Origin of the sequence: Nostoc sp. (assembly GCF_036919555.1) — a bacterium.
Taxonomy (GTDB): Bacteria; Cyanobacteriota; Cyanobacteriia; order Cyanobacteriales; family Nostocaceae; genus Nostoc.
Window position 1 is genome coordinate 1 of record NZ_JBALCS010000102.1, and the last position, 50,625, is coordinate 50,625.

Consider the following 50,625-nt stretch of genomic DNA (forward strand, 5'->3'; position numbering starts at 1 on the left):
TACTTCAACAGCAAGATTTGATTCAAGGGTTAACGGGTTTTCACTGGTGGATTAAAATCGGAGCTTAATCGTAAGTGATTTACCGAACATGATATGACATCCTGCATTCACTAATTTGAAGTAGCAAAGGAGCGTGGCGACGAGGGTGGAAAATAATTAAACAAACAGGAATCCAAAATGTACACAACAACTCAACCTGATCCCGTCCGCTTGGAAATATTCAAAAATCTCTATCAATTTATCGCCGAACAAATGGGAATTGTGTTACAAAACACGGCCACATCAGTGAATATCAAAGAGAGGTTAGATTTCTCCTGTGCTATTTTTGACTCATCGGGATTATTAGTCGCTAATGCTCCCCACATTCCTGTACATTTAGGCTCAATGAGTGAAAGTGTCCGCAGCTTAATTCATGATCAAGGCGATACTCTAAAACCAGGAAATGTCTATTTATCTAATAATCCCTATAATGGCGGCACCCACCTTCCTGATGTCACTGCAATTACCCCTGTATTTCTGAAAAGTGAGGAAAATACTACACCCTCTACTCCCATTTTCTACGTCGCTTCTCGTGGACATCAAGCCGATATCGGTGGAATTACTCCTGGTTCAATGCCTCCCCACAGTACCACAGTAGAAGAAGAAGGAATTATTTTTGATAATTTTCTCTTAGTTGAAGAGGGAAATTTTCGAGAAACCGCAGTCAGACAGCACCTCTCAAATCATATTTATCCTGCCCGTAAGCCTGAGCAAAATATCGCTGATTTAAAAGCACAAATTGCCGCGAATGAAAGGGGAGTTCAAGAACTCCGTAAAATGGCTTCACAATACGGACTTGAGACTGTCCAAGGTTATATGAAATTTGTGCAAGCTAATGCTGAAGAGTCGGTGAGAAAGGTGATCAATCTTCTCAAGGATGGCGCATTTATTTATGAAATGGATAATGGGGCAATAATTCAAGTTAAAGTGACGATTCACCAAGAAAGTCGTAGTGCAACCATTGATTTTACTGGGACTTCTCGGCAACTAAATAGTAATTTTAATGCTCCGAAAGCAGTAACTCAAGCAGCAGTCTTATATGTCTTTCGGACTTTGGTTGATGATCATATTCCTCTGAATGCCGGGTGTCTTAACCCTCTAGAAATTATTATACCTGTCGGCTGTATGCTGAATCCAATTTATCCAGCAGCAGTAGTAGCGGGTAATGTCGAAACTTCTCAAACTATTGTTGATGCTTTATATGGTGCTTTGGGTGTGATGGCTGCTTCTCAAGGAACGATGAATAATTTTACTTTTGGTAATGAGCAATATCAATATTATGAAACTATCTGCGGCGGCTCTGGGGCAGGAATTGATTTTGATGGAACTGATGGTGTTCATTCTCACATGACTAACTCCCGCTTGACCGATCCAGAAGTTTTAGAAACTCGTTATCCTGTGCTTTTAGAAAGCTTTAGTCTTCGTCCCGATAGCGGTGGTAAAGGAAAATATTCCGGTGGGAATGGAGTTGTCCGCCGCATCCGTTTTCTAGAACCGATGACAGCTAATATTCTCTCTGGTCATCGGGTTGTCCCTCCCTTTGGATTAAATGGTGGGGAAGCCGGAATTGTCGGACGCAACTGGATACAACGTCAGAATGGAATTGAAGAGAATTTAGACAGCACAGCAACAGTAAAGATCAAATCTGGGGATGTTTTTGTGATCGAAACTCCTGGAGGAGGCGGATTTGGTAAAAAGCGAGGATGACAACTAGGACATCTGCGATCGCTATCCACTGCCAAAGCGCCAGGATACCATATTAAAATAAGGGTAGTAGTGCATAGTAATGATAAAATCAGGAAGTGTTTTTCAATACCAGAGCTATGTACTGTCCTAAATGCAACTCAAGCAACATAGTTAAAAATAGACACACTCACTACGGAAAACAACGCTTCAAATGTCAAAATTGTAGGCGACAATTTGTCGAGAGTCCAACCCGACAACCAATTGACAATTCAACACGTGAATTAATTGATAAACTTTTACTTGAACGACTTTCATTAGCTGCGATCGCCCGCGTTACTGGAGTCTCACTGCGTTGGCTTCAACACTACGTAAATCAGAAATACTACCAAGTTCCGAAATCCGTGGAAGTTACTAAAAAAAACCAGGTAGGCTAATTCTCCAAATTGATGAGATGTGGTCATACGTAGGGTCGAAATCCAATAAACAATGGATTTGGGGTGCAGGCGATCGCTCTGACCAATCGGCTAAAAGATTATGGCAATCTCTACCACCAGTCTATCGTCAATGTGCAATTTATTACACTGAGTTTTGGGAAGCGTATGAACAGATTTTACCTAGTAAAAGACACAAAGCAGTCGGTAAAGACAGTGGCAAGACAAGCTATATTGAACGATTTAACAACACTCTACGGCAACGAGTTGGACGGTTAGTTCGTAAAACCTTGTGATTCTCTAAAAGGTTGGACAACCATATTGGTGCTATTTGGTATTTTATTCATCAGTACAATGATAATCTCAGAAGCTAAATCATTACTATGCACTACTACCGGCTTGACGCTAAAGCTGTTCTAACTCAGCAATATCTAAATGCGTGGCTATACTGATTCGTTTCGGCATAGTTCATCGTTTGCATCCCTACTTATATCATAAGTGATTATCCGAACATGATATTACACACAAAAAATTGTAAAAAGCAAGGATATAGATAACAAAATCTTTTTTACATAACTTTACTTTTAAATTCATTTCCTAGAGTACTTGCTTTTTAGCAAAAACTGTGAAATGCTTTGTTATATTAAAAACTACGGTAAATCAATCAAGTTAAAGTTGTTTGTAGATACGAATCTAATGGCAACCTGTGTTAAGAAACGATAAATTGGCGCTACTGGTGAGCCGTCAAGTAGGTAGGCAAAGAGATTTCTGACATTAGTGCTAGTGCGGCATTGATGGGGTGAAGACTTGATGCTTAAGATTTTATCGATGGGGGGAAATTATAGATGCTGAAGACGTTAACAACCGATTTTGAACTCGACTTAGAAGCAGATGTGCTTGTGATTGGAGGTGGACCAGCCGGAACTTGGGCGGCTTGGAGTGCTGCATCAAATGGAGCTAGGGTGATCCTCGTAGACAAAGGATATTGTGGCACAACTGGATGTGCTGCTGCATCTGGTAATGGTGTGTGGTACGTGCCACCCGATCCAGAAGCACGAGAAACAGCAAAGGCGAGTCGGGAATCGTTGGGTGGGTTTTTATCCGATCGCAATTGGATGGATCGGGTACTGGATCAAACCTATGAAAACGTCAATCAGTTAGCAGAGTGGGGTTATCCCTTCCCTACCGACGATGAAGGCAAACCCTATCGGCGATCGCTGCAAGGGCCAGAATATATGCGGCTGATGCGGCGGCAAATTCAACGGGCAGGAGTGAAGATTTTAGATAATAGCCCCGCCTTAGAACTACTGGTTGATGACGATTGTGCTGTTGCTGGTGCAACGGGTGTGAACCGTCAGACTGGGGAGAAATGGATAGTGCGATCGCACTCTACAATCATCGCTACAGGCGGCTGTGCGTTTCTCAGTAAAGCGTTAGGATGCAACGTCCTGACAGGGGATGGTTATCTAATGGCGGCAGAAGCAGGGGCTGAGATGTCGGGCATGGAATTCTCCAATGCTTACGGCATCTCTCCCGCCTTTTCTTCAGTTACCAAAACCCTGTTTTATAATTGGGCAACTTTCACCTACGAAGACGGTACTGTCATTCCGGGAGCAAGTTCTCATAGACGGTCAGTAATTGCCGAGACATTGTTGCAACAGCCAGTTTACGCCATCATAGACAAAGCGGCGGAATCGATGCGGGCATCTATGCGTTTAGCGCAGCCCAACTTCTTTTTACCCTTTGACCGTGCAGGGATCGATCCATTTACTCAACGTTTCCCTGTGACTCTGCGCCTAGAAGGAACTGTGCGTGGTACGGGGGGAATTCGGATTGTAGATGAGAGTTGTGCCAGTTCTGTACGGGGACTCTACGCGGCTGGAGATGCTGCCACACGGGAACTGATTTGTGGCGGATTTACTGGTGGTGGTAGCCACAATGCAGCTTGGGCAATATCTTCTGGCTATTGGTCGGGGAAATCGGCTGCTGAATATACCCGCAGTTTGGGGGAATACAAAACTCAACGCCGAGTTCGGGGTGTTGGGGAGGTAGGATTACAAAGTGGGAGCGATCGCTCTCAAACCTTGGCAACTGATGAAATTATTCAAGCAGTCCAAGCTGAAGTATTTCCCTACGAAAAGAACTATTTCCGTACAGAACAAGGCTTAACAGAGTCTTTAGGTAAGCTAAATCATCTTTGGCAAGAACTCCGCAGTAGTCAGGTAACATCAGATAAAGAGCTAATCCGGGCGCGAGAAGCTGCGGCAATGGTAGCTACAGCGCGATGGATGTACAGCAGTGCCATTGAGCGTAAAGAAACTCGTGGTATGCACAAACATCTAGATTATCCAGAACTTGATGCTAACCAGCAACATCACCTGATTAGTGGCGGATTAGATCAAGTTTGGGTGAAGAGTCAGCCGCTACTTAAATCCAAAATCCAAAATCCAAAATCTAAAATAGGGGTGACAGTGTGATTGAGTTGGTCAGCGAATCGCGGTGCATCAAATGTAATCTCTGCGTGAACATTTGTCCAACCAACGTGTTTGACAGAGTATTTAATGCGCCGCCAACCATTGCCAGACAAAGTGACTGCCAAACCTGTTATATGTGCGAATTGTATTGTCCAGTTGACGCTCTTTATGTTGCACCAGAAAGCGATGTGACGACTTCAGTCAACGAGACAGAATTGGCAGAAGTTGGGCTGCTGGGTAGTTATCGAGAAAACATCGGTTGGGGACATAAACGCACATCAACAGCAAAAGCCGATCAAACATTCCAAATTTTGAAGCAGATGAAATAGTGCGGCAAAGAAAAGAGTCATGCTGTCGTTCAAAGTAGAAACAGGTTCTATGAGTAAAAATATAGTCATTTTCAATTCGGTGAAGTACAGATATGCAGACAGACCTAACCCCCTAACCCCCTTCCCGACGCGGGAAAGAGGAAAAATTCAAAGCCTCTCTCCTAAAAGGAGAGAGGCCAAAACTGTACTTCACTCAATCGAAATTGGTGATGGTTTAGGATTCCACCATCAACTATTGGCTCCAGAAGATCCAGGCGAACTCGATGAATTTGAACTAGCAGGAATTGAGAAACCGGAAGATGTGCGCGATCGCTTCTTGAATCATTTCTACTTCAGTACGGAATCAGACGATACCCGTGTATCTCAAGCCTTTAATCGTGCCGCTAATCCCTTTGGCGACCGAGTTAAAGCCTTCTTAGGCTCCGATTCCGGTCACTGGGATGTACCTGATATCACCGCCGTTACTGCCAACGCTTACTCAATGGCAGAACACGAAATCATTACTAAAGAAGACCTCCGCTACTTCCTCTCAATCCATCCCTTGGAGTTGTATACCGGTCTTAATCAAGACTTCTTCAAAGGTACAGGTGTTGAGAAAGCCGCAAACGAATATCTGGCGGCTAAGAAATAACTGTCATTAGTCATTGGTCATTTGCAAAGGACAAAGGACTAATGACAAAGGACAATTTTTTACAACGTTCCATGTTCCATTTCCTCTGTTCATTTGTAGGGTGGATTTTGCCCACTCTGCATTTCTCCTAAACTCTGGGTTTAATACCAAATTGTTCAAGTATGTCTTGTTTAACTTTCACAGAGCAACGGATTAGAAACTTGTTGAATTAAGTAGTCTGTCATTACGAACGCTTCACTAGCAAGGACTGTAAATATTTTTGTCCAACTAGTTAATAAGCATTATTCTGTGTTTCCCATAATTACGAATTACTAAAGTAGCAAGGATGATTTTATTATGGTGCTAAATATTACAAAACCAAAGGATTACATTGAGGTAGCAACTTCTCTGTCCAAGGAACTGGCTCAATCGGCAGTTGAACGGGATGCGAAAGCTGGAGTTCCAGAAGAGGAAATTAATAAACTGCGTGAGAGTGGCTTACTACCACTGATTGTACCTAAGCAATATGGCGGCATTGGTGCAACTTGGATTGATGCCTTAAAAATTGTCAGAAAGCTATCAAAAGCTGATGGTTCAATTGGTCAGTTGTATGGTAATCATCTCAACTTGACAGCTTTGGGTCACGTTTCTGGCACGCTGTCTCAAAAGGAAAAATATTATAGAGAAACCGCTAAAAATAACTTATTTTGGGCAAATGCCATTAACACAAAAGATACTAGGCTGAAAATTAACCCAGAAGGTGATAACTTTCGTGCTAATGGTGTTAAAAGCTTTGGCACAGGTATTTCCGTGGCAGATTATCGGGTATTCTCCGCTTTGGAAGATGGTGTAGAATTGCCCTTCATATTCATAATTCCCAAAGACAGGGAAGGGTTAGTTTCCAATCAAGATTGGGACAATATTGGGCAACGTCGCACTGATAGCGCTAGTTATACATTTAACAATGTTTTAGTAGAAAAAGATGAGATTTTGGGGCCACCCAATCCCCCTGATAATGCCTTTTCAACTTTTCTTGGTATTATTGCCCAGCTAACAAAAACCAACGTTTATCTGGGAATTACTAAAGGAGCCTTCGCCGCCGCTCGTGAATATACTAAAATCACTACTCAACCTTGGATTACATCAGGGGTAGATAGTGCGACTCAAGACCCATATATTCTGCATCATTATGGAGACTTTTGGATTGAAATTCAAGCCGCGATCGCTCTAGCTGATCAAGCAGCAGAGAAAGTGCAAGCAGCCTGGGACAAGGATACAGAACTTACTTATCAAGAAAGGGGAGAAACTGCGATCGCAGTTTCCGCCTCCAAGGCATTAGCTACCCGTGTAGGTATAGATATTACCAACCGCATCTTTGAAGTTACGGGAACTCGCGCCACTGGAACCAAATATGGGTTTGATCGTTACTGGCGAGATTTGCGAACCTTTACTCTCCACGATCCTGTGGACTACAAATTGCGAGCAATCGGCGATTGGGTACTCAACGATCAACTACCCGTCATCACACAATATTCTTAGGGCATTGGGCATTGGGCATGGGGAAGAATTCTTAATAACTCCTAACTCCCCACTTCCCACTCCCCACTCCCCATTACCCATTACCCCTTATCCCCAATCCAAAATTAATATGACTCAACTAAAAACACTTCCTACCTACGACCCAAGTTTATTTGAGGGAGCCGCAGAGGGCTACGCTCAATATAGAACTAAATACCCAGAGGTTGTATTCGACAAACTAGCCGAAATATTTAATCTCAATGGTCAAGGACGACTCCTTGATTTAGGTACTGGCCCAGGATTAATTTCAATTCCTCTGCGAACCAGATTTGAAGAAGTTGTTGCGATCGATCCCGATCCAGGAATGATTGCAGAAGCTAAACGGCAAGCAGCAGCAGTCGGAGCAAATAATATTATTTGGTTAGAACAAGGAGCCGAGTTAATTGACTCTAGTTTAGGGAAATTTAAGTTAACCACTATTGGTAGAGCCTTCCACTGGATGGAACGCGAATTAGTGCTTGAGAGACTCTATGAATTGCTTACTGATGATGGTGGACTAGCACTGCTTCAGACTGGTGACAACCCTTGGCAAAGCAATCTACCTTGGAAACAAGCTGCTGTTGGAGTAGTAAAGAAATGGTTAGGTGAAGAACGGCGGACTGGACAACGAGGACAAGGTACTCGTAAGCCAGTCGATCCTCCCCATGAAGTCGTAATTGGCAATTCGGCTTTTGCTCGTCAAGAAACCTATGAAGTGCCATTTGAAAAATCTTGGACTGTCGATAGCTATCTTGGCTACTTATACACTACAGCTTTCTCTCTCAAAATTTTCTATGGCGATAACGCCCCAGCATTTGAAAAGGATCTCAGAGAAGCACTACTAGCAGTTGAGCCGTCTGGACATTTTACAGAAGAACTCAAAGCTACAATCCTAGTCGCTTGGAAGCACTAGCAAAATTGAACACGAACAAGACAGAGTTTCACTCACAAATTTCAATCTTCCACTAGCACGACATTGGAGTAAGCCTTTCTCACTCCACTTCCTAAATTTTGCCCTCCTCACTATTAAATTTTCAGTTCCTAAAGTCGTTGCAGAGTGGGTATAACCCACTCTATTTACTAGTTTAATAAATAAAATTTTTAAACCTACAAAAAAATAATTAGTGTCGTTTTGAAATCAATTGATAGATAAGACTTTTTGTTATTTATATGGCAATTAATCATAATTGTTCTAACCACCTAGAGGGAATAAATAAAATAACCCATGCCAGCTTTAAAAGGAAAGTTTGAATTCAGGAAAAGCCAAAGAACAACACGTCGTTCTTTACTGTTTGCTATGAGCTATTGCTTAATGCTATCGACGGTTCTATCGAGTTGTAGTGAAGCCAAAAATAACACTCAGCAGTCGGCAGCTTCCCCTGAATCGGTGGCTTCATCTAGCACTACAGCAAAGTCAACTGAAAAGCAAGTAGTGCGGATTGTACGGTCAAAACAACTTACTGCTCTGGCAGTTTTAGAAAAGCAGGGTTCCTTGGAAAAGCGATTAGAGCCTCTGGGTTTTAAAGTACAGTGGCCTGAGTTTGCGGCTGGCCCACAACAGCTAGAAGCCTTGAATGCAAATGCACTGGATATCGCATCTACAGCCGAATCACCTCCTGTATTTTCACAAGCAGCAGGAGCGCCCCTTGTTTATCTAGCTACTACACACCCCAGTGGTAAAGCAATTTCACTTTTAGTTCCTGTAAACTCTCCTATTAAAAGTGTTGCTGATTTGAAGGGCAAAAAAGTAGCTTTTCAAAAAGCCTCTATTGGCCACTACCTATTAGTTAAGGCATTAGAAGATGCGGGGCTGAAACTGAGCGATGTCCAATCAGTTTTTTTAGCACCAGCAGACGCAAATGCGGCATTTAGTCAGAACAAGGTGGATGCTTGGTATATTTGGGAGCCATTCGCTACCAGAAATGAACAAAAGAAAATCGCTCGTGTTTTAGCAGATGGTGGTAAGTTGCGAGATACTGGCAACTTTTACTCAACCTCACGCCAGTTTTATCAGGCTCATCCTGACGTGATCAAAGTGTTTCTAGATGAGCTACAAAAGACAGAAATCTGGACTAAGGATCATCCCAAAGAAGTAGCACAACTGCTTGCTCCTGTAACTCAGCTAGATCCACCGACTCTAGAAATAATGCATGATAAATATGACTATGGACTGGTACCAATTACCGAGAAAGTCATCATCAAGCAACAGGAAGTTGCAGATAAGTGGTACAGCTTAGGACTTATCCCCAAGAAGGTGAATGTTAGAGACGGGTTTTTGACACCTGAAGAGTACGCCAAAATTACTCCCTCAGACGTGTTAGCGAATAAGTAGTTATCCCTGTTAAATTCTCAAATCTGCTTTTAACGATAGGGTGGGAGCCATCCACCCTGATTCCTAAACTAGACAGTACAAAACACTCATATAAATATATAAAAAATATTATTCTATCTAAAAACAAGTGTTGATAAACACTTTATTTAAATTCAAAAACAGATAAAATCTAAACGAGAATTAACAGTTATTTTTGTCCACAAAAAATATTAACCTCAATTGTTTCTCATGTAATGAAACAACAGATTACTATATCCTTGTTTAAATATTTGCATTGAACCTACAGGTATAAGATGTTTAGCAATACAATCAAAAAAAAGTCAACAATAATCAGTAGAATAGCGTTATTTGTAATGCCGGGTTGTTTGGCTTTATCTACCACTTTAATCAGTTGTACATCAACCAGTGATAATACAAATACTGCAACTGATACGAAAGCAGAGCCAGCAGCCACAAAAACCATTACTTTTAAAACCAAACTGCTGCGAATGGGGTATCAAAGCTCTGGTGATTTAGTTAGAGTGAGGAGAGTTTTAGAAAAACGTTTAGAACCCTTGGGTGTCAAAGTTGAGTGGGCACAATTTGCCCAAGGGCCGCAACTCATGGAAGCGATGAATGTCGGCAAAATTGATGTTGGTTCAGTAGGAGAAACTCCTCCCATTTTTGCTCAAGCTGCTGGTGCCAGAATCGTCTATCTTGCTGGTAGACGAATTACTGCTACTTCAGGTAAAGGGAGTGCGATCGCAGTTCCTAAAGGTTCTTCAATTAAAACTTTAGCTGATATCAAAGGACAAAAAGTTGTCTTTCAAAAAGGTTCTGCTTCTCACTATTTTATCATCAAAGCTTTAGAAGAAGTCGGCTTGAAATACAGTGATATTAAAGTCTTGAGTATGCCCAATATCGAAGCTCGTGGTGCATTTATTCAGGGCACTATTCCAGTTTGGGTAACTGGTGATCCTCACTTAGCTTTAGTGGAAAAACTCCACGGTGCGCGTGTGCTGAGAGATGCCACAAATATTGGTACTCCAGGTGGATATTATGTAGGAACACGCGAGTTTGCTAGTGACAATCCCGAATTACTTCGGATTATCCTGGAAGAGATTGATAAAAATGGTCAATGGGCAGAAGCAAATCGTAAAGAAGTAGCCAAACTAATAGCACCGGTACTTAAAATTGATCTCCCCATTCAAGAAATAATTTCTGGACGCGCTAATTATCGACTAAAAGGAATTACTCCAGAATTGATGAAAGCTCAACAAAGTGTTGCCGATTTATTTTATCAGGAAAAAATATTACCTAAAAAGATTGATGTTAAGGAAGCACTGCTCACACCTAAAGAATATGCAGCTATTACTCCACCAACACTGATAAGTGAAAAGTAGAGACTAATCAGATATAAAGGCTGTTTTTTTCAGCCAACTATAATACCAATTTCCTAAAACCAAAAAGAGATTTATTGAATTAGTGCAATCTCAAGTTTTAATACTAAATTGGTGTTCTAGGAGGTTGACAGAACAACTTCCAATTATCTTACTTGCTTTTGAAAGTAAGACTTACAACCCACATTCCGCAATTCATTTTGTAATATACAAAGATTATGAAATCTAGCGATGCTTAGGTTGGGCTGCGCCTACGCAATCTAACCATAAGCATAGTCAAACTACCAATAATCGTCAGTATTAATACTTAATAATATGGACATTGTTGGTAATGATTTTTGAATTATTCATATAATACATTTTGAAGTGCAAAATATGGGTTACAACTTAAAAGCTAAAACCTACAAGGAAAATTACAACTGATGAACAAACCATTTCAACCACAACGCCGCACAGTTTTAAAGCGTATTATCCAATATTCAGCATTGGGAATGTTTGCTTTATTATCTCCCTTTGTGGGTAGCCTTGTGCAAAGCACCCAAGCGCAGACAAAATCCGAATTTAACGCCAAAGTAATTAACTTGGCCTATCAAAGTTCTGGTGATATTGTCAAAGCCAGAAAAGTTGTTGAGCCACGTTTCAAAGCATTAGGTGTAACTGTAAATTGGGTTGGGCCATTTGCAGCAGGGCCGCAATTGATAGAAGCGCTGAATGCAGGTAAGGTGGATATCGGTAGTGTCGGAGAGACACCTCCAATATTTTCCCAAGCCGCAACCACAAGCATCCCTGAATTTGTGTATATTGCTGGACGCACGCCCACCAATGGTACAAACCAAGGTATTGTGGTGAAAGCTAATTCTCCCATTAAGAAAGTAGCGGATCTTAAAGGTAAGAAAATTGCTTTTCAGGTAGGGTCGAATGCACAGTATTTACTAGCAAAAGCTTTGCAAGAGGTAGGGTTCAAAATTAGCGATATTCAAATCGTTGCTTTGACTCCATCTGAAGCCCGCGATGCCTTTCTTCAAGACAAGGCTGACGCCTGGGTGGGTGGCGATCCGTTGTTAGCTGTTGTGGAAAGTACTGTCCCGATTCGTAATCTGAGAAATGGAGCAGGAATTAACACTCTAGGCGGATTTTATCTTGGCAGACGTCCATTTGTGACCCAAAATCCGGGATTGGTGCAAGTGTTTTTAGAGGAAGCAGAGACGGCAGGAGAATTTGCTGAAAAAAACCCAACTATAATTGCCAACGAGTTAGCTCCTGATCTGAAATTAGATGTATCAATTGTAGAAAAGGTGGTACGCCGTAGTGCTTATAGATTGAGAAGACTGACACCTGCGATCATTGCCCAACAGCAGGCCGTTGCTGATTTTTATTTTGCACAAAAAGTCATCCCGCGTAAGATAGATGTTAAACAAGCTATTCTTCCTACTCTGCAATATCAAGCTATCACACCTGATAATATCAAGTAACGTAAACAGGTAGAGACAGGCTTATTCAGCTATCAACCGTTCAAATCTGAACTGTTTTGGTATACGATCTGTTAAAGTTGGGGTCATGCTTTATAACTGCCTAAATGCTTATCCTATATACATTTTCGCAGTTTTTGACCCCATTTTTTATCTCTTTGTGAGAAATCCGGGTCAAAAAGATAAAAACTCTCTTCCCTAATCTCTAATCCATATTTCAAACCTGCTGACGATTAGCTAATTTTTTCTAGCATTAGTCAAATCATCTCTTGTTTTAACGTGCTATCCCCTCTTGATCTGAGTCGAAACACTTAATAAATCGCGCTTCATCCCTGTGCATTTGCGGGAAATAGAACCATTGATGTTGGGAATTATACGTAACCAAGTATGTTTCGCCGACGTGATCACGGTACACCAAATCACCAGCTACAAGGTCTGTGGGGGCGATACTTTGGGCATCACACACTGCTAACGGTGATTCTTGGATTGGTTGGGCGATCGCTCTCCAAACATTAATAATGGCAAAGCGTCGTTGCAATAAAATATCAATATTCTCTATTCCCCGCGCTGCTAATTCTAGACGGGCGCGAGTGGAGAAGCGACTTGTTTAGGGATCAATCCAACGGCTCACTGCTGGTAATTGTGCAGAGAACCATAGCGCACCTAAGATACTCAGACTGCCACAGACAATCAAGGCATTAGTCGCACCAAAATTATCTGCCAAAGTTCCAGATAACAGATTCCCAAAGGGCATCATACCCACCATTGCTAGGGCATAAAAACTCATCACCCGTCCGCGGTTATCTTCAGCAACTAGGGTTTGGATAATCATATTACTGCTGGTAATCAGGAGGATGGAAAAGCAGCCTGTAAACACCAGTATGATTATGGATAATCCAACTTGACGCGATAGTGAGAAGGAAATCAAACTTATCCCGATCAAGACTTGAGCGACTATAATCAAACGCTCTAAGCCCGCAATCCCTCGCCTAACACTCAGATACAAACAAGCAAATAACGAGCCAATGGGCGCTGAGGTGCTGAGGTGAGCCATCGTAGTTGCATCCCCATTTAAAATCTTAGCCGCAAAGACGGGCATGAGCGCGATATGAGACATCCCGACTAAACCTTGTAACGCCAGTATTAATAAAATTGCTCTAATCGGCTGGAATTTAGAGACATATTCAAAGCCCTCCCACAATTTCTGCAAAGTATCGCTAAGGCTCGTAAGGGTTTGCATCGGTCTGACTTTCAGGCGCATCGCTAGCAGGGTAAAGATAGCAGGGATATAGCTGAGGGTATCGTAGAGGAAGCAATATTTCACCCCTAGCGTCGCAATCAAAATCCCGCCCATCGCGGGTCCCAATACCAGCGAGGAACTTAACATCACTGAATTCAAGGCGACCGCATTGCCCCAATCGGCGCGATCGTCTACGGTTTCGGTGACGATTGTATGACGCACGGGCATATCTAATCCCTTGAGCAAACCATTGAGAACACTCAATACCAATAGGATGGGAAACGTAATCCAATTCGTAAAGGTAAGAATCGTTAAAGTCAGGGAAACGCTAATTCCCAATATCTGCACCAGCATTAACAAGTCACGACGACTCCAGCGATCGGACAATACGCCCGAAAAGGGAATCAGTAATAACGTAGGTAAAAATTGTACAAACCCTGCGATTCCCAACAACCAAGCCGATTGAGTCAAATCGTATACCAGCCAAGGAATAGTTAACTGCTGGGTCATAAATGTCCCAGACATTGATAGTAACTGTCCCCCAAAAAACAGCCGAAAGTTACGCCAGCGTAAGGCGGGTAAATACTGGTAAATGATATTACTTACGCGATCGCCTAGTTGTCTGTTCCAAATTTTCATCAGGGGAATTATATTATGCGTTACTAAATATTAGATTAACTGATATTCAGTTTAACTAATAATAGGATAATCGCGTAGTTTACCGCCGCAGGCATCGCGTCTGCTTTTGTCGCAAGCTTACTGATTCAAAGGTTAAGCCTTATTCCTAACGGCATCCGGTGTAATCGCTGCATACTGCTGGGAAGTTAAGGTTGCTCCTTTAACATCGACTTGTTTTGGCACAAGTTTCAGATCATACAGAAGATCCGCAACCTTTTGTTGAGCGCTAATTACTTCTTCAGTAATTGGTCTCATGTCATATTTTCTTCTTGTCAGCGTCAACTCCATAGTATCGACATCAGTTTTGACCTTCGGCGCGAGGATTTCGGCAGCAGCCCGCCTGTTTTTGTTTGCCCACTGCCCAACTTCGTAGTACTCTGACAAAATTGCTTTCAAGAGTTCAGCATTATTAGTTGCAAAATCTCGTGAAGCTAGATAATAACCTCCTGGTGTCTTAATTCCTTGGGCGTTTCTTAAGACCCGGATACTGCCTTCCCGTTGCAGCTTGATCAGATTAGGATCACCTTCTACAAAGGCATCAACCGTCTTGCTTAAAAACGCTGCTCTTCCATCTGCAACGGGTAGATTCACTGATTCAATATCACTGATTTTTAGCCCTACCTCTTCCAACGCTTTCACCACAAAAAAGGTCTGAGCCGTCCCTCTAGAATAAGCAACTTTTTTACCTTTAATATCTGCCAATGTTTGGATTGGAGAATCCTTTAGCACAATAATTGCTGAACCTTCTCCAGTCCCTGGCGGGGTATTAACTACATAAATCAGATTGGTATCAGCAGCCTGGGCAAAAATTGGTGGTGTTTCACCGGTTGGACCAATATCGATACTACCCACATTTAAGGCTTCTAAGAGCGGTGGCCCGGACACAAATTGAGACCAAGTAACACCTATTCCTTGAGGAGCCAAGCGTTTTTCGATCGCGCCTTTTTCGTGGGTTAAATCCCCGGAAACTTGGTAGCCAAGCCGAACGAGCTTGGTACTGCCTTTATTGTTACTAATGGCATTAGTAGTCAAGGTTGTGCTGCTGTTATTTGCACTGCTATTACCTGTGCTGCCTTTGTTTGTTCCACAACTGACTAAGGCAGTAAAAGACACTAACCCATAAAAAGTGTAAAGTAAATCACGCCTGGATATTGAGTACTTTCCAATTCGCGGTCTGACCATAGCCTTCTACCTCATCTTGACGCTGATAGGATGGGAGCAAAATCTCTGCAAGCTCACCGAATCAATTTGATCTATCCTTGCCAAAAAGGAATTATCAAATCGCATCCGGTTTGGTGTCAAAACTAGCTTTTCCCCCTCTGCTCTCTAAAATGGAGAAGGAAAGGGGGAGTAAAGTTTTATATCTGAAAGTAAAAATTTCTCCTTGCACTTTGTAGCTTAGGAAAGCACTGGTTGTGCTTCCTTAGACTCAGCTTTCTGCTTGAAGACGCTTGGTACTTCTGAACTGAACGCCTCACCTTGAACTACTTCTGAGCGGAAACCATCAACCCCAACTGGAACATCGCCAGTGATGGTGGTGCGATAGAGTAAACGCTCGACATCTAAATGATCTAAATCTTGAGGAGCTAAATGCACAGTGGCGCGGTTATCCCAGAACGCGATATCACCATTGTTCCAACGGAAACGGGTGGTATAGGCAGGCTTCGTGATTTGGTTGAAGAATAACTCAAGTAGCAGCTTGCTCTCTTGTGGTGACACATCAACAATGTGCGAAGTGAAGCCAGGGTTAACAAACAACGCACGCTCACCAGTCTCAGGATGAACCCTTACGACCGGGTGGATTGAAACCAAAGGATTGACAGCAATGCGCTCGGTGAACTTCCTGTTGTAGTGATGCCCGCCCCCATTAAAGCGATGTTCAGCTTTCAATATATCTGCTAGCGCCCGTAGAGGTGCTGACAGACCCTCGTAAGCTGCAACTAGATTACTCCACTGGGTGTCACCACCGAAGCTAGGAACATTAACCGCACGTAAAATTGACGCTGCTGGTGGGTTAATAGCCGCAGTTACATCTGTGTGCCAGGGGCCTCCACTGCGAAAACCGTACTGCTTTTCATAGAGCCTACGGTCAACGGGTTTGATCTGCGGGAATCCCGCTACTGGTTCAGGCTCTCCGAGGGGATGGGCAAAAGTGACTTCGCCGAAACGGGATGTGAACTCAACCTGGGCAGCATGATCGATGTTCTGTCCACGAAAGAACACGACTTTCCACTTCAATAGTGCTTTACGAATTTCTTTGACTTGATCATCATTCAGAGGACGGGAAAGGTCTACGTTACCGATTTCGGCACCGATAAAACCAGCTACTTGTTTGACTTCAATATATTTGTAGCCCATGTAGATTCTCCAGAGTTTGATTCATAGGGTGGTGTTCACACTCGCCTGTTGCCTTTGGAATTTTGCTGATAGTCTAATAACAAAATTCCTATGCTGGGAGTATAACTGAGAGTATAATACACTATTCCGATAAAAATACCGTAGTATGCAATTGCTATTTAGCAATTCCCTGTGTTTTTGCAGCTAGTGGTCGGGAGCAATGCGATTTTGTTAGATCGGTGCGATTCGTTGGCTAAAAATCAAGCCCAGTAAGGGTTATAAAGGATTAGCCGCAGGGTCATGAACCCTGACAACTTAATGACAATGTAGGTGCAAAACCGACCATTCAGGTGCAGGATTGAAAGCACTTTCCCTACGGTAGCGACTAGCCATTTATCTGCGATGTGAAAGTCTTACATCCAACGTGTTCAACACGTTTTGAATGAGGAGCAGTCTCCTCCAGGGAATTCTCTCTCCCTGTCCCCGTGTAAAGGAGTCTCTGACTGTGCCTACGTCAAAAGTAAGCAATGAACCTGGCGGAATGCAAGGCACAAAGATAAAAAGATGTAACCCTTACCAGATAATAGTTTTAGTCTAAAATAATCATTGTCTCCAACATATTAGAAAATAAAGCCACAAACCTAATCCCAGTCATAGTTTTAAAATTTGCCTTTGATTTTTGTTTTCGGAGAGTGACAGAAGAGGGATAGAGATAGTCCCATTCCAAAACTGGAGAGCGACCATGAAAGCTGCAATTTTAAAAACGTTTGGATCGTCACTCGTCGTCGAGACCTTGCCCGACCCAATCCTGGGAACGGGGGAAGTCGTCGTTGATGTCGTGGTGGACGGTGTTCTACCCTATGCGAACGAGGTCTTCAGCGGCAAGCGAAAATACCTACTCAGCCTGCCGATGGCATCGGCAGCCGGGGCGATCGGCCGCGTGCGGTCCGTTGGACCGGACGCGACGCGTCTGGTTGTCGGCGATTGGGTCTTCTGCGATCCGACTGTGCGATCGCGTGACGATGCATTAACCCCCGACATCACGCTACAAGGCTTGAGCGCTCGCGGCGTGGTCTGCGCTTGCAGAAGCATTTCCCACCACGGCTCCTTCGCCGAACAGATGCTGGTCCCGACGGAGAATGCTATTTCAATCGGCTCAATCGACCCAGAGGAGGCAGGGCGGTGGTGCGCGCTGAACCTGCTTCTCGTGCCGTATGGCGGTCTCTTAGCGGCGAACCTACAGGCAGGAGAGACGATTCTGATCAGCGGTGCTACCGGGAACTTCGGCAGCGCCGGCGTCGCTGTTGCCCTGGCGATGGGGGCAGGCTGCGTCGTCGCGCCAGGTCGGAACGAGAAGATGCTGGAGGATCTAGCGCGCCGTTTCGGTCATCGCCTTCGGACCGTGAAGCTCAGCGGCGACGAGGGTGAGGATCGTGAGCGGATGAAGCAAGCAGCACCGGGTCCGATGGACTGCGTGCTGGACATTCTGCCACCTTCAGCAGGTACGACACCTGTGCGGGCCGCCGCCATGACGGTACGGGAATTCGGCAGGAGTAGCAAAACAACGGTTTTGAATGATCAAATCAGCGTTTGAACCATATCTTGGGATGAAAGTTTATGAAAATGCTGTTTTCAAAGGGTTATTTTGTACAAGTTTTGTCCGAAAAGGTTTTTTAAACTCCTATTTACGTTATGGTTCAAAAAAATAAACTCTCGCTCATGATTTGATGCAGAGTTTTATTTTCCTTTTGGCTATAAAGCTTGAATTGGCGTTACTTTTTGCTCGGTTTATGGTTCAGAGTTTTGCTCAAATTTATGATTCAAAGCACAGTAAATTACCTGCTATATCCCATATACTTTATGCGTAGAAGAGATCGCACTTTACAACCAAATATCCGAAGTACAATCACCACCTGGATAGCGCATTTCATGAGCGCGAGCAGGTCCAGAGGGTTCTTTACCAAAGTCAACGTAAAAATTTTCGTTAATTTTCATTCCCCCATTTTCAGTATCGCAATCAATCTGCAATAAATATGAGCCAGTTTTGGACAACTCAGGATAAAACTGATTATCCCAACTGCTAAATAGAGAATTGGTAACATAAAGCCGCTTACCATCCAAACTCAGCTGTAGCATCTGCGGTCCACCTAATAATTTATGACCTTGGACTTCGCCACTTAACCCTTGCAAACCACCACACCAAACCTGACCAGTTAGACGAGGATGAGCAGGATCGCTAATATCGTATTGACGAATATCTCCATGCAGCCAATTGGAGAAATAAATATAGCGATCATCCATAGAAATTAAGATATCAGTGATCAACGATGGCACAGGTATCAGCCAGCCTTCTATTTCTATTGATGGTATATCCAGGACTTTTTCTACTTGCCAATGACCATTAGACTTATGCCAATGCCAAACATTACTGCTGAGTGCGGCGGCAACAAATCCATGAGTACTATCAGAGTTATGATGAAAGCGTAGTTCTAAGGGAATTAAACCTTCTTCCCCCAGGTCAACAGTTTGAATAATTTCGTGAGTTGACCAATCCCAAAAATGTATCTGCTGTCCATAGTTGCCAGATGTTACATCGTTGAGGTCAAAGCCTGGGTAATATGTTTTGGGTGCAGCCCACTCACTACTCACCATGATATTATGACGCGGCTGATACCAAAAGTCATAGTTAAACCGCATAGCATTGGCTTGACCTTCCCAGCGCCCAGCAATGTCAAAATTCTCATCTAGTAACAAAAAACCACCAGGACCGTTGCCTTCGCTGTCACCCAACATCGAAATCATTAGATGACCATCGGCTAGGCAATGCACTGTATGAGGTGCAGTTAAGTTGGTTTTTGCTTTAATTTCTTCTGGTTCAATAACTTTATACAGTTTTGGTGCTTGTGGCTGTGCTGTATCAACAATATAAATACGACTAGACCGTTGTCCAGGAATCACACTAAATCGCCGGGATTTACTGGCATCACCATGACAAGAACTACAAGCATTCCAACCAAAGTGATGTAACTCATCGCCAATATAAGGCATAGGTAAACGATGAATCACTTGGGAGTAGGTTAGAGAGTTAGGATCAACGTCTACAGTCGCTAAATAATCTGGTTCTTCAATACCTGTACCTGTATAAATAGCAATTACATAAAGTACTTTTTCCTTTTCTGCCTGGATAGCTGCTTCTGGGGAAGCATAACCAGGACCACAGCAAGCATGAGCCATCGTTTCACACTAAATTAAATACCACTAAATCGGTCAATAATTAGTATTTTATCGAAAAACCTTTGTATTTGGGAGATCCAAAAAATAAAATGTCTAGCCGTATCAGGGATAAAGCCTTTTCCTGTTTTTAGCTCTTCCTCAAGTGCTGCGTAGTTTACCGCCGTAGGCATCGCACACTCGTTAATTTTTCGTTTTGCTCCAGGAGCTTTTTTAATTTTTAATAATTCAGATAGCCCACCTGACCGATACTTTTGCAACCACCTTGTCACCGTTGAAGTGTCTTTCGCCAAGCGTTTACCAATTTCTTGTTGCTCCTTGACTTGTCCACTTTTAACCCACCACAACATTTGTAGTTTTTCTTTCTGGTTTTCCACGTTCGCTGTTTGTAGGCGTTTTTTTAGTTCTTCTTCGCTCTCTGCTATTTCAATCTCAAAAGGACGGCTCATGAGTATTCCAATTTATCCAGTTTTTTTCTCTATTATATGCAGCTTCATATTTAATTGGTATTAGTGGCGGGGTCAATTTCTTTGGCAATCGTTAACAAAGCTAATTACCCAGCATATTTTGATATTGTTAAAATAGCTATGGCCTACAGCTTTGGCTCAATCAAGTCCCACGGAAAAACTAAACATTCCAATGATCAGGATGATATAGATAAGGACGAGTTGAAATAGCAGACATGAGAACTATCTGTGAAGGCAGTAAAAAATACCTGTTTTTCACAGATAGCCTGCTAAAGGTGAGTTGCAGATTATAATTTGCTTCTAAAATAGAAGAATGCTGTCAACTACCACTCAACTCCTGCGACTGTCTCAAGGACAACTGAACTTACTAGAAGCTTGTCCGCGTAAATTTCAACATACCTACCTAGAACAACTCAATTCGCCCTCAAATCCCGAACAAGAAGAACGCCAAACTTTGGGTAGTCGCTTTCACTTGCTAATGCAGCAGCGAGAAATGGGTTTGCCAATTGATAGTTTCCTGCAAGCAGATGCTAAACTGCAAAGCTGGATGCTAGGTTTTGCTGATGCAGCTCCAGAAATTTTAACGGCTGCATCTGATAATCAAACTTTCCGTGAAAGTGAACACTACCGCACTCTGCAAGTTCAGAACTATTTACTGACGGTTGTTTATGATTTATTGATTGCAGATAACCAACAAGCGCAAATTCTGGACTGGAAAACTTATCCTAAACCACCCAATCAACGCAAGTTAGAATCCAACTGGCAAACACGGCTTTATCTGTATGTATTGGCAGAAACTAGCGACTATTTACCAGAAAAGATTTCCATGACTTACTGGTTTGTTCAATCTGAGGGCAAACCGCAAAATATTAAATTTAATTACAATATTGCTCAACACACACAAACAGCAAAAAAACTTAATCAACTATTAAGCCAGTTAACTAATTGGCTGGAAAATTACCAAAATAACCAGCAGTTTCCCCAAGTAGTAGATGGTAGCAAAACCTGTGGTTATTGTCAATTTGCCAAACGGTGCGATGCCTACGGTGGTAAACTACGCACACAAGCTACTGAAGAAGCAGTGAAAGACTCATTGCCAAATTTTGACAGCATTCAAGAAGTCGCGCTCAACCCCATACATTAGAGGATGTTTGTCAAGTCCAATAAGGGTATAAAGAAATTACAACTTCTAAATTTATGTCAAGTTATGTCAAACTTCGACGAAACTGAAGCGATTTATGTCCGCGAATTAGGAATTGATGACATTGCTCCCATTTACCACTTGGGAGAAGGGTTATTTACCAGCGATTTATATCCTTATTTATACCGCACCTGGGACGAATGGGAGGTGATTGGACTTTACAACACCGATCCAGAATACTGTCTTGTGGCTGAAACAGACGGAGAATTAGCCGGATTCATTTTGGGAACGATCATCACCAAAGCATCCTGGACTTACGGTTACATTTTATGGCTGGGAGTTAGTCCGAAATATCAGCGTCGGGGAGTTGCAGATAAGTTGGTTGATAAAGTCGTCGCCCGGATGATTGAAGATGGGGCGCGGTTTATGCTGGTAGACACTGATCCTACCAATACTTCAGCATTAAAGTTTTTTAACCGCAAAGGTTTTGGCAATATCCGCCAGCATATTTTCTTGTCGATGAATTTAAGCAAGCACGAATATTATGGCAGATTGATTGATTATGAACACCAAAAAGCTGAAAGAGCAGGTTACAAGCGATCGCGTCCGGCAATTCGTGCCCGTAAACCTGATAGCGCTGCTAATGAAGTAGTTCTCAATCCTCTAGTGAATGAATCTCAAACAACCGAGGATCAATCTCCAATCTAACTTAAGTTTATATGCCAGAACAACAGCAGTGGACTATAGCAGCAACCGAACAACCCCCGGAGTGGTTCATCGAAGCGGTGAAACAGCATACACCCGCATCAAGTGGAATATATGCAGCACAATTGTTGTGGCAACGGGGAATTAAAGAACACCAACAATTAACAGCTTTTATTAACTATAAAGCTTATCAACCAGCAAGTCCCTTTGAGTTTGGGCAAGAAATGCAGCTAGCGATCGCACGGTTGCAACAAGCATATAACGCCAAAGAAAAAATTGCCATTTGGGGAGACTTTGATGCTGATGGGATTACCGCCACATCTGTACTTTGGGATGGATTGGGGCAATTTTTCAAACAAAATACTCAGTTAATTTACTACATTCCTAATCGCCTGAAAGAATCCCACGGACTTAATAATCAAGGGATTGATAACTTAGCAAAACAAGGTTGTAAATTAATCGTTACTTGCGATACAGGTAGCACAAACATTGAGGAAATTATCTATGCGAAACAACTAGGCATAGATGTAATAGTTACAGACCATCACACCTTACCCGCCGAACGCCCACCCGTCGCAGCAATTATTAATCCCCGCTATTTACCAAGAGAACATCAGCTGTTTCATCTTTCTGGGGTGGCGGTAGCTTATAAGTTGGTGGAAGCACTATATCAAACTCTGCCTAATGTGGCAAAACATCCGTTAGAAGATTTATTAGATTTAGTCGCAGTAGGATTAATTGCCGACTTGGTGCAGTTAAGTGGAGATTGTCGCTATTTGGCGCAGTTGGGAATTCAACGACTGCAAGCAGATTTTCAACAGCCAGCAGCAGCGCGTCGGCGTCCGGGGGTAGGGCGATTATTAGAATTGTGCCAGAAAAATGGCGATCGCCCCACAGATATTTCCTTTGGTTTAGGCCCAAGAATTAACGCCGTCAGCCGCATCCAAGGTGACGCCAGTTTTTGCGTTGAATTATTAACTAGTCGGGATGCCAAACGTTGTAACGAACTAGCCGAAGTTACAGAACTCGCAAACACCCGCCGCAAATCTTTGCAAAAAGATGTGCAAGCGCAAGTAGCACAAAAACTTACTCAATTAGACTTATCAACCACTAGCGTCATAGTCCTAGAAGATGCCCAATGGCCTGCGGGTGTATTGGGCTTAGTCGCTGGACAGATAGCACAAGAAACAGGTCGCCCGACTATTTTGTTGAGTACAGAAGGAGCAGAGGAAGCAGGGGGAGCAGGGGAAGCAGGGGAGCAGGGGAGCAGGGGAGCAGGGGAAGTAGGGGAAGCAGGGGGAGAAATTACTCCTTTATCTTCTAACTCAGAACTCAGAATTCAGCACCCAGCACTCGCATTAGCTCGTGGTTCCGCCCGTTCGGTGAATTCCGTCGATTTATACCAACTGGTGAAAGACCAAGCACATTTGTTACATCGCTTTGGGGGACATCCCTTTGCAGCAGGTTTGAGTTTGTTAGTGGAGAACATTCCTTTATTTACAGCTGCGATTAATCAGCAGTTGCGGCAATCTTTAGGTAGTACAACCCTAACGCCAACCGTGCAAGCAGACTTGACGCTAACAGTAGCTGACTTGGGGAAAGAGTTATTTTTGGAACTGAAACTGCTAGAACCTTGTGGAATGGGTAATCCTGTTCCGAAATTGCTAATTCAAAACTGCTGGTTTGAAAATTCTTGGCATCGTAATCAGCAGGATTGGCAAGGGAAAAAGGTACAGTATATTAAAACCGAGTTTGACATTCGGGATGATTCCAGCAGAAGTGTTTTTCCTGGTATATGGTGGGGACACTATAAAGATGAATTACCCATAGGAAGGTGTGATTGCATAGCAGAACTAGACTACAACACCTTCAAAAAACGTTATGAAATCAGATTAATTGCGGTGCGTCCCAGTGTTAACTCAGCACTCACCACTCGGAATTCACCACTCATCTTAGACTTACGAAATCAGGAACACTCAGGACTCAGGACTCAGGACTCAGCACTGATTATCGAAGATTGTCCCACAAATTGGGATGATTTACGCGCGTGGTTGCGGCGATGTCTAACAACAAGCCGCTCTACGTCTGGGCTTGACAATCAGCAACAATTAGCGATCGCTTGGTCTAAACCCAACCATCAACCACCCAATCAAATTTGGCTGACTCTTGTCGGAATTGCCAAATATCTCAGTCGCACAAATCAACTAGTTACCCGCGTCCAACTTTTAGAGAAAATCGGCATCAGCGACCAAACTTTACTTGTAGGAATCAAAGCTTTAAAAAATTTAGGGTTCACAGTCAAACGACAAGACCGTTATTTAGAATTTACCTGGCATCCAAGCGATAATGCAGAAAACTTTGGTGAGGCAGCAGTTGCGCGATTTTTAGCTGCTGTCCGAGAAGAACAATTTCAGCGACAGTATTTTGCCGAAGTACCTTTATCTACTATTGTAGCGATCGCAAGCGACGACAATTATAGCGCTTCCGGGTTGAGTCAAATACAGACCTAACAAGAACAGCCCCAACCCTTGTAGCGTTGGGGAGTAAGATTCAAATATTATATCATGTCCACTTGATTGCTTATTAAACCCGAAGAACCCCACCCCGCCAAAGCTATGCTTTGTCTCCCCTCCCGAAAAGCTCTTAGGGGTTGGGGGTGGGGTTCTTTTATTATGGGTAATCTGGCGGACATGATATTACAATTTTCAGGTAAATAGACCACGCAGTAAGGGCACAGCATTGCTGTGCCCCTACGACAGATGTGGTTCAAATACTTGAATTCTGCTGTAAAATAAAAGCCTGTATTCATTACTGAATCAGGCTTTTGAGGTTTTTTACTAAATTTGCACCGAGAAATTCAGTTTAATTACTGAATAGTGAATCCTTCCGGTCTGATCGCATCTTCCAAATCAACCCCCATCAGGTTAACTCCCTGGATGTTTGCATTTGTGAGATTTGCCTTTTCCAAGTCTGCGCCCTGTAGGTTAGCGGCTTGCAGGTTTGCTCCCAGCAGGTTGGCTTTCTCTAGGTCTGCATCAAATAGGTTTGCTCCTAACAGGTTTGCTCCCAAAAGGTTTACCTTGCCTAAATCTGCTCCTTGAAAGTTAGCCCCTTGTAAATTTGTTTGCTGTAAGTTAGCCCTTTCTAAGTCTGCATTTTGTAAGTTAGCACCCTCCAAGTTTGCCGCTTGCAGGTTTGCGTCCTTGAGCATTGCTCCAGTTAGGTTACACCCGACACATTCATTAGTTTGTAATAAACGTCTAACGTTTTCTGCTACAGACACTATTGGCGATGCAACCGGAGATATTACCGGAGATATTACCGGAGATATTACCGGAGGAGTTACAGAGTCCATTGGCGATGTAACCGGAGGCATTACTGGACCTAGTTTAGATTTCGTAGGTATGGTTGGTGTTAGTGTTAAAGCTCTAACGCTGGGCTGGTCAAGCAGAGAAAATCCTGCTATAAGTACCAGAAATACTGCTGTTACGATCCATTGAGTTAATTTTTTGGAATTTGATTGATTCATTGGTTCCTTCCTATGATGATTCGTAGTGGTGTGCTTGCTTTTATAAGAGCCATCAATAATGTGCTTTATTCTCACTTTAGATAAATTGATTGATAACATCAAATATTATTTTGATTCAAATTGATAAATTCAAGTGATTAAAAAATCTTTTTGGATGGGAAACACTCGCTGATTTTTTTTTGGTTATATTAGGGACATAGCACCCATCAATAATTTCGAGTTTTCCGAGTAGGTGCGACGGCGTTAGCGAGTAGTCGAGCGCCAAATAGCCCGTCGTAGGCGATCGCCTCATACCTAATTGGAAAGCATTACCAGACTAGGTAAAAGTCGATATGATTCACTTTTAATCAAGATAGAGAGTCCCAAGTAAATTAAGACAAAGGGGAAGATTTTCCGACCATAGCGAGTTAAAACGGGAGTCATCAGAGGATTACGAGTCAGGTTGTAAGAGAGTAAGCACCACGCCCCAACAGTGAAATAGCAAACACACACAATTACACCCAAACTTGGAAGATTACTACTGGCAAACAACGGTACATAAATCCCAATGTTGTTTCCTCCATTGGCAATGGTGACAGCAGAAACACGGTAAGTTTGAGGATCGCGGATGGTTGCTAATAGTGATTTCTTCTGGCGTCCAGATTTGACAGGAGAGATGAAGTCAACTGACACAGTTTGAACTGTCTCTGCTTCCTCTTCTCGACTGATGAGATTACTGATACCAATGGCGATGGGAAGCAAACCTAGCAAACCAATCCAGGTGCTTGGAATAATCAGACCGCCGAAAAAACCTGGGAGACTAGCACATACTAAGGTAGTGAATCCCAGAAATTCACCGAGAACAATATGCTTAGGACGAAAGCTGCGATTGACTTTTCCGAAAAAAGCTGTCAAGTATAAATTGTCGTCAAAGGTGGTTGCAAAAGCGGCAGAGATTCCAATAATTAATGTACTAATTAGCCAAGTCATAATTGTTACTCACAATAATTCAATGTTGTTTGTCTTAATCCTTCTCTGCTTCTCAATGTCAGGGCATAGAAGGAGGTTTTTTGACTGTTTTACCTAACGACAACCGATCAAGGTTCGCTAGTCATCAGCTAATTACGCAATTTTTAAAGGCGATGCCTACGGCGATAAACTACGCCTCTAATCAAATTGGTGATTTATTTTCTCAGCAAGGTATCTTGGGAGCTCATGAACTGAATATTACGGCTTTAAACTAAATAAGAGCAAACACTCTTGTTTCTTAAAAGGATAAATAAAACTGATTGACAATTTGACTATATATTTTCCTCGTTCCCATGCAGAGTATGGGAACGAGAGACGAGAGAATACCCAATACTGAGCTATTGTTTGAGAAGCTTTTGTATTTAGTATCGTTTTCATTAAAGAGATGCTAAGTACAGAACACTATAAAAAGGGTATGGAATTTAATCATTCGTAGGTTGGGTAGAACGTTCGCGTAGCGTCCCGTAGAGAAGTGAAACCCAACATCAAGTCTCAATATTTCCAAACCCCTTTGACGGTGACGTGTACTAAGTAGTTTTCTGTCGGTAAAGTTTAAGATATTCTTGACGGCTAGCGTTTAACATCGGTTAATATGACTAATTGCGCTCTAGCTTCAGTTTTAAAATTTACAGTAATGTTTGATATTTAACTTGTAATTATGCTAACCAGTGTTGACCGTTTATTATTTGTCCGGCGAGTCCCGATTTTTAAGGAATTGCGGGATGATTTTATTGTGCGGCTCACTTCAGTAATGAACGAATTGTCATTTCCAGCTAATTACACGATCTTTCGACAAGGAGAAGAAGGGCGATCGCTCTATATTGTTGTGTCAGGTCGAGTTAAAGTTCACATTGGGAATAAACTACTTGCAGAGGTGGAGCAGGGAAAATACTTTGGTGAGATGGCAGTCTTTGATACTCAACCTCGTTCCGCTACTGCAACAACTCTGGAACCTTGTGAATTTTTAGAACTGACGCAAGAGCAACTTTATGATGCGATCGAAGAAACTCCTGAAATTGCGGTGAATATCATTCGTGAGTTATCCCGTCTGATTCGCAGATTGAATGACGATATGAGTGTAACAAATTCCCCACGGGCAAATCCGGGGGGTTTTAGCAGAGAGTGAGAAATAGCGGTTTGGTTCCTGTGTAGGTTCCAAAACACTACTAAATACAGTTTCGCGTAAAAGCGTAGCGTTTTTACAGCATAATTCAAGTATTTGAACCACATCTGTTGTAAGGGCACAGCATTGCTCATAGGTGTCAACTTAGCGTGAAAACCTGCCTAAAACCAGCTTTTAGATTGTCTCGTTCCCAGTCTCCGACTGGGAATGCCGTTCTAGAGGCTCCGCCTCCCTTGCTGGCGGCAGAGCCGCCAAGAGCAGCATTTCCAGCCTCTGGCTGGAAACAAGGTTTTAACGAGGTTTTAAAAGGGTTTGCGCTTAAGTTGACACGTATGAGCATTGCTGTGCCCCTACCGCGTAGTCTATTTACCTGAAAATAGCTGTAATTCAAAAGAACGCATTAACATTTTAAAGGAATGCAAGCCGACGCATTAACAATGCAAGCCAATGCATTAACAATGCAAGCCAATGCATTTACAATGCAAGCCGATGTATTAACAAAGCCGCCGACGCATTAACAATGTAAGCCGATGCATTAACCCAACCTACGAATATTCTTAACCGAGCAGTATTGATGCTGTACTTCCTGAAGATGCTACTTTCAGACATTCTTTAAGAAACTGCTGGGGAATTTCTCCACTTTCTCCCCAATGCAGATGAACATAAGAAGCATGAATATTTGCAGGTAAACCCCATCCCTCGCATCCCATATTTTCGTCACAATCGTAGCGAGAAGTTTCAAATAGGGGCTGACTGGGAGTTAAGGTTAAATGAGAACGATGAAACTCATGTCCGTAAACAGTTATATTTGCCTTCACTAACAGATTATCTTGCAAAGCTACTGCACGACGATAGCCCAAAGTTAAACGTCCACCCATCACAGCAGATGTCGGTAAAACTCCCGCCATCGACCAAGATTTCCCCTCAAAATCGATAATTTGCTCACACAAATACATCAATCCTCCACATTCGGCGATCGCAGGCATTCCTTTAATTATTGCCGTTTTCACTGCATGACGAACGCTGGTATTTTCTGCTAGTTGCTGGGCAAAAACTTCTGGGAAACCACCCCCAAAATACATTCCCTGTACATCTTTTGGTATGTCAGCATCTTCTAATGGACTCCAGAAAACCAATTCTGCACCAAGCTGTTGCAGCAAATCGAGATTATCTTGGTAGTAAAAATTAAAAGCGCGATCGCGGGCTACTGCAATCCTAACTGGCGATGAGAATGATAAGGGGGATGAGGGAGAGGTGGGGAGTGGTTCTGATTTTAACAAAGGTAATAAGCGTTGCCAATCGAAGCAAGTATCTCCTAAATCGGCGAGGCGATCAATTAAAGCATTGAGTTCAGGAAGCTCTGCTGTGGGTACTAAACCCAAATGGCGATCGGGAATTGTGATGTTATCTTGACGTCGTAGCACGCCAAGAATGGCTAATTGTAAGGGTTCTAACGAATCTTTGAGTAGAGAGAGATGGCGATCGCTTCCCACGCGATTTAATACTACCCCAGCTATTTTAATTCGGGAATCAAAAGACTGGTAGCCGTGAGCGATCGCAGCTACAGAACCAGATAAACGACTGCAATCAATCACCAACACCACAGGTAAATCTAAAAGCCGCGCGATGTGTGCTGTACTCGCAAAGTCAGTTGATTTTTGCTTTTCTTGCCCATGCCCAATTCCATCAAATAACCCCATTACCCCTTCCACTAGGGCATATTCACTCAATTGACTATGACGGGCAAAACATTGCTGAACGTAGGCTTCGGAAGTCAGTACTGGGTCTAAATTGCGACAGGCACGACCAGTTACGTGTTGATGAAACATCGGATCAATGTAGTCTGGGCCTACCTTAAAAGATTGCACCAGGCGATCGCGACGACGTAAAGATGCTAAAAGTGTCAGCGTGACTGTTGTCTTGCCTACTCCACTACGTTCCCCAGCAATGACTAAAGCCATAAATAAAACAAATAAGATTTTTATGCAGCAACTATTTGAGTATTACAGCAGAATTCAACTATTTGAACCACATCTGTCGTCGGGGCACAGCATTGCTCTGCCCTTACTGCGTGGTCTATTTACCTGAAAATAGCTGTAATTAAATTTTGACTGTTAAAATTATTCGGTATTTAACAACATCTGCAAAAGAGGAACGTTTTATGATCGTTGTTCATCATCTTAACAACTCGCGATCGCAGCGTGTGCTATGGCTGCTCGAAGAATTAGGTATCGAATACGAGATAAAATTCTATGAACGCGATCCAAAGACGATGCAGGCACCAGAGTCGCTGCGTCAAATCCATCCGCTCGGCAAGTCACCAGTGATCACAGATGCAGACCTGACGATCGCTGAGTCGGGTGCGATCGTCGAATACCTAATTGATCGCTACGGTAATGGTCGGTTAGTGCCGCCATCCGGTACGCCGGAGCATCTGCGCTATACCTATTGGCTGCATTACGCCGAAGGCTCTGCAATGCCATTGCTGGTCATGCAGGTGGTATTGAACAATTTCGGGGCAGGGGACAGCAGCGTAGTTAGCGGATTCATCGCGCCCCAGATCAAACTTCACTTTGACTATATAGAAGGTGAACTCGGTAAAAGTACGTGGTTTGCGGGCGAGGAATTTACCGCCGCCGATATTCAAATGAGTTTTCCCCTCGAACTAATCGCCATGATCCCCAAAGAAGTCGAGAGTCGGCCAAAGCTCAAAGAATTTATCGAGCGTATTCATGCGCGACCTGCTTACAAACGTGCGCTTGAGCGTGGAGGCACATACGACTTATCCTTTCAATGATTTGGGGAAAGCAACAACAAAAGACATCTTCTGCTAAGTACAAAATTTCATCAGTTCATAGCGAATTAAAATTGGCAAAACTCAGCGCCCCTCTGCATTTAAAAAAGCTACAAATTTCGGAAATATTCTACTAAGTTCAAAGCTTCTGTGATGAAATCAAGGAAATTAACACTCCCCCGCTAGCCTTACGGTGTAGCGGGGGATTCTTGTTTCTCAGAAACTCGCTTTTTGGCACAAGTATCAAGGAGTTTTGAGGAAATATCAAGTCCTTGAAAGCATCTATATTCCATCAGGTTAACATTAACCAATTATCGGCTAGCTAATCATAAGTATTCATAATCTATACTATGTCTGCTGGTTAGAAGTTTCTGTGTTTAAAAGTATCATAAGCTACAAAAGCTCTAGCGTAGGCGCAGCCCAACCCAGGCATCGCACTTTGGGAAAAACTTTTTGGTTTACTGTTCATGACCAAACCCCGGTACGAATTACGAAAGCAATTGTAGACTGCTTAAACCACAAGCATTTCGCTTTTCAAGCGTGCCATTCGGCTGAAGTCAGTGTGTACGTGGAAAAATAGCGTGAAATGCCTTGTTTTTTGCTGATCACTATGTGATACTTTACTTTAACTTAGAAAAGAAGATAAATCTATTACAAATAAAATGCAAAAAATCAAGATATCCAAGAGATTTATAACGTGGGTTTTATTAATTGGATCAGCTCTATTGATGTTTGTATTTGTAGCTTGTACTTCTGGTAATCAAACTCCTTCACAAGCACCAGAAAAAATAACAATTGCTTATCAACCTGGAATGAATTATGCTAATCTACTTATCGTCAAACAGCAGCAAATTTTAGAAAAACAATTTCCCCAGACACAATTTCAATGGCAGGAATTATCGAATGGTGCAGCTATTAGGGATGGAATTATCGCTAATCAAATACAAGTTGGTGCAAGTGGACCTGGAGCATTTCTCGTAGGTTGGGATAAAGGCGTGGGCTGGAAAATATTAGCTTCACTTAACTATAGTGAGTTTTGGCTAATAACGAAAAACCCCAATATCAAAAGTATCAAAGATTTCAAGCCAGGAATGAAAATTGGTTTACCATCTTTAGATGGGGTACAGGCAATTGTACTGCGGAAGCTGGCACAAAAAGACTTAGGAAGTCCTACAGCACTCGATGAAAACTTGCAAGTGATTGCTCACCCTTTAGGGTTACAGTCTCTGTTGACTGGTCAAATTGATGCACATTTTACAACGCCTCCTTTTGAATTTCAGGAAGTTGAAAAAGGTGGTAGGGTAATTATTAAAAGCTCTGATATTTTTGGTAAGACTAGTATAGCAAGTCTATTTGCGACTGAAAAATTTTACAATCAATATCCTGAGTTTGGTAAAGCTATGTATACTGCAATTGTGAATGCCACTAAACTTTTGAATGAAAAACCTGATGAAGCGGCCAGAATCCTCTCACAAATGGATCGTGGAAAAGTCTCACAGGAGCAATATAAAAAGTGGCTCACGAATAAGGCAGTGGCATACGGAATTGAGCCAAGAGCCTTCCTCAAATGTGGAGCATTTATGCATGAAATCGGTATGTTAAATAAACAGCCGAAATCAATTGACGAATTGATTTTACCACCACTCAAAGGTGTTGGGGGAGATTGAATTGATTGTGAATTTAGAATCGTTAATACTAGCAAAAAATGTACACATTAGCTACAGCGAAGGTAAGAAGAAATTTACGGCTGTGGAAGATGTTAGTTTTGCTGTGAAACCAGGAGAAAAGTTTGTAATTATTGGGCCATCGGGTTGTGGAAAGAGTACGCTGTTAAAGGCGATCGCTGGTTTTGAGTCTATCAGTAGCGGAGAATTACTGATGGCAGGTAAACGCATCTCTGTTCCCGGCCCAGATAGGATCGTTGTCTTTCAAGATTTTGAACAACTCCTACCTTGGCAGACTGTGGTGCAAAATGTTGTTTATGCCCTTGAGACTACAGGCAAAGCTGCTGGGAAAGCCGCCATTGCTGAAGCTGTAAGATATCTCGACTTGGTGGGAGTCTCAGCAGCTATCAATAAGTATCCCCATCAGTTATCAGGAGGGATGAAACAACGGGTAGCGATCGCCCGCGCTTTGGCTGTAAAACCTCAAGTTCTCCTGATGGATGAGCCTTTTGCCGCTTTGGATGCGCTGACGCGGACTCAACTGCAATACGAACTCAATACTATTTGGCAAAATACAGGGTTGACAATCATTTTAATTACCCATTCCATACCAGAAGCTATTTACCTGGGACATCGAGTTTTAGTGATGACACCAGAACCTGGAACTGTCAAAGAAATTGTTGATACCGGACAGATTAATGACATCAACACTAATAAGTTTGTCGAAGTTGCTACCTATTTAGAAAGTTTACTCAGCAATGATTCCCGTCGTGAGGCTTTTCGAGTATGAAATTTGTGACTCGAACAACAGCAAATCCCGATAAATTTGAGAAGTTATATGCTTCACTCAAAGCCAGTAGTACTTTTAGGCGCGGAGTAATTTTTTGCAGTCTATTGATTTTTTGGCAATTGTATGTATGGATTGCCCAAGTTCCCACCTTACTCATTCCTGGCCCAATAGCAGTCTTAGAAGTACTGTGGCATGACTTACTGAGTCAAAAACTGCTGCAAGCAACACTCAATACTTTGTCCGTGTTATGTATTGGTATGGTCTTAGGTTTGATTTTGGGTACGGCTTTAGCAGCTTTCGCTAAAGTTTCTCGTTTTGGTCAAGATTTGCTAATTGTAATGAGTTCGATGCTGAATCCCTTACCTGCGATCGCTATTTTACCTCTAGTGATAATTTGGTTTGGGTTCACTTCTGTTTCTATTATCGTAGTTACTGCCCATGCTACAACTTGGCCTATTGCCCTGAATACAGAAATGGGACTCAGTACCATCAACCCAACGGTTCTTATGGTGGGGAAAAACCTGGGTCTAGATGGTTTTAGACTGATTCGAGAAATTATGCTCCCTGCTGCATTGCCTCACATCTTAACAGGCTTGAGAACTGCTTGGGCTTTTGGTTGGCGTACCGTGATCGCATCTGAGTTAGTGTTTGGTTCAGGAGGTGCTACTAGCGGTTTGGGATGGCAGATTAATAACAGTCGCTACTTCCTGCAAACCGATCGCGTATTTGCTGAATTAGTGGTAATTGCAATTTTGGGTTTAGCTGCCGATTATATTTTTCGATTAATTGAAATCAAAACAGTGCAAAAATGGGGTATGAAACGTAATTAAACTGTTGGAGTGCGAAAAGCGTGCGATAAACTAATCGACCACTTTTCCTTTTACGACTGATTCTTAGCCAAAGAAGATTAACCCAAATATTAACGAGAAGAAAAGATATACCAACGAATAGTAATCTCAAAACTGGATTTTTTTTTGTTCTAATTCGACAAATATTTTTGAGCCTATAACTAGTTTCAATGCCAAATCTTTTTCGATAATCTTGATAGATGTAATCTAAATTGGTTTAGATATTGTAAGCAACATAAACAAAGTATTGAACTCCATACTTCTTACGTTTCCCCTTTCTATATTTGCAGATAATCCATAAATTAAATGTGACTGAATCATCTTTGTCTCTGGTCAAGTTCTGATGATGAAACAGTCAATTTTTTCAGCCAATATGCTACACATTACTTTTATCATTTCATTTTTTGAAATATTTCAGACTATCATAAGCATTAATTATATTCTCAGTAGCATCTAGTACTTCTGGATACGTAAGCTTAATTAGCGATCGCTCTTTTGGAAAAACTTTTTGGTTTACTGTAAACAGGCTAAAAGAAATTTTCACAGATGCCCTTAAAAAGTGGGACTGTGAATTGTTGGAGTTCAACGGGGAGTCAGACCATGTACACTTACTAATTGATTACAAATCTGACAAACCATTATCAACTCTCATTGGAAATATCAAGACAGTGAGCAGCAGGTTAATCCCTAAAGAGTTCCCCTGGTTGGCTAAAAAATACTTCTACAACAAGCCTTATTTTTGGACTAGTGCGTACTTTGTCGCTAGTTGTGGCGGGGTTACAGTTGAGCAATTAAAACATTACATTGAGAACCAAGAACAGCCTAAACAATGAAACGCTGCCGTGTTAAGTTTTATACTGGTCGCAATTCTTCTCTCGTTAAGCTTTGCGCTCATCGGGAGTCAAGAAGCTCCATTCAGATAGAAAAACCCTCCAGATTATTGAAATATCCAAAAATCTGAAGAGCTTGTGTTTGATTTTCGCAATTTTGGTAACTTTTATTCTTTGCAGGTGAAGCTAACTATTTATTTCAAGTTTGAAAATATTCGCTGCCACTCCCAGGCTTTCTTCAAAAAGTGACTCGCGCCCCCAACGTTGCACCTGCTGACTCAGCAATGCTTCCGCCTTTTGTTCCGAAAGTGAAGTCACTTGTTGAAACAAACCGGTGGATTGGGCGCCACCGTGGGTTTCCATCCGCATACAACCACCAGTTTCCGAGCAGATTACTGTACCACAGTCTGCCTGCGGATTTGTCGAACTGAGGCGCAAGGCAATCAAGTCCCCCATAATCTCACCCACATCAGCAACCGGGACACCCGCTAACTCGGCTTCTACTTGGCGTTGATCTTGGGCAATGAAGGCAATGCGAGTGATGTCATAATCTCCGATTTCCTTTTCATAGGAAACTGGCTGCCATTCTAGACGACTTGCTAACCAGCCCAAAAATAGCAAAGCTTGAGCGGGGTTGCCTTTTTCGTAATCAATAGTTACTCGATCAACTTCTCTAAGCGCCGCGCGACGGTGAGGTGAGTCGTAGGCTTCGGCTGTCAACTCTTGCCATGCTGAGAGGCGACGCCAGTTCAAGTCAGCCAGGGGAACACCACTCTCTACCAACTCTTGTAGGCGGAGTAAATCACTTTCTGGCTCGTTAAAGCGGCAAGAATCCACAATCACATTATTGCAGACTGCTGCCAGTCGCTTGAATAGACTGTTGTTTGGGTCTGGTGTTGCTTTCCACCAGAGAAACTTTGGTAAGCCGCCAATCAACAATGCTGGAATCATGCCCCCTATCCGTTCCAAGGCAGCAGCAGTTCCACTGAGAGTTATATATTCGCAGCAGATTAGTGTGCTTGACGATTGCTTTTGGATGGGGCAATAGGCAGAAACTTGAGCCTTCACCCCTTGATCTTCGCCAGCAATGGGAAACAGCGCAATAATGCGGCAGGGGTTGCGGAGGGCGATTTCATCGGCAATTCTGGGGCTTAGGGCATTTAAGCTGGGAATACTACCAGAACCATTATCCCCTGTAGCCGCGTTTCCTTGACGTTTGGCGAATTCTTCTCTCAAGATAGCCAGGGTTTGAGATGTTGCGATTCCAGTATTTGGCAGTGCATATTTTATCTGCACTTGCCGCAGCGCAGCTTCCATCTGAGGCCCTAAAATCCCGTCAAGCGGGCCGTTGTAAAATCCCAAAGTGGCCAAAAGATACTGGGTTTCTTCCGGTTCGTAAACCACTAAGGTAAATGTAGTAGCGCGAGTAGCAGCAGGAAGCCTACCGTCCTCGCCAGTAATGCCGTAGCTTTGCCAAATTTGATTCAGTTCCGTATCTATTTCGTTAAGCGAAATATCTTTTGGCGCCTGAAGTGAAAAAATTGTAGAAGCTTGGGGAGCCATAGTATTTTTAGGTTGTCAGCTTTGTTTGTTGAATAAGTTAGGAGTAAAGACGCGATTAATCGCGTCTTTACTCCTAACTTTCTACTAAAGTCTGCGCCAGCGACGCCCATCTTGGTTAATTAAGAATTCTGCTTCTGCTGGTTCCCAAGTACCGGCTTCATACTGGGGAATAGTAGTTGCGTCGGCAGGTGCATCCCAAACGGAAAGGGCTGGGTTTACTATCTGCCAAGCTGCTTCTACTTCGTCCGCCCGTGTGAACAATGTCTGATCGCCCATCATACAATCAAGGAATAGGCGATCGTAGGCATCGGATGTTGCTTGGATGCCAAAGGAACCATAACTAAAGTCCATGTCAACGGAACGGGTGCGGAATTCTGCCCCCGGCATTTTGACATCAAAACGCAAGGAAATTCCTTCATTCGGCTGAATCCGCATCGCCAAAATATTGGCGTTTACCTGTTGGGCGGCAGATTGGAACATCCGAGACGGAACTTCGCGGAAGTGAATCGAAATCTCACTGACTTTTTTCGGCATTCGCTTCCCGGTACGCAAGTAGAAAGGAACACCTTTCCAGCGCCAGTTGTCTACCAAAAACTTCATCGCTACGTAGGTGGGTGTGGTGGAGTTGGGATCAACGCCTGGTTCTGCCCGATATCCTGGTGCTGCTTGACCCTTCATCCAGCCAGCACTATACTGACCGCGTACTGCTGAACCTGATAGATTGTGAACATCAGCTAAACGAGTAGCTCGTAGTACCTTCACTTTTTCTGTGCGGATACTGTCGGCATCCATTGCGTTGGGTGCTTCCATCGCTGTTAGGCAGTAAAGTTGCATGAGGTGATTTTGCAACATATCCCGCAGTGCGCCAGCGCTTTCATAGTAACCAGCCCGGTCTTCCACTCCCACGGTTTCTGCCACGGTAATTTGTACGTGGTCAACAAATTGACGATTCCACAACGGCTCAAAAATCGCATTGGCAAAGCGAAACACCAGTAAATTCTGGACTGTTTCTTTACCCAAGTAGTGGTCAATGCGGTAAACTTGGTTTTCTTTACAAAATTTCTGTACCACTTGGTTAAGACTCTGGGCAGAAGCCAAGTCCCGACCAAAAGGTTTTTCAATTACTAGACGATGTTTGTAGGGATCTTCTAGCATCCCCAGGCTTCCTAGCTGCTTAATGGCTTCGGGGAAGAATGAGGGGGCAACTGAGAGGTAAAACATCCGATTCCCTCGCGTGCCCCGTTTTTCGTCTAATTCGGTCAATAAGCTTTTTAGTTTCTGGTAGCCTTCGGGGTTGTCTATATCCCCAGGACTGTAGAAGAGTCCTTGAGAGAAGTCTTGCCAGAGTTCCCCTAAATCGACATCGGGATGCGCCTCTTCCATGCCTTTTTGCATCTGTTCACGGAAGTATTCGTGGCTCCACTCTCGACGTGCCACACCGACAATGGTGGTTTCTGGTGGAATACGCCGTTCTCGCCGCAATTTGTAAAGTGCTGGCACTAGTTTGCGCCAGGTGAGATCACCAGAAGCGCCAAAAATAACTATAATCTGGGGTTCGGGCATCCCTTGTTGTTGCAGACCAACGCGCAAGGGATTTTCTAGCAGACTAACCATAGGAATTTTGGATTTTGAGATGGGGCATTGGGCATTGGGCATTGGACATGGGGCATGGGGCATGGGGCATGGGGCATTGGGCATTGGGCATGGAGCATTGGTTATTCTCTTTGTCCCCTTGTCCCCTTATCCCCTTGTTCCCTTGTCCCCTTGTCCCCACTCCCTAGCCCCTACACTGGTGACAATACCTTGATCTTTTCTTCTAAAGAGTTCATCAAGGACTGGAAGGGCTGGATAAACTTGTCAATACCTTCGACTAACAGTTCATCCATTACGGCATCGAGATCGATGTTAATGTCGGGATCTTTGAGGTTTTCGATCAGCGTGTAAGCTTTGTCTACATCTGTTTCTAAGCGATCGCCTACGTTACAATGATCGGCACAAGCTTTAATTGTCGCTGGTGGTACGGTGTTGACGGTATCACGGCCAATCAACTCTTCGATATACATCACGTCTCTGTAGTTGGGGTCTTTGGTGCTGGTGCTAGCCCAAAGTAGTCGTTGTACTGTGGCCCCTTTTGCTACCAAGGCTTGCCAACGATCGCTCTCGATAATTTTCTTGTATTCTTGGTACGCAACCTTAGCGTTAGCGATCGCTATTTTCCCTTTAACAGCCAAGAGCTTTGCTTCCACGGCAATATCATCAACGCCTTTTTTCAACTTAGCATCAATTTTGGTGTCAACGTTGCTATCGATCCGACTGAGGAAGAAGCTAGCCACTGAAGCAATTCTACTGATGTCTTTACCCTCAGCCACCCGTTTTTCTAAGCCCCGAATATAAGCCCAAGCTGTGTTGATGTAGCTTTCTACAGAGAACAGCAGCGTAATATTGACATTCATCCCTTCGGCTATTACCTGTTCCACTGCTGGTAAACCAGGTTCTGTACCGGGAATTTTAATCATCAAGTTTTCCCGACCAATTTCTTGGAAATAGCGCCGGGCTTCGGCTATGGTTGCTTCAGTATCATGGGCAATGGTTGGTGGTACTTCCATACTCACATAACCATCTAGTCTATTCGAGGCTTCATAAACAGGGCGTAAAATATCACAGGCATTACGGATATCTGCAAAAACTAGGGATTCGTAAATTTTCTGTATCGGTAAGCCAGTCCGAACTCCGGCTTCGATATCGGCATCATAAATAACGTTACCAGCGATCGCTTTTTCAAAGATAGTTGGGTTAGAGGTAATCCCAGAGATGCCTTGATTTTCAACCAGGTCTTTGAGTTCGCCTGATTGAATAATGTCACGGGTCAAATTATCGATCCAGATACTTTGACCGTATTGCTTAATTTCTAGTAGATGATTGGTAGCCATAGCTCTAATTTGTTTCACTCCTGTATAGTGATGTTTCCAAGTAAAGTTGACAAAACTCATCAAATTTTGATGGTGACTTTTGAATTGTGGCGTTGCCAATCACTTATCGCATCGGCCAGCTGAGATAATCTTTAATACATCTTCAAGAAGTGCTATTCTCCATTTCCAATCCTAAATCACCATGATTAACTTTTAATTAATGGCAGATGTTACTACAGCACGGCGTAAATAAGCCCCCCTTCTAAAACGTCTAAAACCCTTATGTAACAGTAATTACGAATTGTCTTCTAATGTCCGTTTTGAGTAAAAGACTCCACTTTTGCGACATCCTCTTTGCTACCAATAATTAAAGGCGTGCGCTGATGCAGTTTTTTCGGCACTACATCCAAAATATCCATCAGTCCTGTGGTAGCACGACCGCCTGCTTGCTCAATCAAAAAGGCGAGAGGAGCGGTTTCATAAAGCAAGCGCAATTTCCCTTCTGGGTTTTGAATTGTACCTGGGTAGAGAAACACGCCGCCTTGAACCAAAAGTCTATGGATGTCGCTCACCATTGCGCCGCTATAACGAGCGGTATAACCTTCTGTGCGATGAACGTAGCGGATATATTCTCGAATCGATTCTTCCCACTGCCAGAAGTTACCTTCGTTCACGCTGTAAACAGAACCGTGGTTAGGAATGCGGATATTTTCTTCTGTGAGAATAAACTCTCCTAAGCTGGGATCAAGGACAAAGGAATGAACGCCCTTACCTATAGTATAAACCAGCATTGTGCAGGGGCCATACAAGATATATCCAGCAGCGAGTTGCTTACGTCCGTTGGTGAGGAGGTCAGTTGCTTTGCGATCGCTATCAGTTCCTTCTTGTTGGCGAATGGCAAAAATGGAACCTAAGCTGAGATTAATATCAGTGTTGGATGAGCCATCAATTGGATCATACAGCAAAGTATAGCGTCCAATGGGGCAATTTTCCGGGATGTAATAGGGATTTTCCATTTCCTCAGAAGCAAGGCGACAGACTAAGCCGCTTTGCTTAAACACCGAGATAAACACATCATTGGCATAGATATCCATCTTTTTGACGGATTCGCCTTGCACATTAACTTCCCCGGTAAATCCGAGAACGCCTTCCATTAATCCGGCGCGACTCATGCGACGAGCGACCAGTTTGCCAGCCAGGGCGATGCGATTCATCAGCGCACTTAAATCTTGTGCATCTGGCGAAAAACTCTGAAGTTGTTGTAAAACGTGACGCGATAAGGTTGTACAATCACGATCTAAGGATTTGTCTGTAGCGTCGTAGGTAGATAAGTCTAAAGATTCTGGCGCTTGAGTCATTTTTGTGTTATCCGCAGCCACTAGCTGTTAGTTGGGTTTTAGTTGTGTATGGCAACTTATAATAGTTGCTGCCTCTATCTTAGAAAGGGAATTTGAGAACTTAGATGCGACTTTAGATAAACTAAAGAAATCAATTTTTAGTGACTCCTGCATTCAGAGCCTAGATACGTAGTAATTTGTCTAAGACATCACCAAGATTGCAGTCAGTAATTTACCTAAATCAATAGACTACAGAAGGTATTGAAGAAGAATTCAGCTATTCTGAATTCAGGAGCGGAGCCGGAGACGCTCCTGACTCCTGAATTCTGTTTCGATAAAGTAGAGGTAAAGGTTTAGTCTTCTCTATTGGCAACGCATGGGTGTAATGCAACTAGGATTTCGTGGAGCGGAATTAATTATGACTGCTTTAACTTTACAATTACCTCCTAATCTCAAATTTACGGATGAGGAATTTGAACAGATTGTTGCTGTGAATAAAGAGTTGCATTTGGAATTAACTGCTGAAGGAGAATTGGTAATCATGTCACCCACTGGAGGAGAAACCGGAAACCGTAATTTTGATTTGTTAGGTCAACTATGGTTTTGGAACAGTCAAAATAATTTAGGAAAAGCTTTTGATTCTTCTACTGGTTTTAAACTTTCTAATGGTGCAACTCGTTCTCCTGATGCTTCTTGGGTAAAGATGGAATGGTGGGATACTCTCACACCACAACAAAGAAAAAAATATCTCTCCTTGTGTCCAGACTTTGCAGTAGAATTGGTTTCTGAAACTGATGATGTGGAGGACACTCAAGCCAAGATGCTGGAATACTTAGCAAATGGTTTTCAACTTGGTTGGTTAATTAATCCCAAAGATAAACAAGTAATCATTTATCGCCCTAATCAAGCACCAGAAGTTTTACAATCTCCTACAAGTTTATCTGGTGAAGATGTTCTCCCTGGTTTTATTTTAAATTTACAGCCAATTTTTGCGTAGATGAATCGTTATTTTGATTGTTAATGCAAATCCTAATGCCATTTTGTAAAGTCTTTCATAATTTTTATATAAGACTTACGCAAAACTACAGGCTGTAGGGGCAATTTAAATATTACTAAAACAGTAGGTTAGTAAGTGGCTTGTAAACGGCTTAAAAGATATTCTCCTGCCAGAATCGGTGCATAAATGGGAGGATATTGTTTTTGACAGTTTTCAAGACAAGCGATTTCCGTATCGTCGTTGGGATGACAGAAAAATGCCACAGAATACCGAGATTGTTTTACTCTCTCGTCACTGGGAAGGATTACCCGATGTTTGGTTGAGCAAAAAACATGATTAGTCCACCGTTGCATTAAATCCCCAGTATTGACTATGACACTATCGGGGATTACTGGCGCAGCAATCCACTTCCCATCTGCTGTTTGTATTTCCAAGCCCCCTATTGTGTCTTGAAACAGTAAGGTAATGCTGCCATAATCTGAGTGTTCGCCAGCACGTATCTGTCCCAGTTGAGATAGCTGTTGTACTGGTGGATAATGCAGCAGTCGCAGGGTATGATTTTGTTCACTATGTCTAGTTGCAAAAAAATCTTCTGGCAATTGCAAAGCTAAAGCAAATGCTTGCAATATTGTGTTAGCTAATTCTGTGCAAGCTTGATAAAAAGTGGAAATAGAAGAGTCTTTTGCAGGAAAATTCACCAATGACACAGAAAAATTATCCGCGTCTTTTCGTCCCACATTAAACGCCTCTTTCAAATCACCAGGATTATTAGCATCAAGTCTTTCTCTCTCAAGTCCAATATAACCTTGATTGCTAAATCTATGACTCCAAGCTAATCGCTGTTTTAGTTCTAAAGGTAAGTTGAAAAAGTCTTTGCTTTTTGTCATGACTTGCTTGATTAGGTCTGGAGGCATACCATGATTTTGCAAGTATATAAAGCCGATTTCATGGCAAGCTTGATATATTTGCTTAACTACAGTTTGCCTGTTTTTAGCATTACTCTCAGTAAAAAAAGAAAAATTAATAACTGGAATCTGAATCATTTTGAAATTTTCACTCTAGATTTGGTTATATCTGAAACCGAAACCGTAATATAGGAATCATATTTGATTTTTGAACAAAATTAGGTATTGTAGGGTGTGTTAGAACGCAGTTCGTAACGCACCAAACCGTTGATGATGGTGCGTTACGCTGTCGCTAACACACCCTACGTATCTTTTCAGAAATCAAATACTAGTCCTATAGATTATTAACACTTGCTGAAACAATGTAATTATGATTATTTTAATAATAACGTTACCAATTTACGAGGGTTCAATGCCCATAGAAACGGGATGAATACGACCCAAAGCAGTAAACTTGGCAACAGTATTGATGATTGAATCCCTTTTAACTAATGTAAGGGTACTGAGTATTTCTTTAACCATGCCCACTGCCCGGCTGTCTGATTGGTGTTGTTTACAGGTAAGCTGAAAAACATCTACCAACAGCTATTTAAAAACTGAGCAGAACTATAAACGTTTATCGAATGGCACTAAGATAAGCCTAAAGTCTTGTGTTGCCTAGTTAAGAGCCTGGAGGCTGGGAATGTATTCCGAGAGGCTCTGCCTCTGGTGAAGTCACTAGAGGCGGAGCCTTCTAGAATCGGTTAAGAGCCTGGAGGCTGGGAAGCAGTCAGAGAAAGGGTTATGTCTTAACTTAGTGCCATTCGGTTATTACCTATGCTGCTGGAACAGCCAGTTGCGGATGCCTTCAATCGTGTAGGCGACGCGCCAGGTGTTCCGGTGCCCTGCCGCACCTGCGGTGCTTTGCCCCAGAGGAATCACTGTGCCTTGTCGGAAGGCGACATAATAAATACTGCTGTCCGGCCCCGCTTGGAGCAGGTCCGCCACGTCACGCTTGAACTGTGCGGCACTGGCGTTGCCGTCCCACACGGCGCGCGTCACTCTCGCGCCGTGTTTTTCCAGTTCAGCAGTGATGGCATTCATGCCAGGGTAGGCTTTGTCGTCATCTTGAGAGACTACGATCCACAACTTGTTTTTCGCCATCGGTGCGACTTTGGTCGCATCCCACTGACCGGCGACAAGTAATGAACCCGCGAACAATTTGGGGTGCTTGATGTTCAGAGCGATAGCCGTCATGCATCCCCCGGACTGGCCTGTGCTATACAAGCGGTTCCCGTCGATGCTGTATCGCTTTTGCAAATCTTGTATCAGCCGGACGGTAACATCTGCGTAATCAGAGGTTTGGGAGCTATCGTTGGCAAGCGCCACGGGATACTGCGGAGCCAAGACGAACGCCGGGTGTTTGGCCTGCTCCTCAGAACTGGCCCAAACGATCGCGCCCAAACCCTGCACCAATGTCGTATAGGGGTTGATATTGGTGACGCCCAAATCATGCATGAACAGCACCATCGGGTATTTCGTGTTCGGAGCGTAGTTTTTGGGAATGAAAAGGTTATACGTGAGAACCAAGCCTGTCACTGGATCGGTGAATTTGAACTGCTGAAAATCATCCACGATCAAGTTCATTTGTCGGGTGTTCGAGATGGGTTTTGTGGTCGGGGCATACCATAGGCCAGATGCCGTTTGGACTCTTGCTGTCTGATTTACGGTAACGGACGCCTGGCGCAGCACCGGGCCTTGAGGGTTGTAAGTAGGGGCGTTGGAATCGGCTGTATCCAGTTCGATGACGACAAAGTTTCCATCTCTGCCCACTTGTGATTTTTCGGGGCGAGCATTGGCATACACTCGCATAATATTACGCCCGGTGACAGTGAAGGCGGTAGTCGAGAGGCTGCTGTTTTTGATAGGCATATCATACTCGACGATCACAACCGTGAGACGCTGCCCATCACTAAAGACCTCAGTTACGGCAGTTGCGGCTTTAATGTGTTCGCTGTAGAAAACGGTGTCCTGCATCCCAGGGCCACCTCCGGCCTTCTGTTCGCCTGTTAGAACGCTTTTCGTGGGGATGTCGCTCATGGGGACGGTTTGTGCTCCACTCCTTGCTGTTGGTGTCATCGCAAGGAGAAGCGCGGCAAGGGGCATTGTTGCGTTTTTCACAATTTAGAGCCTGTTCCGATTACTTTTTCAGTATGCGTGTTTCTGTCTCCTTAGTATGTCGCCGCGCGCGAGCAGCCCAACTATTTATTATACGGAAAGTTTCCGTATAATCTTTTTCTAAATCCTAATATATCAAGCATTACAGCTACCAAGCATTACAGCAGGGCGAACACATCTTGTCAATAAGAGTAATCTATTATCAATAAAGTCTTAAATAATCGCATTAAGCATAGCTTATTGACTTAGTACTAAGTCTCGATTATTACTAATTTCTACTTAGATTAGAAAGAAGCGATCGCTATAAATCAGATTCTTTGATTGACTACATGAGTTCAGCTTTTTGTCAATAGATTTTTGTAACATTTTAGATGCGTTCGCCCTGGTTCACGCCCTTTGTATTATTGCCAATAAAACTCATGTGTTGTAAAAAAGTTTCAGTATCTGGTGGTGTTATTCTGATTATCCAAAATCCCTAACCTCAAATGGGTATATGGCAAAGTTAGTTGTTCTGAAACTGGATGGTAATTTGTCAGAACAACAGATATCGCGTGACACTGGAAATTGGAGCAGAAAATGCTCGCCCAAAAATATAAGTTTCTGGCAATCTACCTGCATCTCCCGACTTGACTATTTACTTAAACCAGTGGTCTGAAGCAAGACTTCAAATATCAATGGTAAGTAAGTCGGCGCTAATATTTCAAGCTATGTTAAGAAATTTAAATGTAGGGTGCGTTGTCGCCAAGCGCCGCACCATCAACGATTCAAGGTGCGTTAGCCTACGGCGTAACACACTCTACTTCAAATTCATATTTCTTCATATACATTGAATTTTTCTCACCGACTTACTTACTTACTTGAAAGTTTATTGTGGCGATCGCCAAACCACATCTAAGTATTTTGACGTTAACGCATGGGTGCAACGGATGCCGCTAACGAACGAGCTTGAAAGTCAGTTAAAGACAGCAAAATTAAAACCATATACTGCCTATGCTGTCAATTATATTTGGCAGGATGCTGTAACTAATTTAGGCTCACGGGTACTTGGTGGTGTTGGGCTAATTTGTTAACAGCTGTTGACTTGTCAGAATTTGCCTGTGCGCCTTTGTTTTGCCTTATGAATTATGATGCAGTTAAGGCGGTGGATAAACAGAAGATAACTCAATACTGACAGTGTTAATGCTGGAGGTTGGTATTAGGAAATTTGTGAATGGTGGCGAGAGCGATTGCCTTGTTTTGTTTCTTAACCAATCTGATCTTTGGTGCTAATTGCTAGTTAAGATCAACAGTGGAAACACTAATTTATCCGGGAGTAACGGGCATGGAAACTATTGAAGGCACCTCTGGAAACGACTATCTAACTGCTGGGACTCAAGGAAACTATCAAATATACGGCTATGAAGGCAATGACACTCTAATAGGTGGGTCGGGTGACGACTACTTAGATGGAGGAGATGGTGACGACTCCTTAGTTGGAGGAGATGGTAATGACGTTCTCACTGGTGGTTCTGGTAGCGATACCTTAGTTGGAGGAGATGGTAATGACGTTCTCACTGGTGGTTCTGGTAGCGATACCTTTGTCCTGAATTACTCAGGTGGCGGTATTGATAGAATTACAGACTTCTCAGTTGACGACGATGTTCTTCAAATTACTACCCCTGTTATTGGCTTCTCTCAATATGTTATAGGTAGACCATCATCTCTGACCAATTATGAACTGCCTGAAGATGCTGCCATTGTCTCTACTAAGTTTACAACTCCTTCACTAACGCTTGGATTGAGTAACGCTAGCAATCCTTCTGATATTTTTACATATAACGCAAATACGGGTGCTCTATTTTATATGAATCAGCAGCTAGCCTGGCTACCTATTCACCTTGACTGGAATAATGCTGTTGTAGTGCCTGCGTCGAGTATTCATAATGACTAGTATTCATAATAATGAATCAAATGAATCAAAATTCTAACTCCCCAGCAGGGTTTCCTAGCAGAGTTGGAGGGAGCCAAACTCCCCTTCTACCGTGTATACACAAGCGAGGGGTTCGCGCTTTGATTACGGAATTGGTATTCTAGCCAGCGATGAAATAACTTTGGTGATTAAGGAGATAAGTTGAGTGAGTTTAAGAAGTTGGTTCGATCGCGTTTGTCACTTAGGGTTGTCAGGTCTGCTGATTATAGTGGGTGCGATTGGAACACAAGGAGGCGATCGCACATCCGCTCAGGTGACTCCTGATCCCTCTGTAAGAACTAAAGTCAGGACAATCGACGACACTACCTTGGAGATTACAGGGGGTACAACCGTTGGCAATACAAATTTATTCCATAGTTTCAGCAACTTTAGTGTTAAAAGCAAGGAGATAGTAGATTTCCATAACGCCTCTAATATCAACAATATTTTGGTGCGAGTTACAGGGAGAAACCCCTCTGACATCCAGGGAACACTTCAAGCTCAAGCTAATCTCTTTTTAATAAATCCCAACGGCATCATATTTGGAGGAAATGCCCAATTAAAAATTGGCGGTTCATTTATCGGCACAACAGCCAGTGCGATCGAGTTTCCGGGTGGTGGAGAATTTTCTATGACTTCACCCGTCAATCCGCTTAACCCCTTGTTGAGAGTGAATCCTTCTGCATTTCTATTCAATCAAATTCTATCTCAGCCTATTAACTCGATTCAAGTCAATAAAATACGACGTCTATCCGTTCCTGAAAATCAGAGTTTAGTACTATTGGGAGGCGATGTAAATTTAGAACGAGCGACACTGGAGGCTCAAGATGGTCGAGTCGAATTAGGAGGATTGGCAGGAGTAGGAACGGTAGGGTTGAACATTGATAAAAACAATTTCCGCTTAAGTTTTCCTGATAATGTAGCGCGAGCAGATGTATCTCTTACCCGAGCTACAGTAACTGCTAGTGGTGAAGGCGGTGGTGGTATTCAGGTACAAGGCAAGCGCGTTACACTCGCTGATAGTTCAAAGATTGCGGTTAATACTTTAGTCTCAAAATCGGGAGGAACATTAGTGGTGAACGCATCGGAGTCAGTAGAACTCTTGGGAGGAAGCCGTCTGTTGACTGAGACAACAAGCTCTGGATCTGCCGGAGAATTAAGGATTGAAACTGGGCGGTTGATTGTTCAAGATGGCTCGCAGGTTTCAGCTTCCACTTCTTTACAATCTACAGGAGGGGGAGGAACGTTGTCTGTAACTGCGGACTCTATCCAACTCATTGGAACCTCGCCAGACAATAAACACAGTCCCAGTGGTTTGTCTACTCTAACACAAGGCGCTGGAAATGCCGGAGAATTGAAGATTGAAACTGGGCAGTTGATTGTTCAAGATGGAGCACAAATTTCAGCTGACACTAGTAGCGAGGGACAGGGAGGAAAGTTGTTTGTCAACGCAAAAGACTCTATCCAACTCATTGGAACCTTGCCAGACAATGAACCCAGTGGCTTATTTGTTGGGACTACATCTGCTGGAGATGCCGGAAACTTAGAGATAAAAACTGGGCAATTGATTGTTCAAAATGGGGCAAGAATTTCAGCTTCCACTTCTGGTGAGTCTACTGGAAATGGGGGAAGCATCATAGTTAAGGCTGAAGAATTAAATGTCTTAAATAACGGTGAGATAACTGTGAGCAGTCAAGGCACAAAAAAGGCAGGTGATTTGGAAATCACTGCTCGTTCTATCAAATTGGATAATGGCCAGCTTATTGGTCAAGCTAACTCCGGTGATGGTGGCAATATTGAGTTGAACCTGCGAGATTTATTATTCCTAAGCGGCAACAGCCTGATATCTGCTACCGCAGGCATTGAAGGGGCTGGTGGAAATGGCGGTAATATCACCATCAATACCCCTGACGGCTTCATCGTCGCCAAACCAAATGAAAACAGCGACATCACCGCCAATGCCCACAATGGTAAAGGGGGAACAGTCAAAATCAACGCTACTAAGATTTTTGGAATTGCCTCACTAACTAGCGAAGACCTTAAAAGGTTGCGCCCTACTGATTCAGACCCGAGTAAACTTCAGACAAATGATATTACGGCAATTTCTCAAATAAGTCCTAATTTAAGCGGCATTGTAGAAATTAACACCGTCGATGTTGACCCCTATCGAGGATTATTAATTAATTTACCAGCCGTACCAGTTGATACTCAAGTGTCGCAAGTCTGTCAAGCACGCACAACACAAAATCAAAACAGTTTTACGATCACTGGACGTGGCGGTTTACCCCGCAATCCCTATGACCTTCTTTCTCCTAATGCAGTTCTGGTAGATTGGGTAACTCTCGACCCAAGGGGTGAAAACCCCGTTAGTACAGATGTTTCTAATCAGGCAACTAGCCCGACACCAGCGCCGATTGTGGAAGCGCAAGGGTGGGTGAGAAATGCAAAAGGAGAGATTGTACTAACGGCTTATGCGCCTACAATCACGCTTCATAGTTCGTGGCAGAAACCAGCTAATTGCCGTAGTGATTTTTAGATTTTAGATTGCGGACTGGGTAGTTGCTCTGTGACCATTCTTGAAAATAATCGTTTTTGGTTTTTCCCTGCCTCTTGTCAACTCAGCATCTGCCACAAACCAGAAATCTTTGTGGGAACGACTGAAAACCCGAACATTAGGTGAACGGGCTATGAGTAACCAATGATCGCTATCAGCGATATAGCCAATTTCGCTTAGTTAATGGTGAATATATTTTACAACCAGGCGATAAAATCTGGATGCCGGAAATTGGTTTAGGTCTTGGACGTGAACGGGGAACTTACCAAATAATCACGCGAGAATGGTTGTATTGGTTAGGACTTACGCATTGACAGGAAAAACTAAATATGTAGTATGAATTTCAGCCATTAAACCTAGATTTTTCGACACTTTTTAGGCGATGCCTGGGTTGGGCTACGCCTACGCTATTTATCAAAGGATGATTTCTAAAAGCCTGAAACGACGTATTCTCGTTGATGCACAAGATAATAAATTTGTACAGTGCGTAAGTCCTAGAAAAAATCATGACTTTAAGAAAAAAATCACGACTTTAAGAAAAAAATCGTGACTTTAAGAAAAAAATCGTGACTTTAAGAAAAAAATCGTGATTTTAAGACGGAAAGCTTAGAGATAAGACGCAATGAGTTGAAAAAGCAACGCTAGGGTATCTAAAATCGAAAATATTCTGATAAATCTCAATTTTTTAACTTAATTGCCATAACGCACCGCCAGACTACGAAACTTAAAAAGCAAGATGTCAAGCCACCTTGCGGCATTGCATCGGTGTCGTCTCAGAACAACCACAGCAATATCAGCAGACAAATCATTGAGTAGTGCATAAAAAATCCGGCATTGCTGAATCCAGGGATGATTCTTGTGGGGTGGGCATCCTGCCATTGGAGTCAACTTAAGCTAAAAGTCGTTTAAAACCTCGTTTCTAGCCAGAGGCGAGTAATTACAAAAAAAGAAGGTTTCCTTAATTAGAAGCTTGTGGTTAATTAATTATCTAGTAGTCAAATTAAAACTGTACGTTCATTATCAGAATAAATAGGTAATTTCTTAATTTGGTAATATCAATTAATTCAATAATATCTTTACTAGAGCGACACTCCAGTAGAAACACTCAATCCTAAAATAAATGTATTTGCTACAGTCTAAACCAAAGGTTTACTTTAATTACTGTAACTGACTCTACTAAGTTTACAACTCGTTCACTAACGCTTGGATCGAGTAACGCTAGCAAACCTCCTGATTATTTTACATATAACGCAAATACGGGTGCTCTATTTTATTCAAATCAGCAGCTAGCCTGGCTACCTCTTAACCTTGACTGGAATAATACTGTTCTAGTGCCTGCGTCGAGGATTCCTAATGTCGAGTATTGATATAGCGTTTCATAATCACATGAGGTACATCATAGTCCCCTCCTCGCTTGCTCTTAGGGGGTTGGGGGTGGGGTTCTTGTACCTCACTCAAGCGAGAACCGCTATAACCCTCTTCTGTCACTCTCCGAAAACTTTTGCCATTTCTGAATTCTAGAGCTTTTGTATATGAAGCGATCGCGCGATTATTTTCTAATAAC

The 50,625-nt window shown here is 42.9% G+C and carries 40 protein-coding genes and 4 pseudogenes; 26 read left to right on the plus strand and 18 right to left on the minus strand.

Annotated features, from left to right (window positions below; translation table 11 throughout):
- Window positions 1–177 precede the first annotated feature (177 nt).
- The 10 genes and pseudogenes from V7K36_RS28495 to V7K36_RS28540 all read left to right on the plus strand — a co-directional run bounded on the left by V7K36_RS28495 (window position 178) and on the right by V7K36_RS28540 (window position 12,309).
- Window positions 178–1,746 (plus strand): hydantoinase B/oxoprolinase family protein, encoded by a 1,569-nt coding sequence (locus V7K36_RS28495; RefSeq protein ID WP_335121015.1) that lies wholly within the window; start codon window positions 178–180, stop codon window positions 1,744–1,746.
- A gap of 116 nt (window positions 1,747–1,862) precedes the next feature.
- Window positions 1,863–2,530, plus strand: a pseudogene (locus V7K36_RS28500) (IS1 family transposase).
- Between the two features lie 471 nt (window positions 2,531–3,001).
- On the plus strand, window positions 3,002–4,633 hold the full coding sequence (locus V7K36_RS28505) for an FAD-binding protein (protein WP_335121016.1): 1,632 nt from the start codon (window positions 3,002–3,004) through the stop codon (window positions 4,631–4,633).
- Window positions 4,630–4,959: a ferredoxin family protein gene (locus V7K36_RS28510; protein WP_335121017.1), complete on the plus strand. Its 330-nt coding sequence runs from the start codon at window positions 4,630–4,632 to the stop codon at window positions 4,957–4,959. The genes V7K36_RS28505 and V7K36_RS28510 overlap by 4 nt, the downstream gene beginning before the upstream one ends.
- Before the next feature lie 19 nt (window positions 4,960–4,978).
- On the plus strand, window positions 4,979–5,590 hold the full coding sequence (locus tag V7K36_RS28515) for a hypothetical protein (protein WP_335121018.1): 612 nt from the start codon (window positions 4,979–4,981) through the stop codon (window positions 5,588–5,590).
- 336 nt (window positions 5,591–5,926) lie between these two features.
- Window positions 5,927–7,108: an acyl-CoA dehydrogenase family protein gene (locus V7K36_RS28520; protein ID WP_335121019.1), complete on the plus strand. Its 1,182-nt coding sequence runs from the start codon at window positions 5,927–5,929 to the stop codon at window positions 7,106–7,108.
- A gap of 109 nt (window positions 7,109–7,217) precedes the next feature.
- Window positions 7,218–8,039: a class I SAM-dependent methyltransferase gene (locus tag V7K36_RS28525; protein WP_334829598.1), complete on the plus strand. Its 822-nt coding sequence runs from the start codon at window positions 7,218–7,220 to the stop codon at window positions 8,037–8,039.
- Between the two features lie 312 nt (window positions 8,040–8,351).
- Window positions 8,352–9,458: an aliphatic sulfonate ABC transporter substrate-binding protein gene (locus V7K36_RS28530; RefSeq protein WP_335121020.1), complete on the plus strand. Its 1,107-nt coding sequence runs from the start codon at window positions 8,352–8,354 to the stop codon at window positions 9,456–9,458.
- Window positions 9,459–9,751: 293 nt separating this feature from the next.
- Window positions 9,752–10,840, plus strand: a complete 1,089-nt coding sequence (locus V7K36_RS28535; RefSeq protein ID WP_335121021.1) for a sulfonate ABC transporter substrate-binding protein — start codon at window positions 9,752–9,754, stop codon at window positions 10,838–10,840.
- A gap of 419 nt (window positions 10,841–11,259) precedes the next feature.
- Window positions 11,260–12,309, plus strand: coding sequence for an aliphatic sulfonate ABC transporter substrate-binding protein (locus V7K36_RS28540; RefSeq protein WP_335121022.1), 1,050 nt, complete (start codon window positions 11,260–11,262; stop codon window positions 12,307–12,309).
- A 274-nt stretch (window positions 12,310–12,583) separates the two neighbouring features.
- Here the strand turns inward: V7K36_RS28540 and V7K36_RS28545 are convergent.
- The 4 genes and pseudogenes from V7K36_RS28545 to V7K36_RS28560 form a co-directional block, all read right to left on the minus strand.
- A pseudogene (locus V7K36_RS28545) lies at window positions 12,584–12,898 on the minus strand (CmcJ/NvfI family oxidoreductase); the annotation flags it as partial.
- Window positions 12,899–12,913: 15 nt separating this feature from the next.
- Entirely contained in the window at window positions 12,914–14,185 is a 1,272-nt protein-coding gene (locus V7K36_RS28550; protein ID WP_335121023.1) for an MFS transporter, read from the minus strand.
- Window positions 14,186–14,317: 132 nt separating this feature from the next.
- Window positions 14,318–15,406 carry an aliphatic sulfonate ABC transporter substrate-binding protein gene (locus V7K36_RS28555; RefSeq protein ID WP_335121024.1) on the minus strand — a complete coding sequence of 363 codons (1,089 nt, stop codon included), beginning with the start codon at window positions 15,404–15,406 and terminating at the stop codon, window positions 14,318–14,320.
- A gap of 216 nt (window positions 15,407–15,622) precedes the next feature.
- The gene (locus tag V7K36_RS28560) at window positions 15,623–16,582 is read right to left on the minus strand and encodes a TauD/TfdA dioxygenase family protein (RefSeq protein ID WP_335121025.1); all 960 of its coding nucleotides are present in this window, start codon (window positions 16,580–16,582) and stop codon (window positions 15,623–15,625) included.
- A gap of 721 nt (window positions 16,583–17,303) precedes the next feature.
- Here V7K36_RS28560 and V7K36_RS28565 point away from each other — a divergent pair.
- Window positions 17,304–18,155 (plus strand): alcohol dehydrogenase catalytic domain-containing protein, encoded by an 852-nt coding sequence (locus tag V7K36_RS28565; protein WP_335121026.1) that lies wholly within the window; start codon window positions 17,304–17,306, stop codon window positions 18,153–18,155.
- Window positions 18,156–18,442: 287 nt separating this feature from the next.
- On the opposite strand, the gene V7K36_RS28570 is transcribed toward V7K36_RS28565, so the two are convergent.
- Both V7K36_RS28570 and V7K36_RS28575 read right to left on the minus strand, forming a co-directional pair.
- Window positions 18,443–19,795 carry a selenium-binding family protein gene (locus V7K36_RS28570; protein ID WP_335121027.1) on the minus strand — a complete coding sequence of 451 codons (1,353 nt, stop codon included), beginning with the start codon at window positions 19,793–19,795 and terminating at the stop codon, window positions 18,443–18,445.
- A gap of 14 nt (window positions 19,796–19,809) precedes the next feature.
- Window positions 19,810–20,241, minus strand: a complete 432-nt coding sequence (locus V7K36_RS28575) for a helix-turn-helix domain-containing protein (RefSeq protein WP_335121028.1) — start codon at window positions 20,239–20,241, stop codon at window positions 19,810–19,812.
- 331 nt (window positions 20,242–20,572) lie between these two features.
- On the opposite strand from V7K36_RS28575, the gene V7K36_RS28580 reads away from it, so the two are divergent.
- The 3 genes from V7K36_RS28580 (at window position 20,573) to V7K36_RS28590 (ending at window position 24,615) form a co-directional block, all read left to right on the plus strand.
- On the plus strand, window positions 20,573–21,403 hold the full coding sequence (locus tag V7K36_RS28580) for a PD-(D/E)XK nuclease family protein (protein WP_335121029.1): 831 nt from the start codon (window positions 20,573–20,575) through the stop codon (window positions 21,401–21,403).
- A 63-nt stretch (window positions 21,404–21,466) separates the two neighbouring features.
- Window positions 21,467–22,108: a GNAT family N-acetyltransferase gene (locus V7K36_RS28585; protein WP_335100008.1), complete on the plus strand. Its 642-nt coding sequence runs from the start codon at window positions 21,467–21,469 to the stop codon at window positions 22,106–22,108.
- 11 nt (window positions 22,109–22,119) lie between these two features.
- Window positions 22,120–24,615 (plus strand): single-stranded-DNA-specific exonuclease RecJ, encoded by a 2,496-nt coding sequence (locus V7K36_RS28590; RefSeq protein WP_335121030.1) that lies wholly within the window; start codon window positions 22,120–22,122, stop codon window positions 24,613–24,615.
- 356 nt (window positions 24,616–24,971) lie between these two features.
- On the opposite strand, the gene V7K36_RS28595 is transcribed toward V7K36_RS28590, so the two are convergent.
- Both V7K36_RS28595 and V7K36_RS28600 read right to left on the minus strand, forming a co-directional pair.
- On the minus strand, window positions 24,972–25,634 hold the full coding sequence (locus tag V7K36_RS28595) for a pentapeptide repeat-containing protein (protein WP_335121031.1): 663 nt from the start codon (window positions 25,632–25,634) through the stop codon (window positions 24,972–24,974).
- 294 nt (window positions 25,635–25,928) lie between these two features.
- Entirely contained in the window at window positions 25,929–26,603 is a 675-nt protein-coding gene (locus tag V7K36_RS28600) for a cadmium resistance transporter (protein ID WP_335121032.1), read from the minus strand.
- Window positions 26,604–27,300: 697 nt separating this feature from the next.
- Between V7K36_RS28600 and V7K36_RS28605 the strand changes: the two genes are divergently transcribed.
- Both V7K36_RS28605 and V7K36_RS28610 read left to right on the plus strand, forming a co-directional pair.
- Window positions 27,301–27,768: a cyclic nucleotide-binding domain-containing protein gene (locus tag V7K36_RS28605; RefSeq protein WP_335121033.1), complete on the plus strand. Its 468-nt coding sequence runs from the start codon at window positions 27,301–27,303 to the stop codon at window positions 27,766–27,768.
- Between the two features lie 146 nt (window positions 27,769–27,914).
- Complete coding sequence (locus V7K36_RS28610) at window positions 27,915–28,139, plus strand: hypothetical protein (protein WP_335121034.1); 225 nt, start codon at window positions 27,915–27,917, stop codon at window positions 28,137–28,139.
- Between the two features lie 183 nt (window positions 28,140–28,322).
- Here the strand turns inward: V7K36_RS28610 and V7K36_RS28615 are convergent, their stop codons facing one another.
- Window positions 28,323–29,726, minus strand: a complete 1,404-nt coding sequence (locus V7K36_RS28615) for a cobyrinate a,c-diamide synthase (protein ID WP_335121035.1) — start codon at window positions 29,724–29,726, stop codon at window positions 28,323–28,325.
- Window positions 29,727–29,926: 200 nt separating this feature from the next.
- Here V7K36_RS28615 and V7K36_RS28620 point away from each other — a divergent pair, with 200 nt between their 5' ends.
- The 4 genes from V7K36_RS28620 (at window position 29,927) to V7K36_RS28635 (ending at window position 33,843) form a co-directional block, all read left to right on the plus strand.
- Window positions 29,927–30,562 (plus strand): glutathione S-transferase family protein, encoded by a 636-nt coding sequence (locus tag V7K36_RS28620; protein WP_442948526.1) that lies wholly within the window; start codon window positions 29,927–29,929, stop codon window positions 30,560–30,562.
- Between the two features lie 659 nt (window positions 30,563–31,221).
- Window positions 31,222–32,226, plus strand: a complete 1,005-nt coding sequence (locus V7K36_RS28625; RefSeq protein WP_335121037.1) for an ABC transporter substrate-binding protein — start codon at window positions 31,222–31,224, stop codon at window positions 32,224–32,226.
- A 7-nt stretch (window positions 32,227–32,233) separates the two neighbouring features.
- Entirely contained in the window at window positions 32,234–33,013 is a 780-nt protein-coding gene (locus tag V7K36_RS28630) for an ABC transporter ATP-binding protein (protein WP_335121038.1), read from the plus strand.
- Window positions 33,010–33,843, plus strand: coding sequence for an ABC transporter permease (locus V7K36_RS28635; RefSeq protein ID WP_335121039.1), 834 nt, complete (start codon window positions 33,010–33,012; stop codon window positions 33,841–33,843). The genes V7K36_RS28630 and V7K36_RS28635 overlap by 4 nt, the downstream gene beginning before the upstream one ends.
- A 1-nt stretch (window position 33,844) precedes the next feature.
- Here V7K36_RS28635 and V7K36_RS34325 read toward each other — a convergent pair.
- Window positions 33,845–34,198, minus strand: a pseudogene (locus V7K36_RS34325) (ISH3 family transposase); the annotation flags it as partial.
- Between the two features lie 142 nt (window positions 34,199–34,340).
- Here V7K36_RS34325 and tnpA point away from each other — a divergent pair.
- Window positions 34,341–34,694, plus strand: coding sequence for an IS200/IS605 family transposase (gene tnpA / locus V7K36_RS34330; protein WP_442948527.1), 354 nt, complete (start codon window positions 34,341–34,343; stop codon window positions 34,692–34,694).
- Window positions 34,695–34,877: 183 nt separating this feature from the next.
- Here the strand turns inward: tnpA and opcA are convergent, their stop codons facing one another.
- The 4 genes from opcA to fbp form a co-directional block, all read right to left on the minus strand.
- Entirely contained in the window at window positions 34,878–36,254 is a 1,377-nt protein-coding gene (opcA, locus tag V7K36_RS28640; RefSeq protein ID WP_335121041.1) for a glucose-6-phosphate dehydrogenase assembly protein OpcA, read from the minus strand.
- An 84-nt stretch (window positions 36,255–36,338) separates the two neighbouring features.
- Window positions 36,339–37,868: a glucose-6-phosphate dehydrogenase gene (zwf, locus tag V7K36_RS28645; RefSeq protein WP_335121054.1), complete on the minus strand. Its 1,530-nt coding sequence runs from the start codon at window positions 37,866–37,868 to the stop codon at window positions 36,339–36,341.
- A gap of 170 nt (window positions 37,869–38,038) precedes the next feature.
- Window positions 38,039–39,184, minus strand: coding sequence for a transaldolase (gene tal, locus V7K36_RS28650; RefSeq protein WP_335121042.1), 1,146 nt, complete (start codon window positions 39,182–39,184; stop codon window positions 38,039–38,041).
- 287 nt (window positions 39,185–39,471) lie between these two features.
- On the minus strand, window positions 39,472–40,521 hold the full coding sequence (gene fbp, locus V7K36_RS28655) for a class 1 fructose-bisphosphatase (RefSeq protein ID WP_335121044.1): 1,050 nt from the start codon (window positions 40,519–40,521) through the stop codon (window positions 39,472–39,474).
- A gap of 397 nt (window positions 40,522–40,918) precedes the next feature.
- On the opposite strand from fbp, the gene V7K36_RS28660 reads away from it, so the two are divergent.
- A complete protein-coding gene (locus V7K36_RS28660) occupies window positions 40,919–41,497 on the plus strand; it encodes a Uma2 family endonuclease (RefSeq protein ID WP_335121045.1) in 579 nt (192 codons plus the stop codon).
- 128 nt (window positions 41,498–41,625) lie between these two features.
- On the opposite strand, the gene V7K36_RS28665 is transcribed toward V7K36_RS28660, so the two are convergent.
- On the minus strand, window positions 41,626–42,540 hold the full coding sequence (locus V7K36_RS28665; RefSeq protein WP_335121047.1) for an isopenicillin N synthase family dioxygenase: 915 nt from the start codon (window positions 42,538–42,540) through the stop codon (window positions 41,626–41,628).
- A gap of 672 nt (window positions 42,541–43,212) precedes the next feature.
- Window positions 43,213–44,562 carry a hypothetical protein gene (locus V7K36_RS28670; protein ID WP_335121048.1) on the minus strand — a complete coding sequence of 450 codons (1,350 nt, stop codon included), beginning with the start codon at window positions 44,560–44,562 and terminating at the stop codon, window positions 43,213–43,215.
- A gap of 854 nt (window positions 44,563–45,416) precedes the next feature.
- On the opposite strand from V7K36_RS28670, the gene V7K36_RS28675 reads away from it, so the two are divergent.
- The 4 genes and pseudogenes from V7K36_RS28675 to V7K36_RS28690 all read left to right on the plus strand — a co-directional run.
- Complete coding sequence (locus V7K36_RS28675; protein ID WP_335121049.1) at window positions 45,417–45,629, plus strand: DUF928 domain-containing protein; 213 nt, start codon at window positions 45,417–45,419, stop codon at window positions 45,627–45,629.
- 251 nt (window positions 45,630–45,880) lie between these two features.
- The gene (locus V7K36_RS28680) at window positions 45,881–46,489 is read left to right on the plus strand and encodes a calcium-binding protein (protein ID WP_335121050.1); all 609 of its coding nucleotides are present in this window, start codon (window positions 45,881–45,883) and stop codon (window positions 46,487–46,489) included.
- A gap of 184 nt (window positions 46,490–46,673) precedes the next feature.
- The gene (locus V7K36_RS28685) at window positions 46,674–49,043 is read left to right on the plus strand and encodes a filamentous hemagglutinin N-terminal domain-containing protein (protein ID WP_335121051.1); all 2,370 of its coding nucleotides are present in this window, start codon (window positions 46,674–46,676) and stop codon (window positions 49,041–49,043) included.
- Between the two features lie 188 nt (window positions 49,044–49,231).
- Window positions 49,232–49,357 (plus strand): annotated as a pseudogene (locus tag V7K36_RS28690) (Uma2 family endonuclease); the annotation flags it as partial.
- Window positions 49,358–49,751: 394 nt separating this feature from the next.
- On the opposite strand, the gene V7K36_RS28695 reads toward V7K36_RS28690, so the two are convergent.
- Both V7K36_RS28695 and V7K36_RS28700 read right to left on the minus strand, forming a co-directional pair.
- Window positions 49,752–49,940, minus strand: a complete 189-nt coding sequence (locus V7K36_RS28695) for a hypothetical protein (RefSeq protein ID WP_335121052.1) — start codon at window positions 49,938–49,940, stop codon at window positions 49,752–49,754.
- Between the two features lie 471 nt (window positions 49,941–50,411).
- A partial coding sequence (locus V7K36_RS28700) for a hypothetical protein (protein ID WP_335121053.1) occupies window positions 50,412–50,625 on the minus strand: 214 nt, incomplete at its 5' end.

Coding starts and splice junctions, on each gene's coding strand:
- V7K36_RS28565 (WP_335121026.1), top strand. CDS start 17,304: ATGAAAGCTGCAATTTTAAAAACGTTTGGATCGTCACTCGTCGTCGAG.
- V7K36_RS28635 (WP_335121039.1), top strand. CDS start 33,010: ATGAAATTTGTGACTCGAACAACAGCAAATCCCGATAAATTTGAGAAG.
- V7K36_RS28550 (WP_335121023.1), bottom strand. CDS start 14,185: ATGAAAATTTGGAACAGACAACTAGGCGATCGCGTAAGTAATATCATT.
- V7K36_RS28665 (WP_335121047.1), bottom strand. CDS start 42,540: ATGATTCAGATTCCAGTTATTAATTTTTCTTTTTTTACTGAGAGTAAT.
- V7K36_RS28540 (WP_335121022.1), top strand. CDS start 11,260: ATGAACAAACCATTTCAACCACAACGCCGCACAGTTTTAAAGCGTATT.
- V7K36_RS28605 (WP_335121033.1), top strand. CDS start 27,301: ATGCTAACCAGTGTTGACCGTTTATTATTTGTCCGGCGAGTCCCGATT.
- V7K36_RS28620 (WP_442948526.1), top strand. CDS start 29,927: ATGATCGTTGTTCATCATCTTAACAACTCGCGATCGCAGCGTGTGCTA.
- V7K36_RS28580 (WP_335121029.1), top strand. CDS start 20,573: ATGCTGTCAACTACCACTCAACTCCTGCGACTGTCTCAAGGACAACTG.
- V7K36_RS28570 (WP_335121027.1), bottom strand. CDS start 19,795: ATGGCTCATGCTTGCTGTGGTCCTGGTTATGCTTCCCCAGAAGCAGCT.
- V7K36_RS28560 (WP_335121025.1), bottom strand. CDS start 16,582: ATGGGCTACAAATATATTGAAGTCAAACAAGTAGCTGGTTTTATCGGT.
- V7K36_RS28625 (WP_335121037.1), top strand. CDS start 31,222: ATGCAAAAAATCAAGATATCCAAGAGATTTATAACGTGGGTTTTATTA.
- V7K36_RS28575 (WP_335121028.1), bottom strand. CDS start 20,241: ATGAGCCGTCCTTTTGAGATTGAAATAGCAGAGAGCGAAGAAGAACTA.
- V7K36_RS28585 (WP_335100008.1), top strand. CDS start 21,467: ATGTCAAACTTCGACGAAACTGAAGCGATTTATGTCCGCGAATTAGGA.
- V7K36_RS28530 (WP_335121020.1), top strand. CDS start 8,352: ATGCCAGCTTTAAAAGGAAAGTTTGAATTCAGGAAAAGCCAAAGAACA.
- V7K36_RS28680 (WP_335121050.1), top strand. CDS start 45,881: ATGGAAACTATTGAAGGCACCTCTGGAAACGACTATCTAACTGCTGGG.
- V7K36_RS28555 (WP_335121024.1), bottom strand. CDS start 15,406: ATGGTCAGACCGCGAATTGGAAAGTACTCAATATCCAGGCGTGATTTA.
- V7K36_RS28660 (WP_335121045.1), top strand. CDS start 40,919: ATGACTGCTTTAACTTTACAATTACCTCCTAATCTCAAATTTACGGAT.
- V7K36_RS28695 (WP_335121052.1), bottom strand. CDS start 49,940: ATGGCAGGATGCCCACCCCACAAGAATCATCCCTGGATTCAGCAATGC.
- fbp (WP_335121044.1), bottom strand. CDS start 40,521: ATGACTCAAGCGCCAGAATCTTTAGACTTATCTACCTACGACGCTACA.
- zwf (WP_335121054.1), bottom strand. CDS start 37,868: ATGGTTAGTCTGCTAGAAAATCCCTTGCGCGTTGGTCTGCAACAACAA.
- V7K36_RS28505 (WP_335121016.1), top strand. CDS start 3,002: ATGCTGAAGACGTTAACAACCGATTTTGAACTCGACTTAGAAGCAGAT.
- tal (WP_335121042.1), bottom strand. CDS start 39,184: ATGGCTACCAATCATCTACTAGAAATTAAGCAATACGGTCAAAGTATC.
- V7K36_RS28590 (WP_335121030.1), top strand. CDS start 22,120: ATGCCAGAACAACAGCAGTGGACTATAGCAGCAACCGAACAACCCCCG.
- V7K36_RS28535 (WP_335121021.1), top strand. CDS start 9,752: ATGTTTAGCAATACAATCAAAAAAAAGTCAACAATAATCAGTAGAATA.
- V7K36_RS28515 (WP_335121018.1), top strand. CDS start 4,979: ATGCTGTCGTTCAAAGTAGAAACAGGTTCTATGAGTAAAAATATAGTC.
- V7K36_RS28600 (WP_335121032.1), bottom strand. CDS start 26,603: ATGACTTGGCTAATTAGTACATTAATTATTGGAATCTCTGCCGCTTTT.
- V7K36_RS28615 (WP_335121035.1), bottom strand. CDS start 29,726: ATGGCTTTAGTCATTGCTGGGGAACGTAGTGGAGTAGGCAAGACAACA.
- V7K36_RS28520 (WP_335121019.1), top strand. CDS start 5,927: ATGGTGCTAAATATTACAAAACCAAAGGATTACATTGAGGTAGCAACT.
- V7K36_RS28495 (WP_335121015.1), top strand. CDS start 178: ATGTACACAACAACTCAACCTGATCCCGTCCGCTTGGAAATATTCAAA.
- opcA (WP_335121041.1), bottom strand. CDS start 36,254: ATGGCTCCCCAAGCTTCTACAATTTTTTCACTTCAGGCGCCAAAAGAT.
- V7K36_RS28525 (WP_334829598.1), top strand. CDS start 7,218: ATGACTCAACTAAAAACACTTCCTACCTACGACCCAAGTTTATTTGAG.
- V7K36_RS28595 (WP_335121031.1), bottom strand. CDS start 25,634: ATGAATCAATCAAATTCCAAAAAATTAACTCAATGGATCGTAACAGCA.